The following is a 57,671-nucleotide window of genomic DNA, read 5'->3' as shown; positions in this document are numbered from 1 at the left end:
ATCGAATATGTAATCGCTGATTTTACGATCTTCGTGAACATTTTCCTCTTGGTAGATAACACCGTTGAATCGACGCGCGTTCAACAGCATATCAAAGGAAAGGGGTCTTGCCGAATTTCGTTGGTTGTACACTTTGGCTTCGTGCAAAATTTGCCTGGCCGCAGGGTACCATACCCAAAACAACTCTACTTTGTTCTGTCCCGGATCTACAGACTCATCATCTATAAAGTTTACGTCCGGGGCAACTGGGGCAATTCCCAATAAGCGATACTTAAGCTCACCTTGGCGTTTATCGAAATACCAGATTCCTTTTATGCGATACTCCTCGATATCGGCTGCGGTCAAATCCCTTTTGTTTATAAACTCGGGGGAAACTGCCTCACCGGCATTTACCTGCTCGTATCCAAGGTCTGTGGTATCTACCTTGCTCAAAGTGGCTCCAAGGTCTTCCAACTTTCTTTTTTCAGTAAAGTAGGAGTCTGTATAAATCTCGGTAAGATTTCCATTTCTGATATTTTTCATCAAAACGTGGTACAGTGACCTTCTGTCCTTTCCGATATCTATGGTATCGGTCGGGTAATATAATGGAAAGTTAACTCTCTCGTCAAGATCAATGATTTCCCATACGGTCTTGGACCAAAGGATATCCCTATCGTCCACATAACCATATTCCAAAGGCTCATCGTTGTCCTGCTCGATCTGAGCTTGGGTTTTCTTACCTATATCCTCTGGCATCTTGGCGTTCAAAATATTTGCCTGCGCCATGATCGATAACGGCAATATGCCCAACAATCCAATTAATAATGCGTTCTTCCAATTCATGATAACTTGTATACTTTTTATACTTCTTAGTTAGTAAGCTCAACCACTACAGGAGATACTTTTTTCAACTTGTAACTCTTGTTGTTTGTGATGTAGGCTTGGATATCGAATATCTGGACTGATTCGCCCCTACCTGCTCTTTTAAGTGCAGATTTGGCTCTTGCATCCAATTTGTTTCCATTTACAACTACGGTAGGCTGACCTGGCACTTTGAACTTGAACTGGCTAACAGCTAGGTTCAAATCAAAATCAAAGTCTTCCAACATAGCGCTAACAGTTGCGATTTCCAAGTTGTTCTTTGGCATTTTAATGCTTCCAGACTCCCCACGAACGGTTCCACTTGGTCTTGGAATGTCCTTGATACGGAACTCGGACTTGGTAGAGATACCTTTACCGTCTGGCAATGTACCAGAAGCTGTAATGGTTACCGACCTACCTGTACCTGGGTTCATAACGTACTGGCTTCCGCTTCTTCTGCTCAAACCAGGAGCTGAAGCATTTACCTTGTTATCTGGAATTCCTGGGATGGAAATCGTCATTGGGTTGGCAACACCACGGTATACCACGTTCATTTTATCTGCTGAGATAACTGCTGCATTAGGCATAGAGATAGTTGCGAACGTATTGTTTACTTCTACCGGCACTTCTTCACCGTCCTGCATAAATGTCATGGTTCCTTTAATGGTGTGGTCACCAGGAGTACCGGCACTGATCAACATTTTGATTCCACCAGCTTCCAATTCGTAATCCTTTCCTTCTGTCATTGGTCTTCCGTCCAAGGTCAATTCAGCTTTTACAGGCGTGGAAGTCTTATCAGTTTTGCTAACAATGATCTTACCATCATACTTTTCTCCTGCATAATAAGCCGTTTTAGGAGCGGACAATGAACTTGCAAAGTTGGTCAAGGATACAGCTTCTGTCAACTCACCTTCCAATAGGGTCTTTAACACCTCTTGCTCGGTTGTTTTGATGTCGGCCTGCAATTGGGTCATCTTGGTCAAAGAAGCCACCAATGGGAATCCTTCGTAGTGATAGTTGATCCAATCTTGACGGGTTCCGTCTCTTTTCTCAACCTTACCTTCTGCGTCACCTGTTGCAAAACGAGCTTTAACCGCAGCTTTTAAGGATTCGAACTTACCTTCTGGCAATGCATTGATCACGCCATCACGATAGTTGTTGATGTAGTCCATGAACTTCTTTCCTTCTGGGCCCAAATTGTCCCCTTGAAAGAATTTTTGGTCCAAGTAATCCGACTTGTCCATAACCACATAGTCTTTTGGGTCTTCCAAATCTGCGGTCATTTCTTTTTTCAATCCTTCCAAATAGCTGTAATAGTCATCTGAAAGTTCTTTTACCTTCTGGGCATCTTCGTACAATTCTCCGTACTCTTCAGCGTTTTCGGAAGCTTTTGTCTCCAAGCTAGCAAAGAAACTAGCGTTGTTGGAATCCATGCTCGTGTTGGAAGTTTCCAACTTTTCGTTCATAAGTCCGAATGCTGCAAGTACTTCCTTGCTCATATTAAGTGCCAACATCGCGATGAAGATCAAATACATAAGGTTGATCATCTTCTGACGTGGTGTTTGTTTTCCTCCTGCCATGTTATTCTAATTAGGTTTAATAATTAATTTGATTTGGTTTTGTTTTTTGTTGATCAAAAACCTCTAATTAGTTTTTTCCGCCCATGGCTGTAAGCATACCACCGTACACTCCGTTCAAAGATGAAAGGTTAGTGGCCAAAGACTCCATTTGGTCTTTCAAGGCACCTGCGTTCTGTACCACTTCTTCATTGATGGAAGCTTGTCTGCTAGCGCTTTCCAACTGTACTTTGTACAAGCTGTTCAAAGACTCCATTTGTGCTGCTGCATGAGACAATTCCTCAGAGTATTTTTTAGTGTGCTGAATAGCGTCTGTTGTAGGAGTGATATTCTTGGCGGCACCTTCAAAACTCTTGATACTCTCACCCAAATTGGCAAAAAGGTCGGAATCGATTTTAGCTTCTTTAAGTAGGTTGTCCAATTTCTTGGAAAGAAGACCTTCGGCTTCTTGGGCATCTTTGGCTTCTTGTTTTTTGGAAGCACTCTGTTGTCCTCCAGCCAATTCTGGGTACACCAAAGACCAATCGTACTCGTCGTCTACTGGTTCAAATGCAGAGATAGCAAAGATCAATGCTTCGGTAATAAGTCCAACGGCAAGAAGAAGTCCACCTGTAAGTGGTCCGAACTCCCAGTGAAGGATCTTGAACAATGCACCAATAATTACTACCGATGCTCCTAGCCCGTAGGCCATGTTAAACAGTTTTTTTGTTGATTTTGACTGCGCCATAATTCTAGTTTTAATTAAGTTATATAAATAAGTATTTGGTTACTACTTTTACTTGTTATTTATATAATGTTCCCCTAGTTGAATTTTAATTAGTCAGGTAATCCTTGACCTCTTGTGGAGTCTTCCTCTCCCATATAATCCTGAACCGTTCTAAAGCCAATGTAGCTTCTTGCCGAATCCTGGTATTCGTAATCCCTTGTACTTACTTGTAGGAAGTAGGCAACATCCTTCCAAGACCCGCCACGGATTACCTTTCTTTGATTGTCCTGTGAACCAATGTTCGGGTTCATTGTGGACAGATATTCGTAGGCCCCTGGATCAAAGCTGGAATTGGTCCACTCTGAAACATTACCTGCCATATTGTAAAGGTTGTAGTCGTTTGGCTCAAAAGATTTTGCTTCTACGGTATACAGGGCAGCATCTGCCGCATAATCCCCTCGCTGTGGTTTAAAATTGGCCATAAAACAACCTGTATCGCTTATTACGTAAGGTCCTCCCCAAGGATATGTTCCCCCTTCGATACCTCCTCTTGCAGCATATTCCCATTCGGCCTCTGTTGGCAATCTAAATTGGTTTACAAACTGCTTTCCACGACTTTTTTGATCGTCGTTCTTGAATTTGGTCCTCCAGTTACAGAAAGCCTTGGCCTGCATCCAGTTTACCCCTACCACAGGATAGTCGCTGTAGGCATCGTGCCAAAAGTAATCGTTGTGCATTGGCTCGTTGTAGCTGTATTCAAAATCTCGGATCCAAACGGTGGTATCCGGATAAATTTCCAATTCTTCTTGTTTTATGAAGTCTTTTCTGCTGCCCGTTCTAGCTCTGGCAGCAGCTTCGATGTCCATCCAGCTGTATTTGTACTTGATTTTGGTAACATCAATACTCCTTAAACCATTGTAGCTTTCCTCTTCGGGAAGGTACATGGAATCCATTACTTCGGAGTAATACTCGTCGGGGTACTCGGAGGTATCCCAAACAAGGTCTACATCTTTGTTCAATGCACGGCCTTCGTAACCGGTGGCTCCCAGTCCCGCATAATTGTCGAGCATATATTTATCGTATGCCGAAAGTTCCGTGGTATCGGTATCTTTAAAAGCGTACTCTCCAATACCTTCATCTTCTGGACCAATGCCCAACTCATCGGCCAAAATGGCCAATTTGGTCCGTACAATGGAATCTTTGACCCACTCCACGAACTGACGGTACTCACTATTAGTGATTTCCGTATCGTCCATGTAAAAGGAACGTACGGTTACCGTTCTTGTGGGAGCGTTCAATACTTTTGCCTGATCCTCTTCGGCTTTACCCATTACAAAGGCGCCTCTGGGAATCAGTTCCATTCCATAGGGTTTTTCTGGATGCCATTTTTTTCCCCTTACCCCAACTAGTTCACCTTTTGACTTTGATTTAGAGCCACAACTGGTAAGCAAAAAAACAAGTGCTATAGATGACAAGAATAGCTTTCTCATACTTTAGGTTAAATTGTTCGATTCAAGATTTATAACTGTTATACACAGGTTCATTATTCTCAAAACTGATTTTTGAATAAATTATTGTGTTAAAAACAATTAATGGTCAAAAATTAATTTATTTAGTTCAAGCCTTTTCTGTAAGCTTTGAACCACCTTTCGGGAATGTTTTGGTTGCAAGCATCCAAATAGTCCTCTTCGGTGCATGGTAATAACGCCACCGAATTTGTTTTAGTATGTTCCGCTAAAATTGTTGGTACTTCTACCCACCACCTTTCTGTAATGTGGCTTTTGTAAAAGATAAGTTCTTCCGTATCTGTAGGTACGGTGAATTTTGTGAAGTCTTCGTTCTTGGAACTGGGATATTCCTTTATTCTATAGCTCAGTCCTTCTATAAAATACCAAATGATTTGGGCGATCATCTGAAATGCCTGATGAGAGTTTTCGCCTTCGTAGATACCGAAAAGCGATACTTTGTCACTTATACCCGCATAACGGGCAATGGCACAAATCTCCCTACCGGTAAAGCCATTGGGGGAAAAATTACGGGCCATTCCCATTTCGCTTGCCCGTATCGCCCTTAGATCCAAGCTTACAATATCGCTACTGCGCAACACTGGTTCGGCCAATTCTATGTTTGAAGCGATCTCGCCCAAGCGATAGGCATCAAAAAACAAACGCTCCATCAGGTCTTTCTCTTCTTGGGCATTGAAATAACTTTGATACCCAATATTTGAAAAATTAAAAAGATTATTTGGTTTGTCCGTAATGATCTTGCTCATGTAGGAATGGGATGAAATCAACTCATCATCCTCCCCGAAGTCGAATCTACTATCAATGGAGACCAAGTTTACCATATTCTTGATCTTGTCGAAAGCACGGTAGGTCGGAAAGGTTATATCTTGGGTAAGCCCCAGTACAATTGGAATAATGTTCTCTTCCAATAGGCCCGCTACAATTTCCTTTACTACAAAGTATGTATCTTCTACCGTATTACCTTCTTCCACATCGCCAATATCGATTATGGTGGAATTCCAGTTGCCCATCATTAAACGGTAAAGCTGGATCCGCACCTCGTCGAGATCAAGTTTCTCGGGTTTTTTTTCGAATGCGTTTCTGGATTCCAATACACCAAATATGGCAACATCGGCATGTGCAAATACCGGAAGTCCATCCTGTTCGGTGTGTACGTGAATGTTTTTGCCCAATGCTTGTTCTGGCAGCAATTCGGAATGTGCCAATACTTTGTCCTTGACCGGAACCAGAAAATCGAAGGCCATATTATTTCTTAGCTTTTGCTTTTGTCTTGGCTTTTTTCTTTGGTGATTTCTTTTCCAATAGCGCCTGTGCTTCTTCCAATGTTATTTTGGTTGCGTCCACATCTTTGGTGAGCTCCACTTTTACCCTACCTTTTATAATATTGTGTCTTCCCCAACGCGCTTTTTCTATCCTGATTTTTTCCTCGGGCCATTCTTGAACGAGTTTTTCTGCCTCCTTTTTCTTTTTGGCCTCTATCAATTCGGCAATATCGCCATCGGAAAGATTGTCGAAATCGTATTTCTTGTTCACATTGATGAACATACCGTCCCATTTTATAAAAGGACCGAACCTACCTTTACCTTTGGTAACATCTTTTCCTTCGTAGGCGGCAATTGGGGCATCGGCTCTCTGTTTTGCCTGGATCAGTTCAATGGCCCTATCCATATCTACATCGAAAGCACTTTCGCCTTTGTCCAAAGAGATGAACTTTTTCCCGAACCTTACATATGGACCGTAGCGCCCTACATTGGCCTCAACTTCTTCACCCTCGTAAACGCCAAGTTTACGTGGAAGTTCGAAAAGCGTCATCGCCTCTTCAAAAGTAATGGTTCCAATGGACTGATCGGGCAGCAAACTGGCAAACTCCGGCTTTTCCTCGTCGTCCACGGTACCAATCTGGACCATGGGACCAAAACGACCCAAACGAACGGATACTTGCCTACCCGATTTTGGATCGGTGCCCAACACACGCTCGCCACTGGCACGTTCGGCGTTTTCTTCCACCTCCAATACATTGGGATGGAAATCCTTATAGAAATTTTTCATCATTTCCTGCCAATCCTCATCACCCGATGCGATTTCATCAAAATCCTCTTCGACCTGTGCTGTAAAATTATAATCCAAAATTTGGGTGAAATGCGTAACCAAAAAGTCGTTTACGATCATCCCTATATCGGTCGGCACTATTTTTCCTTTCTCGGAACCAACCATTTCACTGAGTTGGCTATCGGACACTTTTCCATTTTCCAGAACCAACTGTACATATTTGCGTTCCGATCCTTCAACGGTTCCTTTTTCCACATACCCCCTATTTTGAATGGTCGATATGGTTGGGGCATAGGTAGATGGACGGCCGATTCCCAATTCTTCCAATTTCTTCACCAAAGAAGCTTCGGAATAGCGGTAAGGCGGACGCGAAAATCTTTCAGTTGCGGAAATGTAGACATTTTGTAATGCCTCGCCCACAACCATGGCAGGCAACATTCCTTCTTGCTCTTCCCCATCTTCATCGTCGGTTCCCTCCAGGTAAACTTTTAGAAAACCATCGAACTTAACCACCTCGCCGTTCGCGGAGAATTCTTCGTTATGGGTACTTGCCTGTATTTTTACATTGGTACGTTCCAATTGGGCATCGCTCATTTGAGAAGCCAAGGTACGTTTCCAAATCAACTCGTATAGTTTGGCCTGATCGCGCTCTAATTGCGGCGACTGTAATTTCATATCGGTTGGCCGAATGGCTTCGTGGGCCTCCTGTGCACCTTTGGTCTTGCCCGTAAAATTTCTGGTCTGACTATACTTTTCGCCATAATTGTCCAGAATTGCCTCTTTTGCCGCGGCAATGGCTTCGTTGGACAGATTTACGCTGTCCGTTCTCATGTAGGTAATAAGACCTGCTTCGTACAAACGTTGTGCTACCTGCATGGTTCGGCTTACCGAAAAATATAACTTCCGTGATGCCTCCTGCTGCAATGTGGATGTGGTAAATGGTGCGGCAGGTGATTTTTTAGCAGGCTTTTTGGCCAGATCGGAAACCGAAAAGTCAGCCCCTATGTTTTCTTTTAAAAAACTCTCAGCTTCGGTCTTTGTTGGAAAGGTTTTATTTAACTTGGCAGCAAAAGTACTCCCTCCATCTGTCTTAAATTCAGCCTTTATCCTGAACGATGCTTCTGGTCTGAATGCCTCTATCTCACGTTCACGCTCTACAATCAACCGAACAGCCACGGACTGTACCCTACCTGCAGATAGTCCTGGTTTTATTTTTTTCCAAAGTACCGGGGAAAGCTCATACCCCACCAGTCGATCCAACACTCTTCTGGCCTGTTGTGCATTCACCAAATTGTAGTTGATGTCCCTTGGGTTTTCTATTGCCTTTTGAATGGCCGATTTGGTAATCGAATTAAACACAATCCGTTTGGTCTTGTCTTTGTCCAAACCAAGCTCCTCTGCCAAATGCCAAGATATAGCCTCTCCTTCGCGGTCCTCATCACTGGCCAGCCATATGGTCTCCGCTTTTTTTGCCAAATCCTTAAGCTTTTTCACCAAGGCCTTCTTCTCCTTGTCCACGGTATATTTTGGCTTAAAATCGTTTTCAACATCAACACCAAGTTCCTTGGATGGAAGATCTGCGATATGACCAAAACTTGACTCTACTTGGAAATCTTTTCCCAAAAACCGTTCAATGGTCTTTGCCTTTGCGGGGGACTCTACAATAACTAAATTCTTTGGCATGCACTGGGTTTTGTGACAACAAAAGTATATTAAAATTTAAACATCGGCATTTACCGGTATCGATTTCATCATAAATTCAAATAAAATCATCGAGAAAACAACCCTATTGATATTAATGTATATGTGATGGCAAATGGAGGTAAAATAATTGTTATTTTTAGAAGGACTAACTCAATAATCCTATTCTGATGACCAACCGCATTCTTTTTTTGGTACTGACTGTACTCTTTTTTTATCCCTCGCAAGCGCAACGCAAAAAAAACAAAAATAACACGCCCCAATTCAATGAGTCCCTTTATAGTGGCATGGAATGGAGGATGCTGGGACCCCACCGAGGTGGACGTGCCGGTACGGTCGCAGGTGTAATCGACGACCCCAATCTTTATTATATGGGCACTGCCGGTGGCGGTGTATGGAGAACCACCGATGCGGGAAACTCGTGGGAGTGCATTTCCGACGGTTATTTTGGAGGCTCCATTGGCGCAGTAGCGGTAGCGGAATCCGACCCTAATATTATTTATGTAGGCGAAGGAGAACAGACCCTTAGAGGAAATGTTTCCTCGGGACACGGGCTTTGGAAAAGTATGGATGCCGGGGAGACTTGGGAATTCATTGGACTGAAAGACTCTGAGCACATTGCTCGTATTCGCATCCACCCCAAAAACCCGGACATTGTGTATGTGGCGGCCATTGGAAATCTTTGGAAACCAAACGAGACACGAGGTGTTTTTCGTTCCACCAATGGAGGCAAAAACTGGGAAAAGATTTTATACATCAGCGATAAAGCTGGTGCGGGCGACCTGATCATGGATCCTAACAACAGTAGAATTCTGTATGCTGCCACATGGGAAATGAAACGAAACGGTTACCGTATGGACAGTGGTGGCCCAGATAGCAGAATGTTCAAAAGTACAGATGGTGGTGATACTTGGAAAGATATTTCTGAAAACTCAGGGTTACCAGGATTTCCTTGGGGAATAGTTGGCATTGCGGTTTCCCCAATTGATTCTGACAGAGTTTTTGCCATTATAGAAGCGGAAGATGGAGGTGTCTATCGTTCTGATGATGCTGGAACCACATGGAAAAAAGTAAACGAAAACAGAGGACTCCGACAACGTGCCTGGTACTACAGTAGGATTTATGCCGATACCCAAAACATTGACAAGGTTTGGGTGATGAATGTGAGTTACGGCGTTTCCACAGACGGTGGAAATACATTTACCCTAAAAAATGCGCCCCATGGGGATCATCACGATCTTTGGATAGACCCGAACAATAATCAAAGAATGATCATTGCCGATGACGGGGGAGCCCAAATCTCCAATGATGGCGGAAATAATTGGACTACTTATTATAACCAGCCCACAATGCAGTTTTATCGAATTGCTACGGACAGTATTTTTCCATACAGAATATACGGGGCACAACAGGACAATACCGCATTACGAATTTACCATCGCTCCGCTGGTTCGGCAATCACCCAAGCAGATTGGGAACCTACCGCAGGCGGCGAAAGTGCGCATTTAGCCCCGGACCCCAAGAACAACCAGTTGGTATACGGGGGAACTTACAAGGGATATATGAATCGTCTGGACCATACTACCGGACAAACGATTTCCACCAACATATGGCCAGACAACCCTGCTGGTTCCGGGGCCGAGGTAATGAAGTACCGTTTCAACTGGAACTACCCATTGACTTTTAGCCGACACGACCCTAATGTACTTTATGCTGGCTCCAACTATTTGCATGCCACTACGGATGGAGGTCAATCCTGGAAAACCATTTCTCCAGAATTGGCCAGAGGAATTCCCGAGACCATCGAATCATCCGGAGGACCCATTACACAGGATAATACAGGCGCAGAATTTTACTCCAATGTTTTTGTGATTACGGAATCAATCCTGGAAAAAGATGTTATTTGGACCGGTAGCGACGACGGATTGATCCACGTAACCCGCGACAATGGAACAACCTGGGAAAACGTTACCCCACCGGCATCCATGTCCCCAAAATTGAATATGATCAACTGCATAGATGCTAGCCCTTTCAAGCCCGGAACCGTATATGTTGCCGCCACTTCCTACAAGTTTGGCGATTACACTCCTTATTTATATAAAACCGATGATTATGGCAAAACATGGACATTGATCACCAATGGCATCAAGGAGAATTATTATACGCGGGCCATACGTTCCGATAAGGTCCGCGAAGGTTTATTGTACGCCGGCACGGAGTGGGGCATGTATGTTTCGTTCAACGATGGGAAAAACTGGGTACCGTTCCAACTTAATTTGCCCGTTACCTCCATTAGGGACCTTCATGTAAGGGACAACGACCTGATTGCCGCAACCCACGGAAGAAGTTTTTGGATGATAGATGACTTAACACCGCTTCAACAGTTATCCGAAGACGTGGCAAACAGTGACTTTTACCTCTACAAACCGGATATGGCATATAGAATGCATCAGAATCGTGCTTGGAGAAAGCCCGACACTAAATTGGTAGGGGAAAATCATCCTGATGGTGCCATCATCAACTTTTACCTTAAAACATTAAAAGAAACCGATACCGTTACCATGGAGATTTTGGAATCCAACGGCAATGTTGTCCAAAGCTTCTCCAACTATGCCAAGCCGGACAAATTGGACCCGACATCGACTCAAAAATTAGATGTTTCCGAGGGAGGCAATCGTTTTATTTGGAATATGAGATATCCCGGTTTTCAAGAATTTAAGGGAATGGTCTTTTATTCTTCCCCGAACATAGGCCCCAAAGCGGTACCTGGCACTTATAGGGCCAAACTTACTGTGAATGGAAAATCCATGGAGCAACCGTTCAACATTGTAAAAGACCCAAGGATAGCATTGAGCCAAGCTGATTTTCAAGATCAATTTGATTTTGTAATGAAAGTGCGGGATCAAGTTTCCCGTGCCAACAAGGCCATTATCAATATCCGAAGTATTAAAAAGGACTTGGCCTACTTAAAGGAAAAAACCAAGAACGATAAAGAATTGCAAAAGATGGCCAAAGATTTTGAAACCGAGCTTTCAGTGATAGAAAACAATATCCACATGACCAAAAACCAAAGTAGACAAGACCCATTGAATTATGGCATCCGAATTAATAATAGGTTGGCCTTTTTAATGGTAGATTCTCAACGGGGAGACCAAAAACCGACCCAACAGGCCCAAGAGTTTTTTGTGGAAGTCTCCAAGGAACTCGACCAAGAGATCAATGCTCTGAACGCTTTGGTGCAAAAACAAGCTACGCTGATCAATCAAAAAGTGGATCAAAATCAAATAAAAATGATCTCTACCCCATAAACGAATAAATCTTTTTTAAAAAAACGCCCTTAATTAAGGGCGTTTTTTACATAATTTATGCATCCATAGAAATACCTACGGTGTCCTTGTAAACAAAATAAATAGGGATTTTACCGAACATAGCTGTAAAAAACACACCTACAAAACATAGCACAACACCCAGTTGGGCAATCAATCCAGAGACAAGTACCAATAAAAAAATCATTAGCCAATTTTTGTTTCCAAGAGCAAATCCGGATTTTACTATTTCCAGTGCAGAAAGCTCTTTGTCAAAAGCAAAAAAAGCCGGAAACAAGGATATGGGCACTATTAAATAAAAAATACCCAACCCACAGGTAAGCACACCTAAAAGGGATAAACCCAACATAAACAGGGAAAGCAATAAAGCCTTGACCAGATATTCCTTCTTAAAATAATAAAAATAGTCGTCCTTGCCTGTTTCGTTTAAATCGTACTTTCTACAAATTCTTAAAAAAGCAGCGTTCAAGCAGATGCCAACCATCATCACACCAAGAATAAATATTGGCATAAACAATACCATGAACCCCGCAAAAGCAGGAGGCATTTCTTGCTGCTCCAATGAGCTCGGGTCACTTATGCCCATAACGATCATCGGCAAATATATCAAGAGATAAAACGGGAGTATGCTCACAAAGGTTATGATCAGTACAATAAATCCTTGCAACCATACCTTTTTGAAGAGCTCAACGGAATTGTTCAAAACACTCCCAAAGTCCACGGCTGCACTCTGCTTAATTCTTTCCGTAAGATGGATATAGTTCATAGGTAAACAAGTTGGTTTCTTGGTTTGAAGGTAACACTAACAGAGAATATCTCAATATATTATTAAAAAACACTGCCAAATTGTCACTAAAATGTAATAAGCACTATCTTTGCAACTTGTTGAAACATTTATGACAGAGGAAAAGAGCGTGGAAAAAATAATAGACGAAAGCCAACAAGGAAGCACCTTGTCGCTGGAAAACAACAACAATAACGGACGAAAGCTGTACATAGAGAGCTATGGCTGCCAGATGAATTTTTCCGATAGCGAAATCGTAGCATCCATTTTGGCCAAAGAGGGATTCAATACCACCCAAAACCTGAACGATGCCGATTTGGTTTTGGTAAACACCTGCTCCATTCGCGAAAAAGCAGAGCAGACCGTTCGTAAACGCTTGGAAAAGTTTAATGCGGTAAAACGAACCAAACCCAATATGAAGGTAGGTGTTCTTGGATGTATGGCGGAACGACTGAAAAGCAAATTTTTGGAAGAAGAAAAAATTGTGGATATGGTCGTTGGGCCGGATGCCTACAAAGACTTGCCCAACCTTATCCAAGAAATAGACGAAGGCAGAAATGCCGTAAACGTAATCCTTTCCAAAGATGAGACTTATGGCGATGTTGCCCCCGTCCGATTAAACTCCAACGGGGTTTCCGCCTTTGTTTCCATAACCCGTGGTTGCGACAACATGTGTACTTTTTGCGTAGTACCCTTTACGCGTGGTAGAGAGCGCAGCCGTGACCCACAATCCATTTTGGAAGAAGTGAACGATCTTTGGGAGAAAGGTTTCAAGGAAATTACGCTATTAGGTCAAAACGTAGATAGCTATCTCTGGTATGGTGGAGGACTAAAAAAAGATTTTGATAAAGCGACCGACATGCAAAAGGCCACTTCGGTAAATTTTGCCGGTCTGCTGGAGCTTGTTGCCCAAGCACAACCAAAAATGCGTATTCGCTTCTCCACATCGAACCCACAGGATATGACCCTGGATGTAATCGAGACCATGGCCAAATACGAGAACATCTGCAAGTATATCCACCTACCGGTTCAAAGCGGGAGCAATCGAATTTTAAAGGCGATGAACCGTTTACATACCCGTGAGGAGTATTTTGAATTGATAGATAATATCAAAAAAATTATTCCGGACTGCGCCATTAGCCAAGATATGATCACGGGATTCCCCACCGAGACGGAAGAAGACCATAAGGATACCCTTAGCTTAATGGAATACGTAAAATACGATTTTGGATTTATGTTCGCCTACTCCGAGCGCCCGGGAACACTCGCCGAACGTAAAATGGAGGACGATATTCCAGAAGACATCAAAAAAAGACGTCTTACCGAAATAATTGAACTCCAACAAACACATAGCCACTATCGAACCCAGCAACATTTGGGTAAAATCGAGGAAGTCCTTATCGAAGGGACCTCCAAGAAATCAGATACCCATTGGATGGGCAGAAACTCGCAAAACACTGTTGTAGTTTTCCCAAAGGAACATTACAAAGTCGGTGATTTTGTGAACGTAAAAATCAATGAATGCACCTCTGCCACCCTAATCGGCGAGGCTATTGCATATTCTAAGAACAATTAACCATGGAGAGTGTTCAATCCATAAAACAAAGGTTCGAGCTTATTGGCAACGACGTTAAGCTCAATAGAGCCATCGAAAAGGCCATACAAGTTGCCCCGACCGACATTTCGGTTCTAGTAACTGGCGAAAGTGGTGTTGGTAAAGAATCCATACCTAAAATAATCCATTCGCTCTCGCACCGCAAACATGCCAAATACATCGCGGTAAACTGCGGTGCAATTCCAGAGGGCACCATAGACAGCGAACTCTTCGGACACGAAAAAGGGGCTTTTACAGGAGCTACACAAACACGCAGCGGTTATTTTGAAGTGGCCGATGGCGGTACCATATTTTTGGACGAGGTTGGAGAACTACCTTTGACCACCCAAGTAAGACTGCTTCGGGTGTTGGAAAATGGGGAATTTCTTAAAGTTGGGTCATCGCAAGTTCAAAAAACAAACGTTAGGATCGTAGCGGCAACCAACATCAACATGTTCGAAGCCATAGAAAAAGAAAAATTCCGTGAAGATCTTTACTACAGATTGAGCACTGTTGAAATTAATTTGCCCCCACTTCGAGAGAGACGCGAGGACATCCATTTATTGTTCCGAAAATTTGCTTCGGACTTTGGCCAGAAATACAAAATGCCAACGATTCGTTTAGAGGAAGATGCCATTCAACTCTTATTAAAATATCGATGGCCGGGCAACATCCGTCAATTACGGAACATTGCGGAACAAATATCCGTCCTGGAGGAAGAACGCAACATTTCTGCAGTAACACTGAACAGTTATTTGCCCAATGCAAGCGGTTCCAACTTACCTGCGGTAGTTGAACAATCCAAAAAAGAAGGTGATTTTAGCAACGAACGCGAGATTTTGTACAAAGTGCTTTTTGATATGAAAGGCGACCTAAACGATCTTAAAAAATTGACCTTGGAACTATTAAAGGACAACGACTCCAATAAAGTTCAACGGGAGAACGAAGGGCTAATCCGAAAAATCTACGGCAATCAAGATGAGGAAGATATTGAACACGAAGAAAGCCTATCCACAGAATTATTGCATCTTCCGGAGCCGGTGGTAGATTCGACCGCCCCTACCCCAATACAGCAACAAGCACAGGAGGACAGGTACCATTTTGCAGAGGAAATTGAAGAAGAAGAAACCCTATCTTTACAGGAAAAAGAAATCGAATTGATAAAAAAATCACTGGAGCGCAATAAAGGAAAACGAAAAGCGGCAGCCTCCGAACTGGGTATTTCCGAAAGAACGCTCTACCGAAAAATAAAGCAGTACGATCTTTAAATTACAAATGAGCAATTCATGAAATTGATGCAAAAAAACGGAATTAAGTTTGCCATGCTGGGACTGGCATTTTTCTTGCAGAGTTGTGGTGCCTATAACTTTTCTGGAGCCGATATAGGTACCGCGCAAAGTTTCCAGGTCAACTTTTTCCAAAACTATGCCGACCAAACACCTGGCTCGGTGATCGTACCCGGACTGGGCAGGGATTTTACTTTGGCACTACAGGATATGATCAACGATCTTACCAGTCTATCACTTACCGGCAGCAATGGTGATCTAATGTACGAAGGCGAAATCGTGGAATACAAGGTCGTTCCCATGACAGCGACAGCTGACCAGCTAACAGCTCAAAACCGATTGACCATGAGCGTTAATGTCCGGTTTTACAATACCACCAAAGAAGATTCAGATTTTGAAAGACGGTTTTCCTTCTTTTACGATTTTGATGCCGCAGCCTCGCTGACCTCGGTACAGGCCGCAGCACACGAAGAAATTTTTGAACGACTAACCCAAGATATTTTTAATGCATCTTTGGGAAATTGGTAACACTTTATGAACGTTTCAGATTTTATACAAATTCTTCAAAATTCGAATACCATCCTGTCCCCAAAACAAACCAGGGAACTGGAGGATATTATTGAGGAATACCCCTATTTCCAAGCAGCACGGGCTTTGCACTTAAAAGGGCTTAAAAATCTGGACAGCTACAAATATAACAGTGCATTAAAAGTAACGGCCGCCTATACTGCGGACAGGGACGTACTTTTTGATTATATAACCTCCAAAGAGTTTATCCAGAACAATATTGCCAATGCCATTGCCGGGCGCGGTTCCAAACTCGAAGACCAGGAAGCCGTCTCCGAAGAGATTGAGCCCAATCCGGATACGGTTAGCATGCTGACCGAATCCAATGAACCAGCACTTCCACAGAATATAAACGATGCCGAACAGATCCTGAACCCAGAACTCTTTAAATCGGTTGCGCCGCAAAAAGAGAAAAAAGAGGGCACCGAACCAGAAAAAGACACCGGTACCGATTTGCAATTGGGCAAACCCCTAACTTTTACCAAAAAAGAGAAACACTCCTTTACCGAGTGGCTCCAATTAACGTCGAATTCAGAGGAAACCGAAGAAGTCCAAGCTGATGTTATGGAGGAACTGGAGCGTAAGAAAAAATTTGAGCTGTTGGACAAGTTTATAGAAAACAATCCAAAAATTGTCCCCAAGGAAACCAACCCAAAAGTCAACATAAAAGAGTCTACAAGAATTGATAAAAATGAATTGATGACAGAGACTTTGGCCAAGGTTTATTTGGAGCAGAAAAAGTACAAAAAGGCCATTCAAGCTTTTAAAATATTGAGTTTGAAATATCCAGAAAAAAGTGGTTTCTTTGCAGACCAAATTCAGGCGGTGAAGAAGCTGCAGAAAGAAAAAGATAAGAAATGAGCACGTTTACAATTTTTTTGGTACTGATTATTATCGTGTGCCTTTTGTTGGTCTTGGTCATTATGGTCCAGAATCCTAAAGGTGGAGGTTTGTCCTCTTCTTTTGGCGGAAGTGGCAACCAAGTTGTTGGTGGTGTAAAAAAGACAGGCGACTTCTTGGACAAGAGTACTTGGACGTTGGCCACTTTGTTGATCGTTTTAATATTGCTTTCCAATGTTTCCTTAAAAGGAAGTTATAGTCAAGCAGATTCCAAACTACTTCAAGGGGACGATACCGAAATTCCCGAGACCATTCCAGAAGAAGTACCGGAACAAGTACCAGCAACTACTCCGAGTCCAACGGACACTATCGGATAGTATAAGTGACAAAGCATAAAAAATGCCAGCTTGAAATGACAAGCTGGCATTTTTGTTTTACAGAATGTCAGTTTTTTTCCATTGGCACAATTTCTGTCTTTTAGATACCAGAATTTTTAAAACAAACATCTAAAATTTTAAATATGGCTAAAGTAAATATCAAACCATTGGCAGACAGGGTTTTGATCGAGCCTCTACAGGCCGAGACAAAAACTGCCTCCGGTATCATTATCCCGGACAACGCAAAGGAAAAACCACAAAAGGGAACCGTTGTGGCAGTTGGCCCCGGGACCAAGGACGAAAAAGTTACCGTTAAGGTAGGCGATACCGTTCTTTATGGAAAATATGCCGGTACCGAACTCAAGCTCGATGGCACCGACTATTTGATGATGCGCGAAAGCGATATTTTGGCAATTGTTTAATTAAAAAATCAACTAGAAAGAAATGGCAAAAGATATTAAGTTTGATATTGAAGCACGTGACGGACTTAAACGTGGCGTTGATAAATTGGCCGAGGCCGTAAAAGTGACCTTGGGGCCAAAAGGTAGAAACGTTATCATCAGTAAATCTTTTGGTGCGCCCCAAGTAACCAAAGATGGTGTTTCCGTTGCGAAAGAAATCGAATTGGAAGACGCCCTTGAAGACATGGGTGCACAAATGGTTAAGGAAGTTGCTTCCAAAACCAACGATCAAGCAGGTGACGGTACCACTACTGCAACCGTTTTGGCCCAAGCTATCGTAAAAGAAGGGCTAAAAAACGTTGCTGCAGGTGCCAACCCAATGGATTTGAAAAGAGGTATCGACAAAGCTGTTGAAGCCTTGGTGGCCGACCTAGAAAAACAAACCAAAGAAGTAGGCAACAACTCCGACAAGATCAAGCAAGTAGCTTCGATCTCTGCCAATAACGATGATACCATTGGTGATTTGATCGCCAAAGCATTCGGCAAAGTAGGCAAAGAAGGTGTGATCACCGTAGAGGAGGCCAAAGGTACCGACACCTACGTGGACGTAGTGGAAGGTATGCAGTTCGATAGAGGATACCTATCGCCATACTTTGTTACCGATACCGATAAAATGATCGCTGATCTGGAGAATCCTTACATCCTCCTTTTTGACAAGAAAATCTCCAACTTACAGGAAATTCTTCCCATTCTTGAACCCGTAGCACAATCCGGAAGACCACTCTTGATCATCGCCGAAGATGTTGAGGGCCAAGCCCTAGCCACTTTGGTAGTGAACAAATTGAGAGGTGGACTTAAAATTGCCGCTGTAAAGGCTCCCGGATTTGGAGACAGAAGAAAGGCCATGTTGGAAGATATTGCCATCTTGACCGGTGGTACGGTTATCTCAGAAGAAAGAGGTTTCTCTTTGGAAAATGCCTCGTTGGACATGTTGGGTACTGCCGAGACCGTAACCATTGACAAAGACAATACGACCATTGTAAACGGAAACGGAAACGCAGAAGACATAAAAGCTAGAGTTGGACAGATCAAAGCCCAAATCGAGACCACTACGTCTGATTACGACAAAGAAAAACTGCAAGAACGTTTGGCCAAATTGGCCGGTGGTGTTGCCGTACTATACGTTGGTGCCGCTTCCGAAGTGGAAATGAAAGAGAAAAAAGACCGTGTGGACGATGCTCTACATGCCACACGTGCCGCCGTCGAGGAAGGAATTGTTGCCGGTGGTGGTGTTGCCCTGGTAAGAGCCAAAAAAGTGCTCGAAAAACTGGCAACCGATTCTTTGGACGAAACCACTGGTGTACAAATTGTAGCAAAAGCTATCGAAGCCCCACTACGTACCATTGTAGAGAACGCAGGTGGTGAAGGATCTGTGGTTATCTCCAAAGTATTGGAAGGCAAAAAAGATTACGGTTATGATGCCAAATCCGATCAATACGTGGATATGCTCAAAGCAGGAATCATCGACCCTAAAAAAGTAACCCGTATTGCCTTGGAGAACGCTGCATCTGTGGCCGGAATGATCTTGACCACCGAGTGTGCATTGACCGATATTAAGGAAGATGCCCCTGCAATGCCTCCAATGGGAGGTGGTGGCGGTATGCCCGGCATGATGTAAGATCATTAAACATCCCAATATAATAGTAACGCCCCGATTTACATCGGGGCGTTTTTTTCTTGTTCAGATAAATAGCTCTCCGTGAGAGCCTAAACCAAGTTACTTCTTTTTACCAGTAGCTTGGGCAGTCTTCTTAGCAGCAGGCTTTATTGCTTTTGCTGGAGCTGACTTTCCATTTGACTTTGCTTGTTTCATCAGTCAATAAATTAAAAACCGAAGTAAATGTATTTCAGTTTTGAATCCGCCGATCTTATTTGGCTAAACATTAACTAAAATTGAAGCAACATACTTACTGCCATCACCAACATTATAGCGTTTTCTATGAAAGTTGCCTCGGTCATGGGCAGGTTCAACGCGGTTCCCAAACACGCACAGCGGATACTTTTTTTATCCAACAAAGATTTGGTTACCCCATAGGTAGTGATTCCCAAAATTAGAATGGTCAAAATCAAAGCAAGTGGTATTTGAACTCTCATTAAAAAAAGTAATCCGAGTGCCAATTCCAAAAACGGATACATTTTTCCATAAAAAGGCACAGCCTTGGCCAATGGATCGTACATTCTAAAACTTTCCGGAAAACCTTTAAGATCCAAAAACTTAAAAAAACTGAATACAATATAAAACAAGCCCATAAAATCGAGCATGGCGTTATTGAAACTCCAATTCTGGTAATTCAACAAAATGGCCGCTGCGAACAAATAGGCAAAAATCAAAAACAAGGGTCTTAATTGTTCCCATTTGGACTTTTCCATTGGTGCATCCTTTGTTGTATGATTTTCCTCTTTGTCACCAATGGCATACTTATCGGAAAGGGCAGCTTCAAGTTTTTGCATTGAAACATGCCGGGACATGGTAATGGTTGCTTCCGCCTTCTCCAGGTCCACCTGCACATCCTGCACATCTTCCACTTTAGAAAGTTGTTCTTGTACGGAAGATGCACAGCCAATACAGGTCATTCCCTTTATGGAATATGTATGCTGCATTAGCGATGGTGTTTTTTGTGGGTTGAACTGTCGTCCGTATTATCTTCTCTGTATTTACAACAAGGATGTACCGCATCATAAGCTTCTTGAGTCGCTTTTAATTCTTTTGTATCATGACCCACGGCAGCAATGGCGGACTTTATTTTCATACTATTGGTTTTTCTTTCGTCCATTACCAACGACAATTGGTGGGAGGCCACATCCCAAGTTGCATATTTTACTCCGGATACGTCCAAAGCAGCCTTTTCGATGCGCATTTTGCACATTTCGCACTTTCCATCGACCTCGAATGTCATTTTCTTGTTTTTGTCCTGAGCAAATCCCACAACGGAGATGAGCATAATTACGAATACTGTGATTTCTTTTTTCATGGTATAATGTGTTACGAATTAAATTTTAAATCTAAAGCCCGTATAGAGCATTCGCCCAAAAATAGGGGCATAAACTATAGTGGTATCAAAATAATTGCCAAAAGGGTCATCTGCTCCCAAAACGGCATTGTACTGTCTAAAATTAGTTAAATTCTCACCTCCAACATATATTTCGAACTTGTCTGAGAACACTTTGGTAATCTGCGCATTCATCAAACTATAACCATCGGCAAACTCTCCCAATCTATACTCCATTGGATTGGCCGCTGTACTTGGCAAACGTTGTTCCCCCAATAAATTAAAGGTATAATCGAACCGCCATTGTGAACCATTTTCCTTAGGCTGGGTATTGTACCCCACATTTGTAAAGAAACGATGCCTTGCCTGTAATGGTTTTTGCTGCAATCCTGTTTGGTACTCCGTTTTTACATCGTAGAACTTATACGCCGTTCGCACTTCCACATTGGGCAGCACCCTGTGGTTCAGCTCCACTTGCAAGCTGTTTGCGTAGCTATCACCATCTAGATTGGTAAATGTTACTTCCCTCGGATTCTCCCAATCCACCACAATTTGATTGTCGAAATCGGTTCTGTAAAAATCAACGCTGAAATCCCCAGGCCTATCGAACAATTTAAACTTTTGAATAAAGCTCAAACCATAATTAACCGCTTTTTCGGCATCAAAACCATAAATATCACCACCATTTCCATTTAACTGTATGGTTCTGGAAGAAGCGAACATTCTCTGGTTCTCGGCAAAAATATTGGCAGCACGCCTACCAATACCAAAGGAACCTCGAAAACTTCCATTTTCCCAAGGCGTGTAGCGCACATGAAGCCTAGGCGTGAAAAAATTTCCAAGTCTATTGTGCGTATCAAATCTCGCTCCTGCAGTAAGACTCAACTTGGCCAAATTGGTGTAACTATATTCAAAAAATGCCCCGGCAGAACGATCGGATCGCGCAAATACATTTCCATTCACCAATTCATCGTAACCATCATAAGCAAAAGAAACCCCTGTTTTAAATTTATGCTTTGTATTTCCTATGATGGAGTTGAACATTAGGTTGGAATAGATGCTTTCATGATCAATATCGTAGGTATTGAAACCATAATAAGAGTCTTGTGCATGATGACTATAGGACGCTTGGAAACCAAAACTCTGGAACGGCATTTCCGGAAACACATAGCCAAGTTTCACAGAACCATCAAAACGCTCTGTATCAATCTCGCTTCCCCATGCATTTGTGGTAAATTTATCCGTATCTGGATCAAACCCCGTTTGCCCTATCTGCTTTTCATCACTCAAATATCGGACATTGATAAAACTAACCCATCCCTTTTCCAAATTTTGATACTGCCAGCGGTTCATAATATTGATTTGATTGGATAAGGGATTGTCCAAAAAGCCATCATCGTTGTTATCTACCTTGGAATCCCTGCGATTGCCATGAATGTACAATCCTGTACTCCATTTATCCGACAAGGTGGTGTTCAAATGTGTGTTCAGCTCCAACCTACCATTTAAATTAGCGTAACCATTCACAAAAATGGGAACATCGGTGAGTGGTTTTTGGAGCTCTGTATTGATTTGTCCCGAAATACTTTCATACCCGTTGACCACACTTCCGGCCCCTTTGGTTATTTGGATACTTTCCACCCAGGTTCCTGGTGTAAACGTAAGGCCAAAGGATTGGGATGCACCGCGCACCATAGGAATATTCTCCTGTGTGATCAACAAATAAGGGCTGGTTAGCCCCAACATTTGAATCTGCTTGGTACCTGTTAGCGCATCGTTGAAGTTGACATCGATAGCTGGATTTGTTTCGAAACTTTCCGAAAGATTACAGCAAGCCGCCTTTAAGAGTTCCGCGCTATTTACGGTAACCACATTTTGTGCGGAAAAGAAGGTTTTCTGCACGGCCTCCTTCTTTTGCTCTACCACGACTTCGTCCAGTGCATTCGAAGGCTTTAACCAGTGATGTATGCTTTTTGGACCGTTAACGGTCAAAGTGTCCGACTGAAAGCCCACAAAACTGATAACAAGCTTATTGTACTCTTTGGAATAAGGAATGGAAAAAGTACCATCCTCCAGGGTCATAGTCCCAATGGGAGAGCCCAGCCAGTATACATTGGCACCTGGGAGACCCAGATGTTTGTTTTCGGGATTGGCTTCCATTACCATACCCTGAACAGTGTCTTGGGCCTTAGCCATAAATGGAAGACAACATAAAATAATCAAATATTTTTTCATTAATTGGATTTAATTGAATTAGAACTAATTAAGCAACACATGTTGCGCCCGAATCAAAATTGAGACGGGTTAACGGTAATAATTCAAAAAAATCAAATTAAAAAGACCTGATCAAGAACATGGATATCCCTGATCAAAATGGGTGGCGGGTATTTTTCGTTGGGAACAGGAAGTTTCTCCAACGGAACAAAAAGGTCGATGTAAGACTGCGTAAATGCCACCAAAAATACCTGATGGTCCAAGTCAAGGTCGCTCCACGTCAATTTTAGATGATCTTGACCTTCTATGGTAAAGGATTCGTCCTCACAACATGGGTTTTGGTAATCTTCTGAACCTAAAGTGGCAATGGCAGATTCCATACCACAGTCCTCCGCATGGGCAAAAAAGGAGATGTCCATAACACGGCCCATACAAAGGTGCTTGTCCACCGTCCACGAGACTGTAGAAGCAAGAACCAAAACGGCCATGACCAAAGATATTATTTGTGAAAAAACCTTTTTCATCAATCAACAAAAATACAAATTCTAATTTTTACTTGGTTGTATTAACAAAAGTTTATCCCTTTTATAGAAGTAAGTTTATATTCCATTAACGGACCAATACACAATTGAATACATTTGCAAAAAAAATATCATGCTAACATCATTGGAGCCAAAAGTGCTTGAAATTATCCAAAACGGAGACAAAACCGTAGATAACCGACTAGAGGAGATATGCGAACTTTTACGGAGTAATGTGGACCATTACGATTGGGTAGGGTTTTATTTTAAGAATGGCGACAAGAGAGAACTAAAACTTGGGCCTTATGCCGGTGCTCCCACAGACCACACTACGATTCCATTTGGAAAAGGTATTTGCGGACAAGTGGCAGAAAGTAACAAAAACTTTGTTGTACCCGATGTAGCCGCCCAGGACAACTACATTGCATGTAGCATAACCGTAAAATCGGAAATAGTTGTTCCTTTGTTTGTAAACGGGGAAAATGTAGGTCAGATCGATATTGACTCCAACACATTGGATCCATTTACTGCAGAGGACGAACACTTTTTGGAATTCATCAACGCCGAAGTGGCCAAAATTCTGTAAAACTTCCCAATTTTGTTGATAAACCATACTGTTTTTTAAGGCTAAATCGAGTACTTTTGCTTGCTTAAAAATCGATTTTTAAGACACTCATGAGCACCGCAAAAAAAGCCACCTCTGCATTGATTTCCGTATTCCATAAGGACGGATTGGAACCTATTGTAAAAAAATTGGATGAATTGGGAGTAACCCTATATTCTACCGGAGGAACCGAAAAGTTTATCCGTGATCTCGGTATCGATGTGGTACCCGTTGAAGATGTTACCAGTTACCCCTCAATTTTGGGAGGTCGCGTAAAAACATTGCACCCAAAGGTATTCGGTGGTATTTTGAACAGACAGGACAACGACAGTGATGTTTCACAAATGAAGGAATTTGACATTCCACAATTGGACATTGTAATCGTAGACCTTTATCCTTTTGAAAAAACCGTTGCCAGTGGAGCATCGGAACAGGACATCATCGAAAAAATCGATATAGGCGGGATTTCCTTGATCAGGGCCGCCGCCAAAAACTTTAAAGATGTACTTTGTGTATCTTCCATGGAAGATTACGAAGACTTTTTACATGTAATCACCGAAGGCAAGGGAAATACCACTTTGGAAGACCGTAAACGCTTTGCGACCAAAGCTTTTAATGTTTCTTCGCATTACGATTCTGCTATCTTCAATTACTTCAACCAAGAAAAAGAAGAAACCGTACTGAAGATTAGCGAGACCAAAGGTCAGGTTTTGCGCTACGGCGAGAATCCCCACCAAAAAGGATATTTCTTTGGCGACTTTGACGCCATGTTCACCAAGTTGCACGGCAAGGAACTATCCTACAATAACCTTTTGGACGTGGATGCCGCGGTAAATTTAATGGGTGAATTTAAAAATGATGACCCCACTTTTGCCATTCTAAAGCACAACAATGCATGTGGTTTGGCCACAAGAAACACCATTAAACAGGCCTATGTGGATGCCTTGGCCGGCGACCCGGTTTCAGCTTTTGGCGGAATTTTAATCTCCAATGTGGAGATAGACTCAGCAACGGCAGAAGAAATCCACAAGCTATTCTGCGAAGTGGTTATTGCCCCAAGCTATTCCAATGAGGCCTTGGAGATTTTGAAAGGCAAGAAAAACAGGATTATTTTGATCCAAAACGAAATTGAATTGCCTGAAACTTTGGTAAGAACCTGTTTGAACGGCGTTTTGGTCCAGGATAAAGATTCCAAAACCGATACTAAAGAAGATTTAAATCCTGTTACCGACAAAAAACCCACTTCCGAAGAAATAGAGGATTTGATCTTTGCTTCCAAATTATGCAAACACACCAAGAGCAATACCATAGTTTTGGCCAAGAACAGGCAATTATGTGCCAGCGGTACGGGCCAAACCTCAAGAGTGGATGCTCTGAACCAAGCGATACACAAAGCAAAGTCCTTTGATTTTGATCTAGATGGTGCCGTAATGGCCAGCGATGCATTTTTTCCTTTCCCGGACTGTGTAGAGATTGCGGACAAAGCAGGCATTAAAAGTGTGATTCAACCTGGCGGCTCCATAAAGGATCAATTGAGCATTGATTACTGCAATGAAAACGGATTGGCGATGGTGATGACTGGTACTAGGCATTTTAAACATTAATTTTAGTACTTTAGCCGATAATTTTTTACCGTTAATCCGAAAAACAGACAATTTCTATGGGATTCTTTGATTTCATGACCGAGGAAATAGCTATTGACCTTGGTACTGCAAACACCCTGATCATCCATATGGACAAAGTGGTGGTCGATAGTCCTTCCATTGTAGCTAGGGACCGCGTATCAGGAAAAATAATCGCGGTTGGTCGCGAAGCCAATATGATGCAGGGAAAGACCCATGAGAACATCAAGACCATTCGGCCATTGAAAGACGGGGTAATTGCCGACTTCGACGCTTCGGAGAAGATGATGAACATGATGATCAAAAGCATTCCGGCCCTTAAGAAAAAATGGTTTCCACCGGCTCTTCGAATGGTTATCTGTATACCTTCCGGAATTACCGAAGTGGAAATGCGTGCAGTACGTGAATCCGCAGAACGTGTAAACGGAAAAGAGGTATACTTGATCCACGAGCCCATGGCTGCGGCCATAGGTATTGGACTGGACATAATGCAGCCCAAAGGAAATATGATAGTGGATATAGGCGGGGGTACTACGGAGATTGCCGTTATTGCCCTTGGAGGGATAGTTTGTGACAAGTCGGTAAAAATCGCCGGAGATGTGTTTACCAACGACATCATTTATTACATGCGTACCCAGCACAACCTATATGTTGGTGAAAGTACGGCAGAGGCCATAAAAATTGAAATTGGTTCCGCTACAGAGGACCTAAAGTCGCCGCCAGAGGATAAATCCATTCAAGGTCGTGACCTATTGACCGGTAAACCAAAACAAGTGCACGTTTCTTATCGGGAAATCGCCAAGGCGCTGGACAAAAGTATTCTTAGGGTAGAGGATGCAGTTATGGAAACCTTGTCCCAGACCCCACCAGAACTGGCAGCCGATATTTACAATACCGGAATTTATCTAGCAGGTGGCGGTTCCATGTTGCGAGGACTGGATAGAAGATTGTCCCAAAAAACAGATTTACCGGTATACATTGCCGAAGATCCCTTAAGGGCTGTGGTAAGAGGAACAGGAATTGCTCTCAAAAATATTGAACGATACAAAAGTATTTTAATAAAATAGGCCTGTTTTTAAAACAGTTCCATTATTTTAAAGGTATTCAACCTGAGTAACATACGATTGCATGCAACGCATCATCAATTTTGTACTACGCTATCGAAACGCATTTTTATATGCGTTTTTTGCGTTTATTTCTTTGGTGATGACCATTAGATCACATTCGTACCATCAATCCAAGTTTTTCAATTCATCCAAGTGGGTCACCGGCAGCATTTATGGAGCTGGTTCGGATGTTTCCTCCTATTTTAATCTGAAGGACGAAAATTCCAGACTGGTAGATGAAAACAGACGGTTGCGCAAGTTGTTGTTCAATTCGATCAGCGACACGATAACAGCATCTTTGGATTCGACCGTAATACAACACGAAGTGCTCAGCGCCAAATTGATAAAGAACAGTTATATTTCCCCAAGAAACTATGTAACTATAGACAAGGGTGCTCGGGATGGGGTGCACCAGGACATGGGTGTCATCACAACCGATGGGATATTGGGCATTGTAGAAAATGTTTCCAATAAATTTGCAACAGTTCAAAGTGTATTGAACACAAAATCGAACATCAACGCAAAAATAAAGGGAACAGAATACTTTGGGTCACTGATCTGGGATGCCAAAGATTATACCGTGGTGCAGTTGGTAGATATTCCTCGATTGGTCCCTCTTGTTGTGGGGGACACTATTGTAACCGGAGGTATGTCGAGTATTTTTCCAGAGAACGTTCCTGTGGGTACCATAAAAAAATATGACCTCAACGATTCCAAGAGCTTTTACAATATTGATGTTGAACTCTTCAGCGACATGGCGAACATCAAAAATGTTTATCTGATCGAAAATAAGGACAAAGAAGAGATTCAAGAACTTGAGGCAAGAACCATAGAATGAACAATACGGTAATCATAAATATATTCAGATTTGTATTGTTGGTCCTAACACAGGTCCTCATTTTTAACAATCTGAATTTCTTGGGCTTTATCAACCCCATGGTGTACGTTATCTTCTTTTATTGGTACCCTATTAAAGTGAACAGGGCCGTGTTTATGCTCACTGCATTTTTGTTGGGCCTAACAATCGATATTTTTTCTGACACCCTTGCCCTTAATGCTTTGGCCTCTACCACCGTAGCCTATTTAAGGCCGCCGGTTATGCGCTTTTGTTTTGGTGTAAACTACGATTTTCAAAATTTCAGTTTCAAAAATACGACCAAGATCCAACGCATCACCTTTATGGCTTTAGTGGTACTGATCCATCATTTGATATACTTTTTCTTTGAAATTTTAAGTATTGCCCATATCCTGTTAATTTTGAAGAACGTTTTTGTGACAGGTGTTGTAACTTTAGTACTTTGTATACTGTTCAGTTCACTTTTTAGTCCAAGATCCGAATAAAACCGACTTTTTTTCCGTTGCATATATACAGAGCCAAAAAACATTAGGCAGTTCATGAAAAAGTTATTGTTATCATCCATTGTTGTGCTAATAGGATTCACCTTTATCGGTAGGCTTTCCTATTTGCAATTATTCCGGTTTTCACCCGATCAAATCTTGGATGACCCGGCAATCAAAAAAGTGTACGATTATCCCGAAAGAGGCTATATCTACGATCGGCACGGCAAACTATTGGTAGGTAACCAACCGGCTTATGATGTAATGGTAATCCCTCGAGAGGTTAAACCGTTGGATACTTTGGAATTTTGTGGCCTTTTGGGCATTGAGAAGGCCGAATTTATGTCCAAAATGGAAAAAGCAAGAATCTATTCTCCCAGATTGCCCTCTGTTTTGGTACCTCAATTATCCAAAGAGGATTATGCCAGACTCCAAGAAAAAATGCGCCACTACACAGGTTTCTATATCCAAAAAAGATCACTGCGCTATTACAATACCAAAAGTGCGGCCAACGTACTCGGTTACATTAGCGAAGTTAACGAATGGGACCTAAAGAACAATCCTTATTATGTTGCCGGTGAATTAAAGGGTAGAACAGGTATCGAACAGCAGTACGAAGAAATATTGCGAGGTAGAAAAGGAGTAAAACATATTCAAAAGGACCGTTTTAACCGTGATATTGGCCCGTATAAGGAAGGTAAATTGGACACATTGCCAGAGCAGGGCAAAGAAATCCATATTACATTGGATAAGGTCCTACAAGAATATGGCGAAAAATTAATGCACGGCAAAAGAGGGGGAATTGTTGCCATTGAACCTAAATCCGGCGAGATTTTGGCCATGATCTCCGGCCCCACTTACGACCCCTCGCTTTTAGTGGGCAGAAAGCGTTCCAAAAACTATAGCAAACTGCACTACGACACCATCTCCAAACCAACTTGGGACCGTTCCATATTGGCACAACAATCCCCTGGATCCCCATTTAAAACCTTAAATGCCCTTGTAGGGTTGCAAGAAGGGGTTGTCGATGCCAATACCAAATTTCGATGTTATCATGGGTTTTATGTGGGCAATACTTTAAGAGGATGCCATTGTGGTGGCGGGGTAAGAGATATGAACTCCGGTATTTATCAATCCTGTAATGCATACTTTGCCGGTGTTTTCCGTAAAATATTCGATAAATACCAAACTACCGACGAGGGCATGGATGTTTGGGAAAAACACATGAAAAGTTTTGGACTAGGGAATTTTCTTGGCACCGATCTACCTACTGGTGCGCCTGGCCGAATACCCGACAAAGATTTTTACGACAAATGGTACGGTGACGGCAGATGGGCGGCATCAACCATTATATCCAACTCTATTGGGCAAGGAGAAATTGCCGCAACACCCTTACAGTTGGCCAACATGACGGCCGCCATTGCCAACCGCGGATATTTTTACACCCCACATGTTATCAAACGTATAGGTAACAACGGGGCCATTGACCCAAAATTTACAGAACCTCGGTACACTACCATAGATAGAAAACATTTTGAGCCGGTAATCGAAGGCATGAAAAACGTTTACAATTACGGAACGGCAAGATGGGTAAAAATTCCAGATATCGAAATAGCAGGTAAAACCGGTACCGTAGAAAATTTTATACGAGTTGATGGAGAAAGAATGCAGTTGACGGACCACTCTGTTTTTGTTGCCTTTGCCCCCGTGGAGAACCCTCAAATTGCCTTGGCCGTATATATCGAAAATGGTTACTATGGCTCTCGCTACGCAGGTCACATAGCTTCGCTGCTGATAGAAAAATACCTTAAAGGCGAGATAACACGAAAAGACCTGGAAAAGAGAATGTTGGAAAAAACGTTGGAACACGAATATGCCAAGCCATATAGTGGCGAACCTTTCAAGATAAACGAGTATGACTGGTAAGGGTCTATTTGGACGTTTGGATTGGGTTACCGTAATTCTTTACGCTCTTTTGGTCTTGATCGGATGGATCAATATTTATTCAACATCGGTTGGAGAATCGCACACCTCCATTTTTGATTTTTCCACGCTTTACGGCAAACAACTGTTTTTTATTGGCCTTGCCGCCTTGGGCATCATTTTCGTACTGTTTGTGGAGTCACATTTTTTTGAACGGTTTGCCTCAATTTTTTACATCGTCTGCATTGTACTGTTATTGGGACTGTTCTTATTTGGCAAAACCATTGCCGGAGCCACATCCTGGTACGATCTTGGTTTTTTTAATCTGCAACCGTCCGAGTTGGCCAAAGTAGGCACATCGTTGGCCCTTGCCAAATTTTTAAGCGATATACAGACCGATATACGAACGGGCAAGCATCAAATATATGCGTTGATCATTATTCTTTTGCCCGCAATTTTAATCTTGCCGCAACCAGACCCCGGTAGTTCCCTTATCTATTTTTCACTGTTCTTTGTCCTGTTCAGGGAAGGTTTCCCAATTTACTATTTAGGTATATTAATTTTTGCCGTGGTGCTTTTTGCCACTACATTAATGTTCGGTACGGTTTGGGTCGCCATTGGCCTGATCATACTTACCTTGCTCATCTACACCTTTAAAAGGGCATCTGTAAAAATTCCAATATTGCCCGTGGTAGGCGTTATTATGGTTTCCATATTGTTTTCCCTCTCGGTAAACTTTGTTTTTGAAAATGTTTTTGAACAGCGCCACAGGGATCGATTTGCCCTATGGTTGAGCTTGGAAAAAGATGAGGACAAACTGGACGAAATCCGAAAGACCATTGGCTACAATACCTATCAGTCGGAAAAAGCCATCGAATCTGGTGGTTTTACCGGAAAAGGATTTTTGGAGGGCACCCGAACCAAGGGCGACTTTGTTCCCGAACAACATACCGATTACATTTTTAGTTCGGTTGGCGAAGAATGGGGTTTTTTGGGCACTACAGCGGTTATCTTGTTGTTTTCCCTATTTTTTTTACGCTTGATCTACATTGCGGAGCGACAAAAAAGTGATTTTAGCCGGATGTATGGCTATGGGGTGATTTCCATTTTGGTGTTTCACTACTTTATAAATATTGGTATGGTCATCGGGCTTTTGCCAACCATTGGGGTACCATTGCCTTTTTTTAGCTATGGCGGTTCTGGTTTAATATTTTTTACCATGCTACTGTTCATATTTCTAAAGCTTGATTCCAACCGTTTAAAGGACGGGATTTAAAGTTTCCATCGCCCTGCATCTCCTATTGTAGCTTCCATTTTTTGTTGCCAATCTTTTGATTGCCCATGAAAAAAATCGATTCCGGTTTTTGCTTCAATCTCATCAATGGATACTATAAATTGTTGAAGTGGTTTTTTGGTTTCTTTGGCTGGGATCAAAAAAGCGATCGGTTCCATTTTTCCTTTATTGGACCTGACCACGATTTTATAAAATGCACGTGGCACATCCACATCCTCATCCCCAATTTGGGGAAGATCATTTTGGAGAACACCGCCCGTAATCACCATCAAATCGCCATATTTTTTACACCAATAGCGTACTTTCTGCTCTAATCGGTTCCATATGCCCGCATTAAAATACTTGTCCTGCGGACTAATATTGCTCGTGTAAAAAGTTTCGTTGTAGGCCTGTTCAGAAAAACGCCTGTCCCCTGCCGGACACAGATGTCCCCTATCGTAACCCGAACCTTTATAGTTTCGCCAATCCGCAGATTTGGATGTTACTTTGGGGTCCTCTATAAAATATGGCCGCTTTCTCTCATCATAGGTGAGGTGTTCTTTTTTTAAGGTATAGGCTACCCATTCCGCTTGTTCATGAGGTTCACTATAAGAAAGGGCATAATACGCATGCTGTACCACTTCGCCCGTGGTTGAACTTGGCAATAAGTCGGATTCCAAAGTAATCTTTGGCGTTTCATCGGGAGGGGAATATGTTGCAGGGGTATAAAAATTATCGAATAGCCAAAATCCTATGACACATGCCGATATCAAAATGGCATATATAGTTCTATCCTTCATAAAGGTTAGTTATGATTTAAATTTTGACATCAAAAATGCATAAAAAAACCAACTCAAATGAGTTGGTCTTCTAAATAATTTGAAACTGATCGGGCCTATCCTTTAACGCTGGCCAATTTTGTTTCTTCTTTTTTAATATTGTTTTGATGAAGATCTTTCAGCACATTGACTGCTTCCTCAACATAGATATCACGTGCCAAATCCTTGTGCCATCTATCCCTTTTCTCACGTAATACGGAGTCTTGGGTAAACAACTCTGTCTCATATTGCAAAGAGCCAAAGGACAGCTTTGAATCATAGTCCTTTAAGCTTTTAAAACGTTCTGAGCGTTTCTTGGCCTCTTGTTCCTTCCCTACGTAAGCGTCGTATTTGAGTGAGATCAAATTTTCATCCTGTTGCTCTTTTAACCACTTGGCGTTTTCTTCTATCAACTTGATCTGCTCATTTTTGGCCATACGTTCTTTACTGTTCTTTACTGCTTGATCCAAGTCGATGTAACCGTCCCATATCTTGTAATCGGCAGGTGTGATTTTATCCCAGCCCAATGGATTTTGCTGATCGCGCTCGCCCAGATCGATATAGCTATATCTGTCCGGAACAACAATGTCACTTTTTACACCTTCCAATTGGGTAGACCCTCCATTGATCCTATAGAATTTTTGGGTGGTCAATTTTATGGCACCTAAATCACCATGTTCGTTGCCTCTAACAATTGGGTCCAAAGGAATAACGTTTTGAACAGTTCCTTTACCAAAAGTTTGTTTGCTGCCGATCACCACGGCCCTTTTGTAGTCCTGCATGGCCGCTGCCAATATTTCGGATGCCGATGCGGAAAGTTCGTTAACCAGAATTACTAAAGGACCATCCCATTGAATGCGCTCGTCCTTATCCTCATGCACTTCTTTTCTTTGTCCGGAGGAACGTACTTGCACAATTGGACCGTCTTTAATGAACAATCCTGCCATTTCTACAACGGTTTTTAGGGATCCACCGCCATTGTCCCGTAAATCCAAAATAATTCCTTCTGCACCTGCTTCTTTTAAACGTTCCAATTCCTTGGCTACATCGGTAGCTGCATTTCGTTCGGAATAGTCATCGAAATCCACATAAAATTTAGGTAGATTGATTAGACCGTACTTTTGGTTGCCGGCATCAATTGTGGCGGATTTTGCATAGGACTCCTCCAACTCTACCACATCTCTTGTGATGGACACCGTTTCAATAGTTCCATCTACTTTTCTTACAGTAAGTTCAACTATGGTGCCTTTGGGGCCTTTGATCAATTTTATGGCATCGTCCAGTCGCATACCAACTATATCTATAGGTTCTTCTCCTGTTTGACCAACCTTTAAGATCTGATCTCCCACCTCCAAACTCTGGTCTCTCCAAACCGGACCACCGGAAATAATCTCTACAATTTTGGCTCCTTCGGGTTTTTTCTGCAATCTGGCCCCTATACCTTCAAACTTTCCGGACATACCTATATCGAACTTCTCCTTTTCTTCTGGAGCAAAATAGAATGTATGGGGGTCAAATTCCTCTACGATCGTATTCAAATATTGTACAAACCAGTCCTTGCGCTCAAGATCATCCACAAAATCAAAAAACTCGTCCAAAGTATTCTTAGTAACTTCTCTCGCTTCTTCTTCAACCGCTACTTTGTCCACCGTACCTGGTATGTCGTTGAAAGATAACACCGGTTTTACATCGGTACTGGCAACATCGTTGGCATCGTTGATCAAGTTGTCTATTTTGTTGTCGAATATATTTAAGGTGTTGTACTTTAATTGTTTTCTCCAACGTTCTTTGAGTTCTTTCTTGCTCGAGGCAAACTCTTGCTTATCGTAGTCGATTTCAATGGTTTCGTCAATAGTGTAATCGAATGGTTCGGAAAGCACCTCGTTGTAAATTTCCTTGGCTTCTTCCATTCGAACCATTAACCGTTGATAAACGGCATTAAAAAAGGTAATGTCGGTATTTCTGATCTCATCATCGATCATAAACCGATATTTTTCAAATTCGCGCAAATCGCTCTGAAGAAAATATCTCTTGGTAGGATCTACGATGTCGATAAAATCATCAAAAACGTTGGAACTAAAATTATCGTTGATGTCCTTGGGCTCATAATGTCCTTTTTCCAATACATAGGAAATCAATTCCAACAAAAATTTATCCTTATCATCATTTTCAAAAGACTTATTGGTAAAACTACAGGAGGCTACTGCCACAAGGATAACCAAAAGTGCTAAGATGAAGTTCTTTTTCATAAATATGTTTTTTTTGAGGGAAACCATTTGACCTCATACTGCCAAATCTTCACAATGTCTTCCTTCGTTCTACTTGTATGAATTCTCTAAGATACAGAAAAAACCGTGCCAGTCCTTTCTGCTGAATTTAATTTTTTGTTAAACGACCAGAGCTTCATATCCTTATGAAAAACGTATTTTTATGCCTTTAATTATGCCATATGGAAAAACCGTTGATTCTTGTAACCAATGATGATGGAATTACAGCGCCTGGGCTCAGGGCATTGATACGCACCATGAAACAACTTGGTGACGTGGTCGTTGTTGCCCCGGACAGTCCTCAAAGCGGCATGGGGCATGCCATTACCGTGGACAGCACCCTGTTTTCCAAAAAGGTGGTAGTTGATCATAAAGAAGGTGCTCCAAGTGAGTACAGCTGCAGCGGGACTCCAGCAGACTGTGTAAAATTGGCGCTTCGGGTAATTTTGGACCGTAAGCCCGATATTTGTGTGAGCGGAATCAACCATGGATCCAATTCATCTATCAATGTTATTTATTCAGGAACAATGAGTGCTGCCATTGAGGCAGGTATTGAAGGTATTCCGGCCATTGGTTTCTCCCTGTGCGACTATTCTTGGAACGCTAATTTTGAACCAGCGCTCGATTGTGTAAAAAATATTGTCTCCGAGGCATTGACCAATGGAATTCCAAAAGGAACCGTATTGAACGTGAACATTCCAAAATCGGAAAATCCGCCTAAAGGCATTCGGATTTGCCGACAAGCACGGGGCAATTGGAAAGAGGAATTTGATAAAAGAACAAGTCCATCGGGCAAGGATTATTATTGGCTTACGGGCGAATTTGAGCTCCTGGACAAGGGAGAGGACACCGACGAATGGGCCTTGGCACAGGGTTATATTTCCGTAGTACCAACACAATTCGACCTTACAGCGCACCACGCCATACCACAAATAAACAACTGGAATTTAAATGAACAATAAAAAAGAGATCATCATCGGATTTATAGTCGGGCTCATTGCAAACACATTTGGCACTCTGCTCTATATCCTGTTATTTTCTGATTTAAGTGTTGGGGAAACCATTAATGCTGCCATAAGTCAAGGCCATATTGGCAGTTTGTTGGCACTGGGCGCTGTTTTAAACCTTGTTGCCTTTTTTGCCTTTTTGCGCATTAAGAGGGACCAACGGGCCAAAGGAGTAATGTTGGCCACTTTGGTTACCGCCCTGATCATATTAACGTACAAAGTTATGGGCTAGGTAAATACAGAACTCTTTTATATACAACCCAAACTAATCGATATTAATTTTTGATTTTTGCCTTTAGTTTTTGAATTTGATCCTTACCAATGAAATATTATATCATAGCTGGTGAAGCATCCGGGGATCTACATGGTTCCAATTTAATAAAAGCCTTAAAAAAAGAAGATCCCTCGGCACAGATTCGATGTTGGGGAGGTGATTTAATGCAGCAAGCTGGTGGAGAATTGGCCAAACACTACAAGGACATGGCCTTTATGGGGTTTTTGGAAGTAATCAAAAACATCCCTGCCATTTTTAAAAATATTGCCTATTGTAAAGAGGATATTCAGAATTTTGATCCAGATGTGATCATATTTATCGATTTCTCGGGCTTTAACCTACGAATAGCAAAATGGGCCAAAGCTGAAGGATATAAAACCAACTACTATATTTCGCCTCAAATTTGGGCTTCTAGAGAAGGTAGGATCAAAAAAATAAAGCGGGATATTGACCAGATGTACGTAATCCTTCCTTTTGAAAAAGAGTTTTACGAGAAAAAACATGGATATCCCGTACAATTTGTCGGCCACCCTTTGATCGATGCCATTGAGAACACCCCGTTACAGGACAATCAAACGTTTAGAGAAGAAAACGGATTAGATCCCAAAAAACCGATAATCGCCTTGCTACCGGGAAGCAGAAAACAAGAGGTCCAAAAAATGTTGAACGTTATGCTTTCGGTAAAAAAGAATTTTAATCAATATCAATTCGTGATTGCGGGGGCACCAAGTCTTTCCAACGATTTCTACGCTCCTTTTTTAGAAGGTGACGAAGTACAGTTCGTTTCCAACAGGACCTACACGCTTTTAAAGCACTCACATGCCGCCATGGTCACGAGCGGAACGGCTACATTGGAAACTGCGCTTTTTGGGATACCTCAAGTGGTATGCTACAAAGGAAACTGGATCTCCTATCAAATTGCCAAACGTATTATTACCCTCGATTACATTTCTTTGGTAAACCTAATTATGAAAAAGGAAGTGGTCAAAGAACTGATTCAGAATGAACTGACCACAAAAAACTTAAAAAAAGAGCTTTCAAAAATTGTGGATGGACCTGATCGCGACCGTATATTATCCGATTATAAACTGCTAAAAGAAAAGTTGGGCGGTAAAGGTGCCAGTAAATTGGCTGCACAATTAATTGTGAAAAATGTGTAGTTTTATATTCCAAGAAAGTAAATCTACTCTTGGATGTTACGTAAAACCATAATCTTACTATTGTTTTTTGTCATAACGGCTTGTGGCCCGGGCAAAAAACGAAGAACCTACAGCAAGACCCGAACCGTTACGGTAGAGGGGTCCAACACCGAAACTTCCCCTAAACCAAAATCCAAAAAGGAGGGGCGTAAAAATGCGAAGGCAAACAGAATTATTTCCACGGCGCTGACATATTCGGGCACTCGTTACAAATACGGGGGCACCACCAAAAAGGGCATGGACTGCTCTGGCTTGGTCTATGTTTCCTTAAAGGAAAACGACATTATGTTCCCTAGAACATCGTATCAAATGGCCCTGGAAGGAGAAAAAATACAAATTGCCCGTGTGGAAAAAGGAGATCTGCTCTTTTTTAAAACAAGTAAAACGGGCAAGCGCATCAACCATGTTGGGCTTGTGGTAGATGTAAAGGGCAACGACATTAAATTTATCCACGCCACAACCTCACGCGGCGTGCTGGTATCATCGTTACGGGAGGGATACTGGAACAGTGCCTTTGTAAAGGCCATGCGCATCCTATAAGTGCAACATCTTAACTTTATATCCGTAAAACTCACATCGTGGGTTGTACTGGGTATTGTTTTTGGTTTTTATATTGATGTAAACTCCTTTTTATTGCTCATTGCGCTATCCGTATTGCCCATTACCCTTTTCTGGGCAAGAGCAAAGCAAAAACGCAATGGACTCCCGTTTTTTGAGGCGCTTACATTTTTAACCTCTTTTTGTTTAGGAATTTGGGTCGTTGGAATTTCAATGGGCAAGGGCATGCCCCACCATTACTCCAAAAAGGACGTTACGAAGGAAAAAGTATGGCACCTAAAAGTAAGGGAAGTGCTCAAACCCAATACCTTTTCCCACAATTATATTACCCAAATCATTGCTTTGGACAACGAACAAACAACCGGCACCATACTTTTCGGTTTATCTGTAGACTCACTAACTAAGCAGTTGCAGGTTGATGATGAGTTTTTGATCCATGCCAAACCAAAGGCAATCCGACCTCCATTGAATCCCCATCAATTCGATTACAAAAGCTATCTCGAAAAGCAAGGGATCGTACATTTCATCAAAAGCAACTATAGCTCCATTATAAAAAAAGAGAACGCTCCAAAAACCTGGGTCGGCAGAGCAGCCAACTTTAGGGAAATAATTATATCCAAATTAAAAAAATACGACTTTGGATTAGAGGAATCGGGGGTTATCCAAGCATTGCTTTTGGGAAAACGGGACGACATTTCCGAGAACACCTACGATAATTACAAAAACGCAGGAGCAGTACATATCTTGGCCGTATCCGGGCTCCATGTTGGTATATTTCTCTTTTTATTGGAATTTTTGCTTTCGCCTTTGGAGCGTTTACCTAAAGGTAAGACCGTAAAACTTTTACTTATAGTTTTGTTGCTATGGTCCTATGCTTTTGTTGCAGGGCTCTCTCCTTCCATTGTCAGGGCTGTTTCCATGTTTTCTTTTGTAGCGTATGCTATGTATCTAAATCGTCCTACCAATTCCTTTAACATTATTGCGCTATCCATGTTGTTCATTCTTTTGGTCAAGCCCTTGTTTTTATTTCAGGTAGGCTTTCAAATGAGCTATGCCGCAGTTTTCTCCATTGTTTGGATCTACCCAAAATTGCAAAAGTTTTGGTTCCCTGAAAATATCCTGGTCCGCAAAATATGGCAATTATTATCGGTAAGTGTTGCTGCCCAATTGGGTGTTTTGCCTATCAGTTTATTTTATTTCCATCAGTTTCCGGCCTTATTTTTTGTTACCAACTTACTTGTTGTTCCTTTTCTGGGTTTGATTTTAGGCTTTGGTATCCTAGTCATCTTTTTAGCTTTGATAGACTTCTTGCCCAATATTATCGCCAAAGGTTTTGATTGGATCATCCGCTTGATGAATGCCACCGTCGGATGGGTGGCAAAACAAGAGAGTTTTATTATCAAAAACATTCCCTTCGATTCTTTTCAACTCATTTGGGGATACTTGATCATTACTGCTCTTGTGTTGTTTTTATCCAAACCCAAATGGAAAACCATGGTTGTTTTTTTCAGTGGGCTTATCATTTTTCAAGTACGGGGCATTTATAAACAGGTCGAGTTACATCAGAAGGAAACAATAACCTTGGCACATCGCTCCAGAAACACGGTTTTACTGCATCAATTAGGAGATTCACTCGTTATTATCGCTTCGGACACTTTCAATATTGGAAATATAGCGACGGATTATTCCATAGCAGAGCGGATTCAAAAAATGAGTGCCGTTCAGCTCAAGAACAGTTATCGAATTGGCTCTAAAAGATTGTTCGTGGTGGACAGTCTCACCGTACTGCCCATTAAAGCAAGGCCAGAGTATCTTTTGTTGACTCAATCATCAAAAATTAACCTGGAACGGGTTCTGGACTCTGTACAACCCAAAAAAATATTTGTGGACGGGAGCAACTACCCAAGCTTGATAAAAAAATGGAAAGCGACTTGTGCACAAAAAGAAATCCCTTTTCACCACACGGGGGAAAAGGGATTTTATACGTTTAAGCTCAATTAAATTAATGCACGTTGCCCATCAACTTTTTGATCAATGGTGAAGCCACTATAACCAGAATTCCCGCTCCAATTGCATATTGGGCTATGAGCATAAATCCATCGGTATAAACACTTAGTGTACTAAAACCACTAATATCGGAATCGGTGCTTTCTATCGCCATTTGTTTACCGATAAACCCTACTACCTGAAATGCAAATGCAGACGACAGGAACCAAACCCCCATCATAAAGGCCACTATCCTTTTTGGTGAAAGGTCCGTAATTTTTGAAAGTCCAACGGGCGACATGAACAATTCACCTACCGAAATCAAGAAATACATTAGCAATAAATAGGTAAAGGGGACAAATCCGTTGTCGTTTGCACTGGCACCACTAATGGCCAATACATAAAAACTGACCCCTGCGAACAAAAGTCCCATACCAAACTTATAGGGCGTTCTTGGGTTAAGTTTCTTTTTGGACAACCATTGCCACATTAAAGAAATCGGAATGGCCAAAATTATGATCCACATGGAATTTAAGGAATTGGTCTGTGAAGCGGTCATAATACCCTCCAAATCCACATTTCTAGCGGCAAAAAGTGTGATCACACTTCCGGAAAGTTCATGAAAACCCCAAAAGATGGTCATAAAGAAGGTTATCAGCACTGCTACAAATAGCTTTTTACGCTCTTCCAATGTGGCTTTGTACATAATGTAGCCCAAGTATACCAAAATGGAGAACCCAATTAGTTTAAATATCACATTTACGATATTCTGGTCTCCAAAAAAAGAACCTTCTACTCCCAATGCTTTGTAAGAGGACAACAAATAAGCAATTACGGGAACCGAGGCAAAAGCCAAAACTGGAACCATTATGCCTTGTTTTAGGCCCATAACCTTTTTCTCTATATTTCCATTCTCTGGAGGGAGTCCTTTATCGCCAAAAACACCTTTTTTGATTCCGCTCCAAAAAACGATCAATCCGGTAAGCATCCCTATTCCTGCCAATCCAAATCCATAGTGCCACCCATATTTGGCCGCCAAATATCCACAAAGCAATGGCGCCACCCATCCACCTATATTGATCCCCATGTAAAAAATGGTGAAGCCCGAATCTTTCTTAGGGTCTCCATCCTTATATAAAGAACCTACAAATGTTGATATATTCGGTTTAAAAAAGCCATTACCTGCAATAATCAAGGAAAGGGCCATAAAAAAGGCGACATCGTTCTCAATGGCAAGTACAAAATGCCCTAGGGACATTAAAATGCCTCCAAGAAATATGGATCGGCGCATTCCAAGAATACTATCGGAAATACGACCACCAATTACCGTGGATGCGTACACTAATGATCCATAGGAGGAATATACTGCTGCGGTAGCGTAATCCCGTTCCATTAAGGCGGCGAAAATTACATCTACCATGTAGAGTGTAAGCAAGGCGCGCATTCCATAAAAACTGAAACGCTCCCACAACTCTGCAAAAAAGAGATAGAACAATCCCTGTGGATGCCCAAAAACTTGTTTCTCGTTCACTGGCTTAGCTACTTCTGACATATTGGTTTTATTTAAAGATTTTCTTTAACAAAATTGGTCATTTTGGTATATAGGTGCAATCTGGTATATCCTCCATAAATACCATGGTTCTTATCTGGGTAAATAGCCCAATCGAATTGTTTATTGGCCTGTACCAATGCCTCTATCATACGCATAGTGTTCTGCACATGTACGTTATCGTCTCCAGATCCGTGAACCAACAAATACTTGCCTTTCAACAATTCAGGGTAGTTAAAAGGAGAGTTATCGTCATACCCCGTTGGGTTTTCCTGGGGAGTCTGCATGTATCGTTCTGTATAAATGGTATCGTAAAAACGCCAAGAGGTTACTGGCGCCACAGCAATGGCCATTTCAAAGGTGTCGTTACCTTTCAGTAAGGCATTGGTGGACATAAATCCTCCATAGCTCCAGCCCCAAATACCGGTTCTGTTCGCATCAATATAAGATCGCTCGCTCAATTTTTGAGCCGCTGCAATTTGATCTTCAACTTCGAATTTGCCCAATTCTTTTTGGGTCACCTTTTTAAAATCGCGCCCTTTTAAACCTGTTCCCCTACCATCTACACAAGCCACAATATATCCTAGAGATGCCAAGTGCTGGTGCCAATAATCGTTGCTGCCCATCCATTGGTTGGCTACTTGCTGCGAACCTGGGCCACTGTATTGGAACATGAACAATGGATATTTTTTATTAGGATCGAAATCTGCCGGTTTGATCATGTACATATTAAGATCGTTCCCATTTATATTGATGGTGGAAAATTCCTTAGGTGAAATCTCATAGCCTTCCAATTTGTTCAGCAAAGCTGAATTATCCTTGATTGCTTTTACCAGTTTTCCATTGGATGCATTGTGCAAGGTAAACCTATACGGAGTTGTTGCACTGGAATATGTATTTATATAATAGGTATAATCGCTACTGAAGGCTGCTGAATTTGTTCCCTCTTCCACGGATAATTCTTTTTTGCGCTTCCCATTGGTCGATATACTGTAAACGCCCCTATTGATGGAGCCGTTTTCCACGGACTGATAAAAAATACGATCGTTATCCTCATCGTAACCATAGTACCTTGTTACTTCCCAAGGACCTTGCGTAATCTGATTTTTCAATTTTCCGTTTCTTCCGTACAGGTACAAATGGTTATAGCCATCGGTTTCGCTTGTCCAGATAAAACTGTCATCATCCAAAAAAGTAAGGTCATCATCAATGTCCACATAGGCATCATCGGTTTCCTCCAATAAAACAGAAAATGAATTATCCTTTGCATTTACGGCATACATTTTTAGGTCGTTTTGATGCCTGTTCAATGTTTGAACGCTCAAATGATCTGGGTGGTTCATCCATTTGATTCTTGGGATATAATATGGATCGTTCAAATTAACGTTCGATATTTTCCCAGAAGCCACATCGTACATGTGCAATGACACGATAGAGTTTTTCTCTCCTGCCTTTGGATATTTAAATTCATGCTGAGAGGGGTACAGGTCCTTACCGTAAACATCCATGGAAAAATGGGGAACCTCGGTTTCATCAAATCTTAAAAATGCGATTTTAGTTCCGTTGCTGTTCCACTCAAAAGCACGGACAAATGCAAATTCTTCTTCGTACACCCAATCCGTCACCCCATTTATGATGGTTCCTTTACTTCCATCAGAAGTAACCTGTTTAGTAGTCCGATTGGCCAAATCCATCACATATAAATTATTGTCCAGGACATAGGCCACTTTACTACCGTCCGGCGAAAGTGTAGGTTCTTGAATTTTGGTCTCGGAAATCTTTACCAGATTTTTGGTGGCAATATCGTACACATAGTAAATTCCGAGCCGGGAACGCCTAAAAATGGGTTCCACTTCTGTGGCCAAAAGCACTTGTGATTCATCGTCACTGAAAGAATATGATGAAAAATAGGGAACAGCATCGGATGATGCCACTATGGTTTCCACTTTTTCCAATGTCTTGTAGTCGTACTTATCCAAACTACTGGCGCGCGGAGAGCGGGTTGTGTTTAATATGGTATATTGAGTACCGTTGTTCATGGATCGTAAAACATCCATGTATTCTGTCCTGAATTCCCCGCCCCAAATTTCTTCAAGGGTTATTTTTTTCTTTTGTGCAGTAGAAAATGTAAATGCTCCCAAAAGGAATAGGAATAGAAAATATTTTTTGTTCATGAAGCGAAAAAAATTGATTAAAAACTCCCAAGTTTACTAATATTTATCGGAAAAATAAACTTTGCTGTTGCGTTTGCAACAATTTTAACCTTTGCCGATGCGCTTCGGTTCCAAAATTTAGATGCGGCTCCTCCAAACGGTCAATATGCGTATCTTTGAACTCTTTAACCCTGCTTTATGAAAACGCCCGTTGAAGGATTTTCCAAACTATCCAAAACCCAAAAAATTGATTGGATAGCCACCAATTGCACTCAGGACCCAAAAGCTGCCAAACAACTCTTGGAGCAGTACTGGAACACCGATCCAAGAGTACAAAAACTGCACGATGAATTTATAGAGAATACCATTTCCAATTATTATTTGCCGTTTGCCATAGCCCCAAACTTTAAGATAAATGGAGAGTTCCTGGCCATTCCCATGGCCATAGAAGAAAGTTCGGTCGTAGCCGCTGCAAGCAAGGCTGCCAAATTTTGGATGGATCGTGGCGGTTTTAAAGCAGAGATTATTGGCACCGAAAAAGTAGGTCAGGTCCATTTTATATTTAAGGGCGAAAAAAAAAGACTCAAAGAATTTTTTATTGCTGCAAAACCTGAACTTTTAAAAAGTGTTGCTTCCATTACCCAAAATATGGAAAAGCGCGGTGGAGGCATCAACGATATTGAATTACGTGACCTAAGCGATAAAATTCAAGGGTACTATCAGCTCCATTGTACATTTGAGACTTTGGACGCCATGGGTGCAAACTTCATCAACTCCTGTTTGGAACAATTTGCCAAAACACTCAAGGAATTGGCCCTTTCTTTTGATGAATTTTCGAACCACGAAAAAAACATTGAAGTAATAATGGGCATTTTATCCAATTACGTTCCCAATTGTTTGGTAAGGGCAGAGGTAAGTTGTCCGGTTTCAGAACTGGACAATTCGGACATGGACGCCGAAGAGTTTGCGCAAAAATTTGTTCAAGCGGTAAATATCGCGAAAGTGGAGACTTACCGGGCCGTGACCCACAACAAAGGGGTCATGAACGGGATTGATGCCGTGGTGCTCGCCACAGGAAACGATTTTAGGGCAGTGGAAGCAGGCGTACATGCCTATGCTGCAAAAGATGGGCAATACTCTAGCCTCACCCATGCCAAAATTGAAGATGGGATTTTTAAGTTCTGGATAGAAGTACCCTTGGCCCTTGGCACAGTAGGGGGCTTGACTTCTTTGCATCCTTTGGTGAAGCTTGCCTTGGAAATACTTCAAAAACCAACAGCCAAGAAATTGATGCAAATTGTTGCGGTAGCAGGATTGGCACAGAATTTTGCCGCGGTTCGCAGCTTGGTCACTACAGGTATTCAAAAGGGACATATGAAAATGCACTTATTGAACATGTTGAACCAATTAGGTGCAACGGAAGCGGAAAAACTACAATTGGTCGCTTATTTTAAAGAGCGGACCGTAACCAATGCCGCGGTCAAAGAGGCTTTTGAAAAAATTAAAGCTGAGTAATGGAAAAGGAGTTTTACAGTAATGGAAAGTTATTGCTCTCGGGCGAGTATGCCATTTTGGATGGAGCATTGGGACTGGCCATTCCCACCAGTTATGGGCAATCGTTGCAGGTAACTCCAAACACCAGTGGTTTTTTGGATTGGACCAGCTTGGACTTGAACAAGAATGTTTGGTTCTCGGCGCAACTCGACCTTACCAATTTAAATGTAGTTGCCACATCGGACAAATCCATGGCCAATACGTTAAAAACCCTATTGTTGGAGGCCAATGCACAAAATCCGTTGTTGTTAACAGACAGTGAGGGTTTTAAAATTGAAACACACCTTACTTTTCCAAGGAACTGGGGGCTTGGAACCTCGTCTACCCTCATAAACAATTTGGCACAATGGGCGCGGGTAGATGCCTACCAACTATTATGGAACGCATTTGGCGGCAGTGGTTACGATATTGCCTGTGCACAAACCAATTCACCCTTGATGTATCAACTAAAAAACAATAAACCCAAGGTAGAAAGCATCGCCTTTGACCCGTATTTTAAAGAATCCCTATATTTTGTACATCTAAATCAAAAGCAAAGCAGCAAAAAGGCAATTGCCAATTATAGGGAGCAACAGTTCGACACTTCCGAGCTGGTTAAAAAGATAACCGACCTCACCCGAGCTATGATCGGAGCAACAACCTTGTCGGATTTTGAGTTGTTTATGGATAGGCACGAAACCGTACTTTCAGCAATATTGAAGATGACTCCTGTAAAAGAGCGCCTTTTCCCTGATTATTACGGAACAATAAAAAGTCTAGGCGCCTGGGGCGGTGATTTTATCTTGGCTACTGGTGACGAAAAATCCATTTCCTATTTTAAATCGAAGGGGTACAACACTGTGATCCCATATTCCAAAATGGTCCTTTAAACCACTTTTTATAATTATTCCCTGAATTCATTTACCCCATTCGTAAACTCAAATCGGGCATTCGTCAATTAACACTAAGCTGAACGTTTTGTTTTTTGCATTTTGATACCAGAAGTTAAAATTGATAGCTATGACATTCTGGGAAATTACACCGTTGTTCACAAAAAATAAAATAGGTCTTTTCACCAAAAAATTGCTTATTCTATTTTCACTCCTATTTTTATATACCGTTTTTATAACCATTTATAATTGGTTTAATTACCACGATAGTTTCTACCAATTACCTGCCTATGCACAACTTTTCCCTCTTGTTGTAAATGCAATCATTATTTACATATTGATTAAGAACCATAATAGTTTAAATGATAAGTCCTTTGAATTGGCCCATGTCCAACAAAAACATAAGTACGAGAAAACAGGGCTTTCCAAAGCACTTTCAATGGAATTAAAAAACAAGTTGGAAAGTGTCATGATAAATCAAAAACTCTACCTTAATCACGAAATACGCTTGGACGATATCGCAACCATGCTGAATATTTCAAGACACCATGCCTCCCAGGTAATCAATGAAAATTTCAACATGAGTTTTTACGACTATATCAATACGTATCGCATTGAGGAGGCCAAAAACAAGCTCTGCAACAATTTTAAAAAATCCTCCGAATCCATTTCCGATATCGCATATCAATGTGGGTTTAACAATCGGGTTTCATTTTACAAAGCCTTTAAGAAGAAAACCAATATCACTCCAAAAGAGTTTGCTCAACAAGCAGCCTAACCATTGCAAGTATACCATTTATTGTTAATGTCAACTTTCTTCGGCAAATGCGTAAAGGTTAATAAGCACTTACATTACATTACATTTCTTTCTTTTTTTTTACATCGCAATCTTCAAAGTGGGAGCTCTAAAACCATACTCCCCAAAAACTCATTGTCAAAAGGGAAATTATTTGAATTAGCCTACAAATAATATTTTACCTCCTGCTTTGTCGAATTGCAATAACTAACTCAAAACTAATTTTATGATAATGAGAAATTATTGGATGATGTTGGTGTTTTTATGCTGTTCCATTACAGCAGCGCTGGCTCAAGAAAAAAATGTAAGCGGTACGGTTACCGACCAAGACGGATTACCCTTGCCTGGGGTGTCCGTTTTTATTGTGGGCACCAATTCTGGAACCCAAACAGATTTTGATGGAAACTATTCTATTATTGCTGAAACAGAACAAACAATCCGGTTCAGCTACATTGGCCAAAAAACGGTGGAAAAGACCGTTGGGACATCGTCCACAATTGATGTGCAAATGGAAGATGACGCTCAGGCACTGGAAGAAGTGGTTGTGACCGCGTTAGGTTTTGAAAAGAAAAAAGATGATGACATTTCATCCTCAACAATTATTAAAACTGATAAAATTTCTAGGTCTGGAGAACCAAATATTGTGCAAGGGCTTGCTGGAAAAACATCTGGTGTTAACATTACCCAAAACTCTGGTGACCCAGGTGCAGGTGCCTATATCCAAATTCGAGGACAAAACACTATTTTAGGAAATAGTTCCCCATTAATTATTGTAGATGGTGTTCCCGTTTCCAACAGCGCATTTGGCGCTGGCACCGCTGGAGTAGTACAACAATCTAGGTTAAACGATATTCCCGCTAGTGACATTGAAAGTGTAACTGTTTTAAAAGGCGCTGCAGCGGCCGCAGTCTGGGGTACTGGAGCAGCCAATGGTGTTGTTGTAATAAATACCAAAAAAGGAAAAGGATATAGTAAGATGTCCATAGACATTACAAGCAGCCTGAGTATTGATGAGATTAACAGAGAACACGAAAAGCAAAGCATTTATGGTCAAGGAGCAGGTGGATCATGGAGTTCGAACGCTTCTGGTCTATCGTGGGGAGATAAAATTGCAGAAAGGGCTGGCGGCAATGACATTTTTGACACATCGGGAGCCTATTTTGTAGGTAACCAAACAGGAAATACCTACTTCCCCGTTACACAAAAGAATAGTACAGAGGTTTTTAATGACGTTAACCGAGACCAAATATTTAGAACTGGTGTAACACAAAATTACTCTGTCGGCATCAACTTTGCTGAGTCCAACTCAAACACTTATTTTGGTTTGGCTAGGTTAGATCAAAAAGGAATCATAAACGGCCAGTCCGATTATGAAAGGAATACCATTAGACTAAACCATTTTAGGAAGCTAACAGATAAGTTTTCCGTTAGAGTAAATACCTCCTATGCGCATTCCAGTTCCAACAGAATACAAACAGGATCTAACCTCAACGGACTTTACCTAGGTTATTTAAGAACAGCACCTGATTTTAACAATACCGACTATGAGGGCACTTATTTTGCTTCCCAAACCGACCCTGTAGGAGTTGCTAATAGTCACAGATCCTACAGAGCAAGACATCTCGGTGAAGCTTCAGCTATATACAATAATCCTGGATGGACCATAAACAATATATCTAACCCCAACGATGTAAATAGATTTACTTTAAGTCCAGAATTAAAATACGATTTAGGAGACAACACAAGTATCACCGCTCGTTACGGATTGGATTTCTACCTCGACAAAAGGAATACATATTTCCCTGTAAACTCAGCAGGTGATTTTTCTCAAGGTGCATACTTTAGAGATGACTACACTGAGAAGATTGAAAACTTAAATATCTTCCTTAATGGCGATATAGAAGTAAGTGAGAATTCAAACTTAAATTGGATAGTAGGATATATGCTCGAATCCAATAGATATAGTAGATTTAGTTCCTCCACTAATATTTTCTTGAATCCAGACCCGGTTAGACAATTAATGAACAATGCAACGAATGAGAACATTCTTGCGGAAGAATACAATAGCCTCAACAGAAAGAACGGAGCATACTATTCATTAAACTTTGGGTACAAAGGTCTTCTTTTGGAAACTACCGGTAGAATGGAAAGAGCAACAACTGTTGAAGACACTAATTTCTTCCCCTCAGTCTCTTTAGGATATGATTTGACTGATAACTTAATCGAATCTGACTTTCTATCCTTTGCCAAACTTAGAGCCTCATATGGCCAAATTGGTATAGAACCACAATTATATTTAGCTAGAGATGTGTTCTTTGCCTCAACTGCCGGTGCTGAAGGATGGGGAGATTTCTTAGATGGTGCCAATTATGGCGGTACCGTAAGAAGAGGCGCAATTAGAGGTAATCCCGACTTAACAATTGAAAAAATAAATGAGTTTGAGGTTGGTGGTGACTTTAGGTTTTTTCAAGATAGATTTAGTTTTGGGTTAACATACTATGACAGGTTGACTACCGATGCCATTTTAGAACTAGAACTTCCCGCCTCAACTGGATACTCCTCGACCTATGAAAACGCTGCCGAGATTTCAAACAAAGGTGTAGAAGTAGATTTCAACTATTCCATTTTAAGAAATGAAAATTGGAAATTGGATTTATTTGGGAACTGGACAACCTATAAAAACATAGTGGAAAAATTACCCAATGTATCTAGATATATCCTAAACGGATTTACCTCAACGTCCTCTGCTGTCGTAGAGGGAGAACCCTTTGCCGCAATTTATGGAGGTCGTTATCTAAGGGATGATAATGGAGCCATCCAATTGGATGAAGACGGATTTCCCCTTATTGACGCTGAACAAGGCGTTATTGGAGACCCTAATCCAGATTGGAGAGGTGGTCTAGGTATGTCTTTGGAACACAAAGGATTTAAGTTTTCTTTCCTATTTGAAACCAGCCAAGGAAACGATATGTGGGGAGGGACTTCGGGAGTATTACATTATTTTGGAATACACCCAAATACCGCAGTTGAAACGGTTGCGCCAACAGATCTACCAAGATATTCTGGAGGGTTTGGTGGAATAATACCTGCTGGTACCACGTTCCGGGGCTCAATTGGTGACTTTGGCGGCGGACCAGTAGCCCTCGAAGAAGGATGGTATAGAACCGATGGCGGTGGGTTTGGAAACTTGGATGAGCAATTTGTTCAGGACGCCTCATGGACCAAATTAAGAGAAATAAGCCTTGCCTATTCAGTCCCTAGGGCCTTCCTAGAATCAACATTCTTAAATAGTTTAGAAGTAGGTATTACGGGCAGAAACCTATTATTAATTACTGATTTTGAAGGTGTAGACCCTGAAGTAAACCTAACGGGGGCATCAAAAGGTAGAGGTTTAGATTATTTTACTAACCCTGCGACCAGAAGTATAATTCTCAATTTAAAACTAGGTCTTTAAGATGAAAACAAAATTTATTTACATATTAACTATTCTTCTTACTCTAACTTCTTGCGAAAGTGTAGTGGAGGATTTAAACGACGACCCCAATAACTTCAATGATACCAGCTTATCACTGATTTTGAATCATGCCATTTTAAATTTGGTAACTGTAGCTGAGTCTGACATGGCTAGATATGCTACAATATTTACCGATCAATTTATGGGGGTTGACAGGCAATACGGAACCTTAAATGGATATAGTGTAACCCAAGCAGATTTTGATGAGCACTGGGAAGATTTATACCAAAGAGGTATTACCCAGGCACAGATTGCCAAAGCCAAAGCCATCGAGGCTACAAATGTGTCCGCTGAAGGCCAAGCATTGATTTTAGAAGGATATTACTTTGCCGAAGCTGCATTGCTATTTGGTGATGTACCATTCTCAGAAGTGAACAACGCAGAAATAACCGACCCTATTTACGAAGGACAAGAAACGGTCATTAACGGTGCAATTTCCCTGATTCAGGAAGGAATTAGCAAAGCCGGCAACACCTCTGCTGCCAATAACGTTATGGCTACAAACTCAACTTGGGGGCAAATTGGCAATGCACTTTTAGCAAGATATTATTTGGCATTGAGAGAATATGGTCTAGCCAATCAAGCTGCAAAGGATGCAAACTTCACCTCAAATGATAATGACTGGTCAATTGTACATTCAGCCGCAAACTTTGGTGAGAATTTATTCTGGCAATTTGAAGTTGAACAAAGGGGGGATTATCTGAAAGTTGCAGCTCCGGGAGCTAATGAGGGAGATCCAGCCAATTTCTCCTATATGTTGGAATTGTTGGATGCCAATCATCCTAATTATAAAGGCAATGCCAAAACGGATGAAACTGTAAGGTATAACTTTTACGCCGATGGTGAAAGTTTAAACACTACAGATGGTTTTGCTGCCCAAACAGCATCATTTCCGGTTGTATCTTTCGAGGAAATACAATTGATCATTGCTGAAACAGAAATATTGGCAAATACAAATAGTAATGCTGCCATAGTAGCTTTAAACCTGGTAAGAACCAACAATACAACAAAGTATGCTGGTAGCCAATATGACCCCTATGTAATTGGTGATTTTGCAGACACCAATGCGTTGCATGTCGAGATTCTAAAAGAGAAGTTTTGTTCCGTTATTGGATTGCCAACTTTCCATGACGTGAACAGAACAAAAAATTTGATTGGCACAACGATAAAAAATGACAATCAAACCACCATCCCACAAAGGTTTTTATACCCTTTAACAGAGTCATCTTCCAACTCAAATGCTCCGGATGTGGTAGGCCTTTTTGTGCCAACACCAATTAATAATTAAATCTGTAGCTTATCCTAAAATAGATTGACATTTTTAATACTTCCATTAAAACCAGAGAAGTTAACTTCTCTGGTTTTTTATGTTTAACTATGTATGCTAGCATAATAACATCTAATAACTTTAATCAAATCAGTACAATATAAATTCTCTATTTTATCAACTCAAACAGGGCATCCATCAATTAGACCCATTAATTTCAAGGCATTTCTTATATGTTTGATACCTATTCATCAAACTATTTATAAGAGATGGCCCAAATCTTTACCAAAATAGGTTATCGATTCCTCCTAGGAACCATATTCCTAACTGCTTCCCAGACCTTTTCGCAAATTGACCCAGCGGTTTCGAATAGGCTCAATGGCTTTATGCGCGAAAACTGCACAACAACATTTAATGAAATTTCCTCCACCCCAGTAGAAAACATACTCAAATACAAAGTCTTCCACATTGTTCAGGAGACCCAAAACATGTATGGTGAAAAGAAGAAAAACATCAATGAATTTATTGTGATCGATACTGGACAAAAAGTAGCAAGTTTTGAACGCGTCCAAGCGAATACGAGCTTGCCTGAACTTACCAACTATATTCGTGAAGATTTTATTCTTGATCAAGAAAGCGCGCACGAATTCCAATCCCTCTTGGATTATATTTATCCCATAGAAGATTGGAAGCCCGACCATAGAGAATATTTTCAAAAAAATGGTAAATGGTACTTCTTACGCGATGCCTATTTCCGCACCAAGCAAGGGTTTGAGGTCACTGTTGATATTCAGGGAAGAATCACGGATATCTGCTATAAAATGAAATGGAACGATTCCGAAAGCAAATAACTATCTTGAACAAACAAAAATGCCTCCCGTTCGGGAGGCATTTTTTATATTCTGTATGGCTATTTCTTAGTAGAATGTAGCTCTCTTATCTTCTATCTCAGCCTTATCTTTTAAGGCATTGTAAACCGAACCGTTTACCCTTGCAGCAGCACTACTTTGCAAATTTTGTGCATAGGTACTGTAATTTTCAACATCTGCAGCTTCGGTTTTATTGGTCACTTTGATCATAAAAACCCCTGAGTTGCCTTCGATCAATTTGGATGTTTGGTTTACATCCAGGGCAAAGGCACTTCCTACAACCAAAGGCTCTCTACCGGCTCCTGGAATGGTAGGAGAAGACAAAGTCACCGCAGAGGCCGTGCTAACACTTACATTATTGTCGGATGCAATGGCTTCCATAGCCTTACTTTGGTTGGCCGAAATGATCTGTTGTGCCTTGCGCTCTTTTCTGATTGCAGGCAATGCGGTAGCAGAAGCATCCTCGGGCGCCATAAGACCTTTTTTGTATTTTTTGGTCAATTGCACCACAGCATATCCATTGTTCACATTAAACCGTCTGATATCACCAACACTGGTATCTTCGTTAAACACCCATTGTACAATACTACGTTGTGAACCGAGCCCGGGAAGATTTTCTTCCATTTCCTTGATTTTATTCACTGGTCGAACAGTGTAAGAACTTTCTCTTGCGATATCACCAAAATTTTCGGGTTCTGCATCCAAAACGGCCATTTCAAATTTGGTGGCATCGGTAAACAAGGTGTTTATGGTTTCCTCGGAGGGCTCTATCTCCCTCGCCAAAGTTGCTACCTGGATCACATCTTGCTTATCGTCCACTTTGATCACGTGGTATCCGAACTGTGTTTCCACCAAACCTATGGTTCCCGTTGGGTTTCCAAAACAAAAATCGTTGAACTCGTCTGCCATTACACCTTCTTGGAAATACCCAAGGTCACCTCCACGTGGGGCCGATGGACCATCCGAATTATCCCTTGCCAATGTTGAGAACAAGACACCTTCTTTTTTGGCTTCTGCCAATAGTCTCTTGGCTTCTGTTTCGGCCTCTTCTTTAGTTCTGGTAATCGATGGATTGGCACGCTCTGCACCCTCCCAAGTAATCAAAATATGGCTTGCCTTAACGGTTCCATTGGCCTTTCTGTCCATTACTTTGGAAATTTTGTAAAAATCCCCATCCTTGTACGGACCATAAATATCACCAACATTCATTGCCATAAGTGTATCGGCCACAACCGTGGGCAAATCGTTCTTGGCTTTGTAGATGGTATCGAATTTAGTGTCGGAGTAGCGGTCCAAAAATGCGGCCATCGCTGTTGTATTTCGGAATCCGGCAATGGTATCGTTAGCGTCCTTTGCTTCTGAATATTCCACAGAATCGTCCAATAGAGCGGTAATACCTTCTTTTACATTGTTGTCATCTTCTGCGGACGGCTTTTCTTCAAAATACACAAATCTGATGTCGCGTGCCTTTTCCTGCTGAAACTTGGTCTTATGGTCGTTGATATATGCCTGTATATCACTTTTGGACACATTGATAGTGCTATCGGGTATTGAAGTAAAAGGAATACGAACGTACTGAAGGTCCACTTTATCGTTGGACATATCGTAGTCCAGTTTTCCTTCGGTCAAGGTCGCAGTAACTCCTCCTTTAACCAAATTAAAGTACATACGTTCTTTGGCAGCTTGAATGATGGAGGCCTCGTCCTGCAACCAAGCATCATATCGCAAAGGATCGTTCGCTTTCCAATCGGCAATGGCGCTTCTGAACACTTCTTCGTTAAAGATTCCGTTCTCATCTTGGAAATCCGGAATTTGAGCGTAGCCGGATGTTCTTACGAACTCAACGATTTGATCACTTTCCACATCGATTCCCAAATCTTCGAATTGCTGGTTCAAAATGGTCTTTCTTACTTCTTGATCGTACACCATGTTCACCAATTGGGTAGATGATACCGTTGGCCCATATCGTCGAGAAGCTGTTTCTACCTGAACTCTAAACTCATCAATAGGAATATTTTCCCCATTAACTTCAGCGACCGTGGAACCTACTTTTGTTCCAGAAAAATTATCACTGCTGAATACTCCGGATATTACGAATGCGAACAACGCCAAACCAATTATTAGAATTAGAACTGTTGTCCGTTTTCTAATATTCTCTAATATTGCCATTTTACTGCTTGTTTTCTTTAAATTCAGTGGGCGAAAATACCACTTTCTTTTCAAATAGGAAAGCTAAAAAAAGGGTGGAATATATTAATCTTCAGTCTGAACCACCACACTTACCAAATCAATTTTGGTATTGGATACCTCCAATATTTTAAAGGTGAAATTATCCACGGTTACTTCTGTATCCTTTTCGGGAATCTCGCCTGTATGGTTTACGATCAATCCGCCCAATGTTTCGTACTCTTCACCCTCGGGAAGCTCCAATTTATAGTTTTCGTTAATGTAATCCACCTCCATACGGGCAGAAAACTTAAACTCGTTCTCACTTATTTTTTCTTCGTGTAGGTCGGTGGAATCGTGTTCATCCTCGATTTCGCCAAACAACTCTTCTATAATATCCTCTACTGTAAGAATACCGGATGTGCCACCGTATTCGTCCAAAACCACGGCCATACTTTTACGTTTTTTAGTAAGTACGTTAAGAATATCCTGTATCAACATGGTCTCTGGAACAAATTCCACCGGTAGGAGAATACTTTTTATGGTCTTGGGTTTTTTAAATAGCTCATAGGAATGGACATAGCCAATTATCTCATCTATACTTTCTTTAAAAATCAAGATTTTTGAATACCCCGTTTCCGAAAAGAGCTTGGCCAAATTCTTAGGAGTCTCGCTCTGCTCCACTGCTACGATCTCGGTCCTGGGAACCATGACCTCTCTTGCCTTTACGGTTGAAAACTCCAGTGCATTCTGAAAAATCTGAATCTCGGAATCCACATCGTCCTCTTCTTCCACGGTCTCCATTTGCTCGGTTATGTAGTCCCCCAATTCCAGTTTGGTAAAAGAGAGTTGCATATCATCTCCATCGGTTTTAAAGAAAACCCTAAGTATAAAGTCGGATACTTTAATGACAAACCAAGATATAATGGAAAAAAGCAGGTAGAAAAAATAAGCAGGTACGGCCAAGGCCTTTAATAATGCGTTTGCATAGATCTGAAAAAATACTTTGGGCATAAACTCGGCGGTGAGGAGTATCACCAACGTAGAGATCACCGTTTGCGATAGCAGGCTAAAATCCGTCAACAAAACATTTAGAAACTGATAATTGGTAGGCAACAAACCTTGGAACCATTCCATTAACAGGTCACCCATAAACAGACCATAGATCACCAAGGCGATATTGTTTCCAATAAGCATGGTGGCTATAAACTTTGAAGGCTTGTCCGTTAGCAAGGTAAGCACCTTGGCCAAAAAGCCTTCTTGCTTTTTCTCTATTTCAATATGAATCCTATTGGCTGAAATGAAGGCTATTTCCATTCCAGAAAAAAATGCCGAAAACAGCAGGGAAAGTACGATAATGATGACGGAGGGGTCCAATGCTACTTTTTATTATCCGAATTGCGCTGTTCAAATCGTTTTCGATACCTTCTTCTAAAGAGGAACATTGCCACAGATACTACCGCGAAGAAGATAAAGATATAGGTCTCCTTTGGATTAATGCTCCAAAGTGCTGCGATCTTATAAATAGAAATCACCGCTACGGCCAAATAAAGGTATTCAGTATATCTTAAAATTTTGATCATCTTATTCTTCTTCTTTAATCGTCATTAGCCCAAATGTTTTGTGGGCCTTAAAAAAAGTAAAATCCTTATTAAAATCCATCCCTTCACCATCCATTACGGTTCCATCTTCGGGATTTGTGTACTTAAAAGTGGATTCTGTAAATATCCAATTGTTCTTTTGGTCGAAAAATAACTGGTCGGTTTCCAGTTTTTTTCCGTCGTGGGTCTCTATGACCACATTTCCTTGCAAATCTATCAAATTAGTTTGTGAATATTGGATTCCATAATCCGCAACCACTGTACTTTTTTGATTTTCGTCGTCGTAAAACTCCACCTGAAGTCCTTCGGGAAAGGTTTTAAACTTGAATCTTTGATTATCAAAATCCTCGGACAACGGACTGGACAAAACGGCAATCCGTTTGGAATGTGCAGAATCCTGCGTTCCCATGGCCTCTTTGGTCTCAGTATAGGTCAAGGTAAAATTATGGGCCACTCCTTGCGGATACAATGGTTTTACGGCTTCTTCACCTACTCTCCGGTAGTCGTCCCCACAGGACATAAAAAGCATTGCCACGGTAAAAACCGTGGCAAAACTGTTTAAAATATGTTTGGATGTTTGTTTCACCTTATAAACTAGGTACTTTAACACTGCCTCCTACCCAACAGCTAAAGGTAATGGTCTGACCGGCTTTTCCTGAACTAAAGATCATTTCTTTGGTGGGAGCCTTTGCACTGTAACTTGCGGCTGTTTGGTTGGCACGTCCGCTCAATGCGGGATCAACCCTACCTGCCTTTCTTGCCATTTCGGCTGCTTTCCAGTACATCGCTCTTTTCTCGAACGGTGTGCTACCACAATCGTTGGCACTGGTCGCGTAAAGGTTGGCAATCAACAAATATGCTTTACCATTTGCCGGGTTGGCCTCGGTAGCTTTAAGTGCGTAGCTTCTTGCTTGTGATTTACTAGACCTTCTAACGGTTGTTGCAATCTTGTAAAGAATCTCAGATTTTTTGTACGCATCGGTTTCCAATTCCACAGCTTTATTGAAATCGGCCAAAGCACCTTTTGTGTCACCTGCTTTTTGTTTTAATACACCGCCATACATATATGCATCTGCTGATGGATCCAAAGCCAACTGGGCCTCGAACAACTTTCTGAACATTGGGTCGTCCGTACATTCTTTGGAGAACATTCTACCCACGGCACGCTTTACCCATTTTACGTCGTCCTTTTTCTCATCAAAGCTTTTCTCGTACAATGGAATTAGGTTATCGCAATCTGCAAGAGCACCTAATTTGGAGTCTACACTGCTTGCCACCTTACCGAATGATTCGGAGTTTACCGTGGCTACCCTAAGGGTTCTTTTTTCTTTGGAGGTCAATGTTCCCAAAGAGTCTTTTGGAAGAAGCTTGGTTACCACATCGGTCAACTTTTTATTTTCTTCTTCAATTTTTCCCGTGACATCATCGTAGGTATTGAATACATCCTGAAGGTCTTTTTTACCAGACCCGTGCAAGTCCACTAAACTTGAGAAGTATAGGTACAATGCTCTCGGATTGGTGAAATTGGCCTGATCTTCTTGGAAGGCCTTGTCCAACAAGTTGAACAATTGCTCGTCCGATGCCATTTTGTTCTCGTACATCAACAGTGCTTTGTCTATAGCTACACCTGCTTTGCTGTACTTGGTAGGGAAATATTTTAGGCTGTTATCGTACAACGCCATCAAATCCTGAATAAAGGCATCTTTCTCTGCTCCTGTGGAGCTATCTATTTTTGCCTTTAGGATACGCTCTCCATAGGAGAAATTCGCTTTGTTGATATCTGGGCAACTTTCGTAAACCATTTTCCATGGTTCGTAAGCTGCATCGTAGTTTTTCACCTTTACGTGTTCTGCGTAAATAGACAGATTGGTCATACACTCGGGGTTCTGTGCTTGTGCCATACTTAATCCCGCCAACATCGTGACCATTATCATTGTTAAGTAGTGTCTCTTTTTCATCTTACTAATTTTAAAGCTGTTAAAGTACAAATTTTCATTAA

Annotated in this window: 46 protein-coding genes (1 of these 46 cut by a window edge); 26 read left to right on the top strand and 20 right to left on the bottom strand. The window is 41.5% G+C overall.

Annotation, left to right across the window (positions count from 1 at the left end; genetic code table 11):
* From porN to topA, 6 genes are all read right to left on the bottom strand, one after another.
* Nucleotides 1-822, bottom strand: partial view of a type IX secretion system ring subunit PorN/GldN gene (porN, locus tag ACXAFK_RS04030; RefSeq protein ID WP_474956889.1) — the 5' portion only. Its footprint begins 81 nt before the window's first position; only the first 822 of its 903 coding nucleotides appear in the window; it begins with the start codon at nt 820-822; the stop codon falls past the left edge of the window.
* A gap of 26 nt (nt 823-848) precedes the next feature.
* Nucleotides 849-2,420 carry a type IX secretion system motor protein PorM/GldM gene (gene porM / locus ACXAFK_RS04025; protein ID WP_224836386.1) on the bottom strand — a complete coding sequence of 524 codons (1,572 nt, stop codon included), beginning with the start codon at nt 2,418-2,420 and terminating at the stop codon, nt 849-851.
* Nucleotides 2,421-2,487: 67 nt separating this feature from the next.
* On the bottom strand, nt 2,488-3,144 hold the full coding sequence (gene porL / locus ACXAFK_RS04020) for a type IX secretion system motor protein PorL/GldL (protein WP_224836385.1): 657 nt from the start codon (nt 3,142-3,144) through the stop codon (nt 2,488-2,490).
* A gap of 89 nt (nt 3,145-3,233) precedes the next feature.
* Nucleotides 3,234-4,613, bottom strand: coding sequence for a T9SS ring complex lipoprotein PorK/GldK (porK, locus tag ACXAFK_RS04015; RefSeq protein WP_224836384.1), 1,380 nt, complete (start codon nt 4,611-4,613; stop codon nt 3,234-3,236).
* Between the two features lie 122 nt (nt 4,614-4,735).
* Complete coding sequence (locus ACXAFK_RS04010) at nt 4,736-5,893, bottom strand: formimidoylglutamase (protein ID WP_224836383.1); 1,158 nt, start codon at nt 5,891-5,893, stop codon at nt 4,736-4,738.
* Nucleotide 5,894: 1 nt separating this feature from the next.
* Nucleotides 5,895-8,381: a type I DNA topoisomerase gene (topA, locus tag ACXAFK_RS04005; RefSeq protein WP_474956888.1), complete on the bottom strand. Its 2,487-nt coding sequence runs from the start codon at nt 8,379-8,381 to the stop codon at nt 5,895-5,897.
* A gap of 188 nt (nt 8,382-8,569) precedes the next feature.
* Here topA and ACXAFK_RS04000 point away from each other — a divergent pair, with 188 nt between their 5' ends.
* The gene (locus ACXAFK_RS04000; RefSeq protein ID WP_474956887.1) at nt 8,570-11,707 is read left to right on the top strand and encodes a WD40/YVTN/BNR-like repeat-containing protein; all 3,138 of its coding nucleotides are present in this window, start codon (nt 8,570-8,572) and stop codon (nt 11,705-11,707) included.
* 55 nt (nt 11,708-11,762) lie between these two features.
* Here ACXAFK_RS04000 and ACXAFK_RS03995 read toward each other — a convergent pair whose 3' ends face one another.
* Nucleotides 11,763-12,491, bottom strand: coding sequence for a hypothetical protein (locus tag ACXAFK_RS03995; RefSeq protein ID WP_474956886.1), 729 nt, complete (start codon nt 12,489-12,491; stop codon nt 11,763-11,765).
* Nucleotides 12,492-12,639: 148 nt separating this feature from the next.
* On the opposite strand from ACXAFK_RS03995, the gene miaB reads away from it, so the two are divergent.
* From miaB to groL, 7 genes are all read left to right on the top strand, one after another.
* The gene (gene miaB / locus ACXAFK_RS03990; RefSeq protein ID WP_474958149.1) at nt 12,640-14,085 is read left to right on the top strand and encodes a tRNA (N6-isopentenyl adenosine(37)-C2)-methylthiotransferase MiaB; all 1,446 of its coding nucleotides are present in this window, start codon (nt 12,640-12,642) and stop codon (nt 14,083-14,085) included.
* Nucleotides 14,086-14,087: 2 nt separating this feature from the next.
* Nucleotides 14,088-15,371 carry a sigma-54 interaction domain-containing protein gene (locus ACXAFK_RS03985; protein ID WP_224836379.1) on the top strand — a complete coding sequence of 428 codons (1,284 nt, stop codon included), beginning with the start codon at nt 14,088-14,090 and terminating at the stop codon, nt 15,369-15,371.
* A gap of 27 nt (nt 15,372-15,398) precedes the next feature.
* A complete protein-coding gene (locus tag ACXAFK_RS03980; protein WP_474956885.1) occupies nt 15,399-15,917 on the top strand; it encodes an LptE family protein in 519 nt (172 codons plus the stop codon).
* Between the two features lie 6 nt (nt 15,918-15,923).
* Nucleotides 15,924-16,817, top strand: coding sequence for a hypothetical protein (locus tag ACXAFK_RS03975; RefSeq protein ID WP_474956884.1), 894 nt, complete (start codon nt 15,924-15,926; stop codon nt 16,815-16,817).
* On the top strand, nt 16,814-17,173 hold the full coding sequence (gene secG / locus ACXAFK_RS03970; protein WP_224836376.1) for a preprotein translocase subunit SecG: 360 nt from the start codon (nt 16,814-16,816) through the stop codon (nt 17,171-17,173). The genes ACXAFK_RS03975 and secG overlap by 4 nt, the downstream gene beginning before the upstream one ends.
* A 143-nt stretch (nt 17,174-17,316) precedes the next feature.
* Nucleotides 17,317-17,595 (top strand): co-chaperone GroES, encoded by a 279-nt coding sequence (locus ACXAFK_RS03965; protein WP_119640084.1) that lies wholly within the window; start codon nt 17,317-17,319, stop codon nt 17,593-17,595.
* Nucleotides 17,596-17,617: 22 nt separating this feature from the next.
* Complete coding sequence (gene groL, locus ACXAFK_RS03960) at nt 17,618-19,252, top strand: chaperonin GroEL (protein WP_224836374.1); 1,635 nt, start codon at nt 17,618-17,620, stop codon at nt 19,250-19,252.
* Between the two features lie 269 nt (nt 19,253-19,521).
* Here groL and ACXAFK_RS03955 read toward each other — a convergent pair whose 3' ends face one another.
* The 4 genes from ACXAFK_RS03955 to ACXAFK_RS03940 form a co-directional block, all read right to left on the bottom strand.
* Nucleotides 19,522-20,235: a heavy-metal-associated domain-containing protein gene (locus ACXAFK_RS03955; protein ID WP_474956883.1), complete on the bottom strand. Its 714-nt coding sequence runs from the start codon at nt 20,233-20,235 to the stop codon at nt 19,522-19,524.
* A complete protein-coding gene (locus ACXAFK_RS03950) occupies nt 20,235-20,606 on the bottom strand; it encodes a heavy-metal-associated domain-containing protein (protein ID WP_338196822.1) in 372 nt (123 codons plus the stop codon). Before ACXAFK_RS03950 ends, ACXAFK_RS03955 begins: the two co-directional genes overlap by 1 nt.
* Nucleotides 20,607-20,624: 18 nt before the next feature.
* Entirely contained in the window at nt 20,625-22,859 is a 2,235-nt protein-coding gene (locus ACXAFK_RS03945; RefSeq protein WP_474956882.1) for a TonB-dependent receptor, read from the bottom strand.
* Between the two features lie 92 nt (nt 22,860-22,951).
* Complete coding sequence (locus ACXAFK_RS03940) at nt 22,952-23,362, bottom strand: HYC_CC_PP family protein (RefSeq protein ID WP_474956881.1); 411 nt, start codon at nt 23,360-23,362, stop codon at nt 22,952-22,954.
* A gap of 130 nt (nt 23,363-23,492) precedes the next feature.
* On the opposite strand from ACXAFK_RS03940, the gene ACXAFK_RS03935 reads away from it, so the two are divergent.
* The 7 genes from ACXAFK_RS03935 to rodA all read left to right on the top strand — a co-directional run bounded on the left by ACXAFK_RS03935 (nt 23,493) and on the right by rodA (nt 31,228).
* Entirely contained in the window at nt 23,493-23,945 is a 453-nt protein-coding gene (locus ACXAFK_RS03935; protein ID WP_224836369.1) for a GAF domain-containing protein, read from the top strand.
* Between the two features lie 89 nt (nt 23,946-24,034).
* Entirely contained in the window at nt 24,035-25,567 is a 1,533-nt protein-coding gene (gene purH, locus ACXAFK_RS03930; RefSeq protein ID WP_252080662.1) for a bifunctional phosphoribosylaminoimidazolecarboxamide formyltransferase/IMP cyclohydrolase, read from the top strand.
* A 56-nt stretch (nt 25,568-25,623) separates the two neighbouring features.
* Entirely contained in the window at nt 25,624-26,652 is a 1,029-nt protein-coding gene (locus ACXAFK_RS03925; protein WP_224836367.1) for a rod shape-determining protein, read from the top strand.
* 61 nt (nt 26,653-26,713) lie between these two features.
* The gene (gene mreC / locus ACXAFK_RS03920; RefSeq protein ID WP_474956880.1) at nt 26,714-27,529 is read left to right on the top strand and encodes a rod shape-determining protein MreC; all 816 of its coding nucleotides are present in this window, start codon (nt 26,714-26,716) and stop codon (nt 27,527-27,529) included.
* The gene (locus tag ACXAFK_RS03915; RefSeq protein ID WP_224836365.1) at nt 27,526-28,032 is read left to right on the top strand and encodes a rod shape-determining protein MreD; all 507 of its coding nucleotides are present in this window, start codon (nt 27,526-27,528) and stop codon (nt 28,030-28,032) included. Before mreC ends, ACXAFK_RS03915 begins: the two co-directional genes overlap by 4 nt.
* Nucleotides 28,033-28,086: 54 nt before the next feature.
* Nucleotides 28,087-29,955: a peptidoglycan D,D-transpeptidase FtsI family protein gene (locus tag ACXAFK_RS03910; RefSeq protein ID WP_474956879.1), complete on the top strand. Its 1,869-nt coding sequence runs from the start codon at nt 28,087-28,089 to the stop codon at nt 29,953-29,955.
* Nucleotides 29,945-31,228 carry a rod shape-determining protein RodA gene (gene rodA / locus ACXAFK_RS03905; protein ID WP_474956878.1) on the top strand — a complete coding sequence of 428 codons (1,284 nt, stop codon included), beginning with the start codon at nt 29,945-29,947 and terminating at the stop codon, nt 31,226-31,228. The genes ACXAFK_RS03910 and rodA overlap by 11 nt, the downstream gene beginning before the upstream one ends.
* Here the strand turns inward: rodA and ACXAFK_RS03900 are convergent.
* Both ACXAFK_RS03900 and ACXAFK_RS03895 read right to left on the bottom strand, forming a co-directional pair.
* Nucleotides 31,225-32,025, bottom strand: coding sequence for a DNA/RNA non-specific endonuclease (locus ACXAFK_RS03900; RefSeq protein ID WP_474956877.1), 801 nt, complete (start codon nt 32,023-32,025; stop codon nt 31,225-31,227). The genes rodA and ACXAFK_RS03900 overlap by 4 nt on opposite strands.
* Before the next feature lie 95 nt (nt 32,026-32,120).
* Nucleotides 32,121-34,292: a carboxy terminal-processing peptidase gene (locus ACXAFK_RS03895; protein ID WP_474956876.1), complete on the bottom strand. Its 2,172-nt coding sequence runs from the start codon at nt 34,290-34,292 to the stop codon at nt 32,121-32,123.
* Nucleotides 34,293-34,492: 200 nt separating this feature from the next.
* On the opposite strand from ACXAFK_RS03895, the gene surE reads away from it, so the two are divergent.
* From surE to ACXAFK_RS03870, 5 genes are all read left to right on the top strand, one after another.
* Entirely contained in the window at nt 34,493-35,272 is a 780-nt protein-coding gene (gene surE, locus ACXAFK_RS03890) for a 5'/3'-nucleotidase SurE (RefSeq protein WP_252080667.1), read from the top strand.
* A complete protein-coding gene (locus ACXAFK_RS03885; protein WP_474956875.1) occupies nt 35,262-35,549 on the top strand; it encodes a hypothetical protein in 288 nt (95 codons plus the stop codon). The genes surE and ACXAFK_RS03885 overlap by 11 nt, the downstream gene beginning before the upstream one ends.
* Before the next feature lie 89 nt (nt 35,550-35,638).
* On the top strand, nt 35,639-36,751 hold the full coding sequence (gene lpxB / locus ACXAFK_RS03880; RefSeq protein WP_474956874.1) for a lipid-A-disaccharide synthase: 1,113 nt from the start codon (nt 35,639-35,641) through the stop codon (nt 36,749-36,751).
* 33 nt (nt 36,752-36,784) lie between these two features.
* Nucleotides 36,785-37,330, top strand: a complete 546-nt coding sequence (locus tag ACXAFK_RS03875) for a C40 family peptidase (RefSeq protein WP_474956873.1) — start codon at nt 36,785-36,787, stop codon at nt 37,328-37,330.
* The gene (locus ACXAFK_RS03870; protein ID WP_474956872.1) at nt 37,331-39,349 is read left to right on the top strand and encodes a ComEC/Rec2 family competence protein; all 2,019 of its coding nucleotides are present in this window, start codon (nt 37,331-37,333) and stop codon (nt 39,347-39,349) included.
* A gap of 1 nt (nt 39,350) precedes the next feature.
* Here ACXAFK_RS03870 and ACXAFK_RS03865 read toward each other — a convergent pair whose 3' ends face one another.
* Both ACXAFK_RS03865 and ACXAFK_RS03860 read right to left on the bottom strand, forming a co-directional pair.
* Entirely contained in the window at nt 39,351-40,886 is a 1,536-nt protein-coding gene (locus ACXAFK_RS03865) for a peptide MFS transporter (protein ID WP_293299018.1), read from the bottom strand.
* Nucleotides 40,887-40,897: 11 nt separating this feature from the next.
* Nucleotides 40,898-43,057 carry a S9 family peptidase gene (locus tag ACXAFK_RS03860; RefSeq protein ID WP_474956871.1) on the bottom strand — a complete coding sequence of 720 codons (2,160 nt, stop codon included), beginning with the start codon at nt 43,055-43,057 and terminating at the stop codon, nt 40,898-40,900.
* Between the two features lie 177 nt (nt 43,058-43,234).
* Here ACXAFK_RS03860 and ACXAFK_RS03855 point away from each other — a divergent pair, with 177 nt between their 5' ends.
* The 6 genes from ACXAFK_RS03855 to ACXAFK_RS03830 all read left to right on the top strand — a co-directional run bounded on the left by ACXAFK_RS03855 (nt 43,235) and on the right by ACXAFK_RS03830 (nt 51,887).
* Nucleotides 43,235-44,551: a hydroxymethylglutaryl-CoA reductase, degradative gene (locus ACXAFK_RS03855; RefSeq protein WP_474956870.1), complete on the top strand. Its 1,317-nt coding sequence runs from the start codon at nt 43,235-43,237 to the stop codon at nt 44,549-44,551.
* Complete coding sequence (locus ACXAFK_RS03850) at nt 44,551-45,459, top strand: GYDIA family GHMP kinase (protein ID WP_474956869.1); 909 nt, start codon at nt 44,551-44,553, stop codon at nt 45,457-45,459. The genes ACXAFK_RS03855 and ACXAFK_RS03850 overlap by 1 nt, the downstream gene beginning before the upstream one ends.
* A gap of 130 nt (nt 45,460-45,589) precedes the next feature.
* Nucleotides 45,590-46,237 (top strand): helix-turn-helix domain-containing protein, encoded by a 648-nt coding sequence (locus ACXAFK_RS03845; RefSeq protein WP_474956868.1) that lies wholly within the window; start codon nt 45,590-45,592, stop codon nt 46,235-46,237.
* 244 nt (nt 46,238-46,481) lie between these two features.
* Complete coding sequence (locus ACXAFK_RS03840; RefSeq protein ID WP_474956867.1) at nt 46,482-49,709, top strand: SusC/RagA family TonB-linked outer membrane protein; 3,228 nt, start codon at nt 46,482-46,484, stop codon at nt 49,707-49,709.
* Between the two features lies 1 nt (nt 49,710).
* A complete protein-coding gene (locus ACXAFK_RS03835; protein WP_474956866.1) occupies nt 49,711-51,057 on the top strand; it encodes a SusD/RagB family nutrient-binding outer membrane lipoprotein in 1,347 nt (448 codons plus the stop codon).
* 248 nt (nt 51,058-51,305) lie between these two features.
* Nucleotides 51,306-51,887, top strand: a complete 582-nt coding sequence (locus tag ACXAFK_RS03830) for a hypothetical protein (RefSeq protein ID WP_474956865.1) — start codon at nt 51,306-51,308, stop codon at nt 51,885-51,887.
* Between the two features lie 66 nt (nt 51,888-51,953).
* Here ACXAFK_RS03830 and ACXAFK_RS03825 read toward each other — a convergent pair whose 3' ends face one another.
* The 5 genes from ACXAFK_RS03825 to ACXAFK_RS03805 form a co-directional block, all read right to left on the bottom strand.
* Nucleotides 51,954-54,074: a peptidylprolyl isomerase gene (locus tag ACXAFK_RS03825; protein WP_474956864.1), complete on the bottom strand. Its 2,121-nt coding sequence runs from the start codon at nt 54,072-54,074 to the stop codon at nt 51,954-51,956.
* An 84-nt stretch (nt 54,075-54,158) separates the two neighbouring features.
* On the bottom strand, nt 54,159-55,448 hold the full coding sequence (locus ACXAFK_RS03820; RefSeq protein ID WP_293298988.1) for a hemolysin family protein: 1,290 nt from the start codon (nt 55,446-55,448) through the stop codon (nt 54,159-54,161).
* A 2-nt stretch (nt 55,449-55,450) separates the two neighbouring features.
* Nucleotides 55,451-55,654 carry a hypothetical protein gene (locus tag ACXAFK_RS03815; protein ID WP_474956863.1) on the bottom strand — a complete coding sequence of 68 codons (204 nt, stop codon included), beginning with the start codon at nt 55,652-55,654 and terminating at the stop codon, nt 55,451-55,453.
* Nucleotide 55,655: 1 nt separating this feature from the next.
* The gene (gene lptC / locus ACXAFK_RS03810; RefSeq protein ID WP_252080682.1) at nt 55,656-56,258 is read right to left on the bottom strand and encodes an LPS export ABC transporter periplasmic protein LptC; all 603 of its coding nucleotides are present in this window, start codon (nt 56,256-56,258) and stop codon (nt 55,656-55,658) included.
* Nucleotide 56,259: 1 nt separating this feature from the next.
* On the bottom strand, nt 56,260-57,630 hold the full coding sequence (locus ACXAFK_RS03805) for a tetratricopeptide repeat protein (RefSeq protein ID WP_252080683.1): 1,371 nt from the start codon (nt 57,628-57,630) through the stop codon (nt 56,260-56,262).
* Between the last annotated feature and the right edge of the window lie 41 nt (nt 57,631-57,671).

The sequence above is a fragment of the Flagellimonas sp. ABD4_174 genome, assembly GCF_056160185.1.
This window is presented reverse-complemented; position numbering and strand designations above follow the sequence as displayed.

Bases quoted from the DNA above. Each gene is read 5' to 3' on its own strand.
- porM (WP_224836386.1), bottom strand. From the start codon at position 2,420: ATGGCAGGAGGAAAACAAACACCACGTCAGAAGATGATCAACCTTATG.
- porL (WP_224836385.1), bottom strand. From the start codon at position 3,144: ATGGCGCAGTCAAAATCAACAAAAAAACTGTTTAACATGGCCTACGGG.
- porK (WP_224836384.1), bottom strand. From the start codon at position 4,613: ATGAGAAAGCTATTCTTGTCATCTATAGCACTTGTTTTTTTGCTTACC.
- ACXAFK_RS04010 (WP_224836383.1), bottom strand. From the start codon at position 5,893: ATGGCCTTCGATTTTCTGGTTCCGGTCAAGGACAAAGTATTGGCACAT.
- topA (WP_474956888.1), bottom strand. From the start codon at position 8,381: ATGCCAAAGAATTTAGTTATTGTAGAGTCCCCCGCAAAGGCAAAGACC.
- ACXAFK_RS04000 (WP_474956887.1), top strand. From the start codon at position 8,570: ATGACCAACCGCATTCTTTTTTTGGTACTGACTGTACTCTTTTTTTAT.
- ACXAFK_RS03995 (WP_474956886.1), bottom strand. From the start codon at position 12,491: ATGAACTATATCCATCTTACGGAAAGAATTAAGCAGAGTGCAGCCGTG.
- ACXAFK_RS03985 (WP_224836379.1), top strand. From the start codon at position 14,088: ATGGAGAGTGTTCAATCCATAAAACAAAGGTTCGAGCTTATTGGCAAC.
- ACXAFK_RS03980 (WP_474956885.1), top strand. From the start codon at position 15,399: ATGCAAAAAAACGGAATTAAGTTTGCCATGCTGGGACTGGCATTTTTC.
- ACXAFK_RS03975 (WP_474956884.1), top strand. From the start codon at position 15,924: ATGAACGTTTCAGATTTTATACAAATTCTTCAAAATTCGAATACCATC.
- secG (WP_224836376.1), top strand. From the start codon at position 16,814: ATGAGCACGTTTACAATTTTTTTGGTACTGATTATTATCGTGTGCCTT.
- ACXAFK_RS03965 (WP_119640084.1), top strand. From the start codon at position 17,317: ATGGCTAAAGTAAATATCAAACCATTGGCAGACAGGGTTTTGATCGAG.
- groL (WP_224836374.1), top strand. From the start codon at position 17,618: ATGGCAAAAGATATTAAGTTTGATATTGAAGCACGTGACGGACTTAAA.
- ACXAFK_RS03955 (WP_474956883.1), bottom strand. From the start codon at position 20,235: ATGCAGCATACATATTCCATAAAGGGAATGACCTGTATTGGCTGTGCA.
- ACXAFK_RS03950 (WP_338196822.1), bottom strand. From the start codon at position 20,606: ATGAAAAAAGAAATCACAGTATTCGTAATTATGCTCATCTCCGTTGTG.
- ACXAFK_RS03945 (WP_474956882.1), bottom strand. From the start codon at position 22,859: ATGAAAAAATATTTGATTATTTTATGTTGTCTTCCATTTATGGCTAAG.
- ACXAFK_RS03940 (WP_474956881.1), bottom strand. From the start codon at position 23,362: ATGAAAAAGGTTTTTTCACAAATAATATCTTTGGTCATGGCCGTTTTG.
- ACXAFK_RS03935 (WP_224836369.1), top strand. From the start codon at position 23,493: ATGCTAACATCATTGGAGCCAAAAGTGCTTGAAATTATCCAAAACGGA.
- purH (WP_252080662.1), top strand. From the start codon at position 24,035: ATGAGCACCGCAAAAAAAGCCACCTCTGCATTGATTTCCGTATTCCAT.
- ACXAFK_RS03925 (WP_224836367.1), top strand. From the start codon at position 25,624: ATGGGATTCTTTGATTTCATGACCGAGGAAATAGCTATTGACCTTGGT.
- mreC (WP_474956880.1), top strand. From the start codon at position 26,714: ATGCAACGCATCATCAATTTTGTACTACGCTATCGAAACGCATTTTTA.
- ACXAFK_RS03915 (WP_224836365.1), top strand. From the start codon at position 27,526: ATGAACAATACGGTAATCATAAATATATTCAGATTTGTATTGTTGGTC.
- ACXAFK_RS03910 (WP_474956879.1), top strand. From the start codon at position 28,087: ATGAAAAAGTTATTGTTATCATCCATTGTTGTGCTAATAGGATTCACC.
- rodA (WP_474956878.1), top strand. From the start codon at position 29,945: ATGACTGGTAAGGGTCTATTTGGACGTTTGGATTGGGTTACCGTAATT.
- ACXAFK_RS03900 (WP_474956877.1), bottom strand. From the start codon at position 32,025: ATGAAGGATAGAACTATATATGCCATTTTGATATCGGCATGTGTCATA.
- ACXAFK_RS03895 (WP_474956876.1), bottom strand. From the start codon at position 34,292: ATGAAAAAGAACTTCATCTTAGCACTTTTGGTTATCCTTGTGGCAGTA.
- surE (WP_252080667.1), top strand. From the start codon at position 34,493: ATGGAAAAACCGTTGATTCTTGTAACCAATGATGATGGAATTACAGCG.
- ACXAFK_RS03885 (WP_474956875.1), top strand. From the start codon at position 35,262: ATGAACAATAAAAAAGAGATCATCATCGGATTTATAGTCGGGCTCATT.
- lpxB (WP_474956874.1), top strand. From the start codon at position 35,639: ATGAAATATTATATCATAGCTGGTGAAGCATCCGGGGATCTACATGGT.
- ACXAFK_RS03875 (WP_474956873.1), top strand. From the start codon at position 36,785: ATGTTACGTAAAACCATAATCTTACTATTGTTTTTTGTCATAACGGCT.
- ACXAFK_RS03865 (WP_293299018.1), bottom strand. From the start codon at position 40,886: ATGTCAGAAGTAGCTAAGCCAGTGAACGAGAAACAAGTTTTTGGGCAT.
- ACXAFK_RS03860 (WP_474956871.1), bottom strand. From the start codon at position 43,057: ATGAACAAAAAATATTTTCTATTCCTATTCCTTTTGGGAGCATTTACA.
- ACXAFK_RS03855 (WP_474956870.1), top strand. From the start codon at position 43,235: ATGAAAACGCCCGTTGAAGGATTTTCCAAACTATCCAAAACCCAAAAA.
- ACXAFK_RS03850 (WP_474956869.1), top strand. From the start codon at position 44,551: ATGGAAAAGGAGTTTTACAGTAATGGAAAGTTATTGCTCTCGGGCGAG.
- ACXAFK_RS03845 (WP_474956868.1), top strand. From the start codon at position 45,590: ATGACATTCTGGGAAATTACACCGTTGTTCACAAAAAATAAAATAGGT.
- ACXAFK_RS03840 (WP_474956867.1), top strand. From the start codon at position 46,482: ATGATAATGAGAAATTATTGGATGATGTTGGTGTTTTTATGCTGTTCC.
- ACXAFK_RS03835 (WP_474956866.1), top strand. From the start codon at position 49,711: ATGAAAACAAAATTTATTTACATATTAACTATTCTTCTTACTCTAACT.
- ACXAFK_RS03830 (WP_474956865.1), top strand. From the start codon at position 51,306: ATGGCCCAAATCTTTACCAAAATAGGTTATCGATTCCTCCTAGGAACC.
- ACXAFK_RS03825 (WP_474956864.1), bottom strand. From the start codon at position 54,074: ATGGCAATATTAGAGAATATTAGAAAACGGACAACAGTTCTAATTCTA.
- ACXAFK_RS03815 (WP_474956863.1), bottom strand. From the start codon at position 55,654: ATGATCAAAATTTTAAGATATACTGAATACCTTTATTTGGCCGTAGCG.
- ACXAFK_RS03805 (WP_252080683.1), bottom strand. From the start codon at position 57,630: ATGAAAAAGAGACACTACTTAACAATGATAATGGTCACGATGTTGGCG.